The sequence below is a fragment of the Acetobacter fabarum genome, from assembly GCF_029069195.1.
Classification (GTDB): domain Bacteria; phylum Pseudomonadota; class Alphaproteobacteria; order Acetobacterales; family Acetobacteraceae; genus Acetobacter; species Acetobacter fabarum_A.
This window is the reverse complement of sequence record NZ_JARDYK010000009.1, coordinates 57,672-114,377: the sequence shown is the minus strand read 5'-3', so window position 1 is coordinate 114,377 and position 56,706 is coordinate 57,672. Positions and strand designations below refer to the sequence as shown.

The 56,706-nt window shown below is 59.7% G+C and carries 48 protein-coding genes, 1 tRNA gene and 6 pseudogenes (1 of these 55 cut by a window edge); 34 read left to right on the top strand and 21 right to left on the bottom strand.

Going from position 1 to position 56,706, the window contains the following annotated elements:
• The first annotated feature begins 64 nt into the window (after positions 1 to 64).
• Positions 65 to 141 (top strand) — tRNA-Met (locus PY793_RS11095).
• Between the two features lie 202 nt (positions 142 to 343).
• A pseudogene (recD2, locus tag PY793_RS11090) lies at positions 344 to 1,822 on the top strand (SF1B family DNA helicase RecD2); the annotation flags it as partial.
• A 36-nt stretch (positions 1,823 to 1,858) separates the two neighbouring features.
• Here recD2 and PY793_RS11085 read toward each other — a convergent pair.
• The 3 genes and pseudogenes from PY793_RS11085 to PY793_RS11075 all read right to left on the bottom strand — a co-directional run.
• Positions 1,859 to 2,137: pseudogene (locus tag PY793_RS11085) on the bottom strand (IS3 family transposase); the annotation flags it as partial.
• 16 nt (positions 2,138 to 2,153) lie between these two features.
• On the bottom strand, positions 2,154 to 3,233 hold the full coding sequence (locus PY793_RS11080) for an IS110 family RNA-guided transposase (RefSeq protein ID WP_087636577.1): 1,080 nt from the start codon (positions 3,231 to 3,233) through the stop codon (positions 2,154 to 2,156).
• 284 nt (positions 3,234 to 3,517) lie between these two features.
• A pseudogene (locus PY793_RS11075) lies at positions 3,518 to 4,362 on the bottom strand (IS3 family transposase); the annotation flags it as partial.
• 68 nt (positions 4,363 to 4,430) lie between these two features.
• On the opposite strand from PY793_RS11075, the pseudogene PY793_RS11070 reads away from it, so the two are divergent.
• Positions 4,431 to 5,183, top strand: a pseudogene (locus tag PY793_RS11070) (ATP-dependent DNA helicase); the annotation flags it as partial.
• Between the two features lie 202 nt (positions 5,184 to 5,385).
• On the opposite strand, the gene PY793_RS11065 reads toward PY793_RS11070, so the two are convergent.
• Together PY793_RS11065 and PY793_RS11060 are read right to left on the bottom strand one after the other, a co-directional pair.
• Positions 5,386 to 6,756, bottom strand: a complete 1,371-nt coding sequence (locus PY793_RS11065; RefSeq protein WP_153469127.1) for an NAD-dependent succinate-semialdehyde dehydrogenase — start codon at positions 6,754 to 6,756, stop codon at positions 5,386 to 5,388.
• 16 nt (positions 6,757 to 6,772) lie between these two features.
• The gene (locus PY793_RS11060) at positions 6,773 to 7,897 is read right to left on the bottom strand and encodes an alkene reductase (RefSeq protein WP_153469124.1); all 1,125 of its coding nucleotides are present in this window, start codon (positions 7,895 to 7,897) and stop codon (positions 6,773 to 6,775) included.
• A gap of 115 nt (positions 7,898 to 8,012) precedes the next feature.
• Between PY793_RS11060 and PY793_RS11055 the strand changes: the two genes are divergently transcribed.
• From PY793_RS11055 to PY793_RS11040, 4 genes are all read left to right on the top strand, one after another.
• The gene (locus PY793_RS11055) at positions 8,013 to 8,375 is read left to right on the top strand and encodes a winged helix-turn-helix transcriptional regulator (protein WP_010510588.1); all 363 of its coding nucleotides are present in this window, start codon (positions 8,013 to 8,015) and stop codon (positions 8,373 to 8,375) included.
• 209 nt (positions 8,376 to 8,584) lie between these two features.
• Entirely contained in the window at positions 8,585 to 8,845 is a 261-nt protein-coding gene (locus PY793_RS11050; protein WP_003618686.1) for a type II toxin-antitoxin system RelB/DinJ family antitoxin, read from the top strand.
• Positions 8,842 to 9,135, top strand: coding sequence for a type II toxin-antitoxin system RelE family toxin (locus tag PY793_RS11045; protein WP_275178077.1), 294 nt, complete (start codon positions 8,842 to 8,844; stop codon positions 9,133 to 9,135). The genes PY793_RS11050 and PY793_RS11045 overlap by 4 nt, the downstream gene beginning before the upstream one ends.
• 131 nt (positions 9,136 to 9,266) lie before the next feature.
• On the top strand, positions 9,267 to 10,529 hold the full coding sequence (locus tag PY793_RS11040) for a cation:proton antiporter (protein WP_029604386.1): 1,263 nt from the start codon (positions 9,267 to 9,269) through the stop codon (positions 10,527 to 10,529).
• A gap of 104 nt (positions 10,530 to 10,633) precedes the next feature.
• On the opposite strand, the gene PY793_RS11035 is transcribed toward PY793_RS11040, so the two are convergent.
• A complete protein-coding gene (locus PY793_RS11035; RefSeq protein ID WP_153469121.1) occupies positions 10,634 to 12,247 on the bottom strand; it encodes an ISL3 family transposase in 1,614 nt (537 codons plus the stop codon).
• 85 nt (positions 12,248 to 12,332) lie between these two features.
• Here PY793_RS11035 and PY793_RS14165 point away from each other — a divergent pair.
• Both PY793_RS14165 and PY793_RS11030 read left to right on the top strand, forming a co-directional pair.
• Positions 12,333 to 12,470, top strand: a pseudogene (locus PY793_RS14165) (recombinase family protein); the annotation flags it as partial.
• A gap of 187 nt (positions 12,471 to 12,657) precedes the next feature.
• Positions 12,658 to 12,855 carry a hypothetical protein gene (locus tag PY793_RS11030; protein WP_010516885.1) on the top strand — a complete coding sequence of 66 codons (198 nt, stop codon included), beginning with the start codon at positions 12,658 to 12,660 and terminating at the stop codon, positions 12,853 to 12,855.
• 26 nt (positions 12,856 to 12,881) lie between these two features.
• On the opposite strand, the gene PY793_RS11025 is transcribed toward PY793_RS11030, so the two are convergent.
• Genes PY793_RS11025 through PY793_RS11010 form a run of 4 tightly spaced genes read right to left on the bottom strand, consistent with a single transcriptional unit; the run spans position 12,882 to position 19,132 of the window.
• Positions 12,882 to 16,016 carry an efflux RND transporter permease subunit gene (locus tag PY793_RS11025; protein ID WP_275178076.1) on the bottom strand — a complete coding sequence of 1,045 codons (3,135 nt, stop codon included), beginning with the start codon at positions 16,014 to 16,016 and terminating at the stop codon, positions 12,882 to 12,884.
• Positions 16,016 to 17,050 carry an efflux RND transporter periplasmic adaptor subunit gene (locus PY793_RS11020; RefSeq protein ID WP_011251445.1) on the bottom strand — a complete coding sequence of 345 codons (1,035 nt, stop codon included), beginning with the start codon at positions 17,048 to 17,050 and terminating at the stop codon, positions 16,016 to 16,018. Before PY793_RS11020 ends, PY793_RS11025 begins: the two co-directional genes overlap by 1 nt.
• Positions 17,047 to 18,489, bottom strand: coding sequence for a TolC family protein (locus PY793_RS11015; protein ID WP_275178075.1), 1,443 nt, complete (start codon positions 18,487 to 18,489; stop codon positions 17,047 to 17,049). The genes PY793_RS11020 and PY793_RS11015 overlap by 4 nt, the downstream gene beginning before the upstream one ends.
• Complete coding sequence (locus PY793_RS11010) at positions 18,482 to 19,132, bottom strand: cation efflux transmembrane domain-containing protein (protein ID WP_010516881.1); 651 nt, start codon at positions 19,130 to 19,132, stop codon at positions 18,482 to 18,484. Before PY793_RS11010 ends, PY793_RS11015 begins: the two co-directional genes overlap by 8 nt.
• 73 nt (positions 19,133 to 19,205) lie before the next feature.
• Between PY793_RS11010 and PY793_RS11005 the strand changes: the two genes are divergently transcribed.
• Positions 19,206 to 19,604, top strand: a complete 399-nt coding sequence (locus PY793_RS11005) for a MerR family transcriptional regulator (protein WP_003618791.1) — start codon at positions 19,206 to 19,208, stop codon at positions 19,602 to 19,604.
• Between the two features lie 380 nt (positions 19,605 to 19,984).
• Positions 19,985 to 22,282 carry an AAA family ATPase gene (locus tag PY793_RS11000; protein ID WP_275178074.1) on the top strand — a complete coding sequence of 766 codons (2,298 nt, stop codon included), beginning with the start codon at positions 19,985 to 19,987 and terminating at the stop codon, positions 22,280 to 22,282.
• A gap of 171 nt (positions 22,283 to 22,453) precedes the next feature.
• Here the strand turns inward: PY793_RS11000 and PY793_RS10995 are convergent, their stop codons facing one another.
• Both PY793_RS10995 and PY793_RS10990 read right to left on the bottom strand, forming a co-directional pair.
• The gene (locus tag PY793_RS10995; protein ID WP_153469111.1) at positions 22,454 to 25,894 is read right to left on the bottom strand and encodes a YhaN family protein; all 3,441 of its coding nucleotides are present in this window, start codon (positions 25,892 to 25,894) and stop codon (positions 22,454 to 22,456) included.
• A gap of 2 nt (positions 25,895 to 25,896) precedes the next feature.
• On the bottom strand, positions 25,897 to 27,147 hold the full coding sequence (locus PY793_RS10990) for a metallophosphoesterase family protein (protein ID WP_275178073.1): 1,251 nt from the start codon (positions 27,145 to 27,147) through the stop codon (positions 25,897 to 25,899).
• A 652-nt stretch (positions 27,148 to 27,799) separates the two neighbouring features.
• Between PY793_RS10990 and PY793_RS10985 the strand changes: the two genes are divergently transcribed.
• The 5 genes from PY793_RS10985 (at position 27,800) to PY793_RS10965 (ending at position 34,017) form a co-directional block, all read left to right on the top strand.
• Positions 27,800 to 29,863, top strand: coding sequence for a ParB/RepB/Spo0J family partition protein (locus PY793_RS10985; RefSeq protein WP_153469108.1), 2,064 nt, complete (start codon positions 27,800 to 27,802; stop codon positions 29,861 to 29,863).
• 138 nt (positions 29,864 to 30,001) lie between these two features.
• Positions 30,002 to 31,204: a DUF932 domain-containing protein gene (locus PY793_RS10980; RefSeq protein WP_153469105.1), complete on the top strand. Its 1,203-nt coding sequence runs from the start codon at positions 30,002 to 30,004 to the stop codon at positions 31,202 to 31,204.
• Positions 31,205 to 31,287: 83 nt separating this feature from the next.
• On the top strand, positions 31,288 to 31,728 hold the full coding sequence (locus tag PY793_RS10975) for a hypothetical protein (RefSeq protein WP_153469102.1): 441 nt from the start codon (positions 31,288 to 31,290) through the stop codon (positions 31,726 to 31,728).
• Positions 31,715 to 32,776 carry a DUF7146 domain-containing protein gene (locus PY793_RS10970; RefSeq protein WP_153469099.1) on the top strand — a complete coding sequence of 354 codons (1,062 nt, stop codon included), beginning with the start codon at positions 31,715 to 31,717 and terminating at the stop codon, positions 32,774 to 32,776. The genes PY793_RS10975 and PY793_RS10970 overlap by 14 nt, the downstream gene beginning before the upstream one ends.
• A 305-nt stretch (positions 32,777 to 33,081) precedes the next feature.
• Complete coding sequence (locus tag PY793_RS10965; protein ID WP_153469096.1) at positions 33,082 to 34,017, top strand: DUF2493 domain-containing protein; 936 nt, start codon at positions 33,082 to 33,084, stop codon at positions 34,015 to 34,017.
• A gap of 121 nt (positions 34,018 to 34,138) precedes the next feature.
• Here PY793_RS10965 and PY793_RS10960 read toward each other — a convergent pair whose 3' ends face one another.
• Positions 34,139 to 34,486 (bottom strand): hypothetical protein, encoded by a 348-nt coding sequence (locus PY793_RS10960; RefSeq protein ID WP_153469093.1) that lies wholly within the window; start codon positions 34,484 to 34,486, stop codon positions 34,139 to 34,141.
• A gap of 56 nt (positions 34,487 to 34,542) precedes the next feature.
• Between PY793_RS10960 and PY793_RS10955 the strand changes: the two genes are divergently transcribed.
• The 6 genes from PY793_RS10955 to PY793_RS10930 all read left to right on the top strand — a co-directional run bounded on the left by PY793_RS10955 (position 34,543) and on the right by PY793_RS10930 (position 39,093).
• The gene (locus PY793_RS10955; protein WP_041247388.1) at positions 34,543 to 34,758 is read left to right on the top strand and encodes a hypothetical protein; all 216 of its coding nucleotides are present in this window, start codon (positions 34,543 to 34,545) and stop codon (positions 34,756 to 34,758) included.
• Positions 34,759 to 34,776: 18 nt separating this feature from the next.
• Entirely contained in the window at positions 34,777 to 35,100 is a 324-nt protein-coding gene (locus PY793_RS10950) for a DUF736 domain-containing protein (RefSeq protein ID WP_007396851.1), read from the top strand.
• A 352-nt stretch (positions 35,101 to 35,452) separates the two neighbouring features.
• Positions 35,453 to 36,010 carry a S26 family signal peptidase gene (locus tag PY793_RS10945; RefSeq protein WP_084149795.1) on the top strand — a complete coding sequence of 186 codons (558 nt, stop codon included), beginning with the start codon at positions 35,453 to 35,455 and terminating at the stop codon, positions 36,008 to 36,010.
• A gap of 1 nt (position 36,011) precedes the next feature.
• The gene (locus PY793_RS10940; RefSeq protein WP_039733991.1) at positions 36,012 to 36,350 is read left to right on the top strand and encodes a DUF736 domain-containing protein; all 339 of its coding nucleotides are present in this window, start codon (positions 36,012 to 36,014) and stop codon (positions 36,348 to 36,350) included.
• Positions 36,351 to 36,354: 4 nt separating this feature from the next.
• Positions 36,355 to 37,071 (top strand): lytic transglycosylase domain-containing protein, encoded by a 717-nt coding sequence (locus PY793_RS10935; RefSeq protein WP_275178072.1) that lies wholly within the window; start codon positions 36,355 to 36,357, stop codon positions 37,069 to 37,071.
• Between the two features lie 282 nt (positions 37,072 to 37,353).
• A complete protein-coding gene (locus tag PY793_RS10930) occupies positions 37,354 to 39,093 on the top strand; it encodes a relaxase/mobilization nuclease domain-containing protein (protein WP_039733993.1) in 1,740 nt (579 codons plus the stop codon).
• A gap of 13 nt (positions 39,094 to 39,106) precedes the next feature.
• On the opposite strand, the gene PY793_RS10925 is transcribed toward PY793_RS10930, so the two are convergent.
• Both PY793_RS10925 and PY793_RS10920 read right to left on the bottom strand, forming a co-directional pair.
• Positions 39,107 to 39,535 (bottom strand): type II toxin-antitoxin system VapC family toxin, encoded by a 429-nt coding sequence (locus PY793_RS10925; protein ID WP_007397912.1) that lies wholly within the window; start codon positions 39,533 to 39,535, stop codon positions 39,107 to 39,109.
• On the bottom strand, positions 39,535 to 39,789 hold the full coding sequence (locus PY793_RS10920) for a type II toxin-antitoxin system Phd/YefM family antitoxin (RefSeq protein ID WP_010517990.1): 255 nt from the start codon (positions 39,787 to 39,789) through the stop codon (positions 39,535 to 39,537). Before PY793_RS10920 ends, PY793_RS10925 begins: the two co-directional genes overlap by 1 nt.
• A 288-nt stretch (positions 39,790 to 40,077) precedes the next feature.
• Between PY793_RS10920 and PY793_RS10915 the strand changes: the two genes are divergently transcribed.
• From PY793_RS10915 to PY793_RS10860, 12 genes are all read left to right on the top strand, one after another.
• Positions 40,078 to 42,069 (top strand): conjugal transfer protein TraG, encoded by a 1,992-nt coding sequence (locus PY793_RS10915; RefSeq protein ID WP_010517992.1) that lies wholly within the window; start codon positions 40,078 to 40,080, stop codon positions 42,067 to 42,069.
• A 7-nt stretch (positions 42,070 to 42,076) separates the two neighbouring features.
• Positions 42,077 to 42,523, top strand: coding sequence for a hypothetical protein (locus PY793_RS10910; RefSeq protein WP_010517994.1), 447 nt, complete (start codon positions 42,077 to 42,079; stop codon positions 42,521 to 42,523).
• Positions 42,524 to 42,716: 193 nt separating this feature from the next.
• Complete coding sequence (trbB, locus tag PY793_RS10905; RefSeq protein ID WP_408744703.1) at positions 42,717 to 43,673, top strand: P-type conjugative transfer ATPase TrbB; 957 nt, start codon at positions 42,717 to 42,719, stop codon at positions 43,671 to 43,673.
• Positions 43,670 to 44,038, top strand: a complete 369-nt coding sequence (locus PY793_RS10900) for a TrbC/VirB2 family type IV secretion system protein (protein ID WP_275178070.1) — start codon at positions 43,670 to 43,672, stop codon at positions 44,036 to 44,038. The genes trbB and PY793_RS10900 overlap by 4 nt, the downstream gene beginning before the upstream one ends.
• On the top strand, positions 44,038 to 44,316 hold the full coding sequence (locus PY793_RS10895; RefSeq protein ID WP_007397919.1) for a VirB3 family type IV secretion system protein: 279 nt from the start codon (positions 44,038 to 44,040) through the stop codon (positions 44,314 to 44,316). The genes PY793_RS10900 and PY793_RS10895 overlap by 1 nt, the downstream gene beginning before the upstream one ends.
• Before the next feature lie 15 nt (positions 44,317 to 44,331).
• On the top strand, positions 44,332 to 46,785 hold the full coding sequence (gene trbE, locus PY793_RS10890; RefSeq protein ID WP_275178069.1) for a conjugal transfer protein TrbE: 2,454 nt from the start codon (positions 44,332 to 44,334) through the stop codon (positions 46,783 to 46,785).
• Positions 46,782 to 47,585, top strand: a complete 804-nt coding sequence (gene trbJ, locus PY793_RS10885) for a P-type conjugative transfer protein TrbJ (protein WP_034933520.1) — start codon at positions 46,782 to 46,784, stop codon at positions 47,583 to 47,585. Before trbE ends, trbJ begins: the two co-directional genes overlap by 4 nt.
• Before the next feature lie 5 nt (positions 47,586 to 47,590).
• Positions 47,591 to 49,018 carry a P-type conjugative transfer protein TrbL gene (gene trbL, locus PY793_RS10880; protein ID WP_034933517.1) on the top strand — a complete coding sequence of 476 codons (1,428 nt, stop codon included), beginning with the start codon at positions 47,591 to 47,593 and terminating at the stop codon, positions 49,016 to 49,018.
• A 5-nt stretch (positions 49,019 to 49,023) separates the two neighbouring features.
• Positions 49,024 to 49,707 (top strand): conjugal transfer protein TrbF, encoded by a 684-nt coding sequence (trbF, locus tag PY793_RS10875; protein WP_007397923.1) that lies wholly within the window; start codon positions 49,024 to 49,026, stop codon positions 49,705 to 49,707.
• A complete protein-coding gene (trbG, locus tag PY793_RS10870) occupies positions 49,704 to 50,705 on the top strand; it encodes a P-type conjugative transfer protein TrbG (protein ID WP_007397924.1) in 1,002 nt (333 codons plus the stop codon). Before trbF ends, trbG begins: the two co-directional genes overlap by 4 nt.
• On the top strand, positions 50,702 to 51,901 hold the full coding sequence (locus PY793_RS10865; RefSeq protein ID WP_029329795.1) for a TraB/TrbI/VirB10 family type IV secretion system protein: 1,200 nt from the start codon (positions 50,702 to 50,704) through the stop codon (positions 51,899 to 51,901). The genes trbG and PY793_RS10865 overlap by 4 nt, the downstream gene beginning before the upstream one ends.
• On the top strand, positions 51,898 to 52,137 hold the full coding sequence (locus tag PY793_RS10860; RefSeq protein ID WP_007397926.1) for a DUF2274 domain-containing protein: 240 nt from the start codon (positions 51,898 to 51,900) through the stop codon (positions 52,135 to 52,137). The genes PY793_RS10865 and PY793_RS10860 overlap by 4 nt, the downstream gene beginning before the upstream one ends.
• A 1-nt stretch (position 52,138) precedes the next feature.
• Here the strand turns inward: PY793_RS10860 and PY793_RS10855 are convergent, their stop codons facing one another.
• The 6 genes and pseudogenes from PY793_RS10855 to PY793_RS10835 form a co-directional block, all read right to left on the bottom strand.
• Positions 52,139 to 52,783: a LysR family substrate-binding domain-containing protein gene (locus PY793_RS10855; RefSeq protein WP_228120804.1), complete on the bottom strand. Its 645-nt coding sequence runs from the start codon at positions 52,781 to 52,783 to the stop codon at positions 52,139 to 52,141.
• A gap of 84 nt (positions 52,784 to 52,867) precedes the next feature.
• Positions 52,868 to 53,059, bottom strand: a pseudogene (locus tag PY793_RS14210) (LysR family transcriptional regulator); the annotation flags it as partial.
• A 179-nt stretch (positions 53,060 to 53,238) separates the two neighbouring features.
• Positions 53,239 to 54,129, bottom strand: coding sequence for a CopD family protein (locus tag PY793_RS10850; RefSeq protein WP_034931184.1), 891 nt, complete (start codon positions 54,127 to 54,129; stop codon positions 53,239 to 53,241).
• Entirely contained in the window at positions 54,126 to 54,503 is a 378-nt protein-coding gene (gene copC / locus PY793_RS10845) for a copper homeostasis periplasmic binding protein CopC (RefSeq protein WP_010517558.1), read from the bottom strand. The genes PY793_RS10850 and copC overlap by 4 nt, the downstream gene beginning before the upstream one ends.
• Positions 54,504 to 54,602: 99 nt before the next feature.
• Positions 54,603 to 55,892 carry an aminotransferase class III-fold pyridoxal phosphate-dependent enzyme gene (locus PY793_RS10840; RefSeq protein ID WP_157132979.1) on the bottom strand — a complete coding sequence of 430 codons (1,290 nt, stop codon included), beginning with the start codon at positions 55,890 to 55,892 and terminating at the stop codon, positions 54,603 to 54,605.
• Positions 55,893 to 55,939: 47 nt separating this feature from the next.
• Positions 55,940 to 56,706 carry the 3' portion of a methanobactin export MATE transporter MbnM gene (locus PY793_RS10835; RefSeq protein ID WP_275178068.1) on the bottom strand. It continues 409 nt past the right edge of the window, so 767 of the gene's 1,176 nt are visible here — the last part of the coding sequence; its start codon lies off the right edge, out of view; its stop codon occupies positions 55,940 to 55,942.

Sequence of the window (56,706 nt, the reverse complement as noted above, 5' to 3'; positions counted from 1 at the left end):
GCCGCCAGGTCTTCCAGTCTACCCTCACAAAATATAATCAACGCAAAATCATTACTCTCACCATCGCGGGGTGGAGCAGCCCGGTAGCTCGTCAGGCTCATAACCTGAAGGTCATAGGTTCAAATCCTATCCCCGCAACCATACGTAAGCGTCTGATAAGACTAGGAAAAAGCCACCCTCAAGGGTGGCTTTTTTTGTGCCCGAAATCTCCCGCAGGATGCGTATAGGATGCAATCGGGAGTGAAACTCCAGCGTAATCTGGGCTGAATCGGGGATCTTCACGACTGCGTGTCAGGCGTGTTGGAGCACGGCGATACGGCTGGCAGCGCGATCCTGTGTTACGATGGATCATGGTTTCCGACCCTCTCGATTCTGCGCTGACAGGGGCGTCCCGTTGAGTGGCACGGCTGCATCGTCTGAGGCGCTGGCCGGCCTTGTAGAGCGGGTGACGTTCCACAACGCCGAGAACGGTTTCTGCGTCCTGCGGGTGAAGGTGCGGGGGCAGCGCGATCTGGTCACTGTTGTCGGCCATGCCGCCATGATCTCGGCAGGCGAGTTCGTGCAGATGTCGGGGCGCTGGTTCCGCGACCACACCCACGGGTTGCAGTTCAAGGCGGAGTTTCTCAAGGCCAGTCCGCCGACCACGGTTGAGGGGATCGAGCGTTATCTTGGTTCGGGCATGATCCGGGGTATCGGTCCGGTCTACGCGAAGAAGCTGGTGAAAGCGTTCGGCGAGGCGGTGTTCGATCTGATCGAGCAGGAACCTGGACGCCTGCGGGAGGTGACGGGCATCGGCCCCAAGCGTGCCGAGCGGATTGTGGCGGGCTGGGCGGACCAGAAGGTGATCCGCGAGATCATGCTGTTCCTGCACAGCAACGGCGTCGGCACCTCGCGGGCGGTGCGTATCTTCAAGACCTACGGGCAGGACGCGGTCAAACTGATCAGTGAGAACCCCTACCGGCTGGCGAAGGACATTCGGGGCATCGGCTTCAAAACTGCCGATCAGATCGCCCGGAAGATGGGGATCGCGCCTGACGCCATGATCCGGGTGCGGGCCGGGATCTCCTACGCGCTCGGCGAGGCGATGGATGAAGGGCATTGCGGCCTGCCGGTCGGGGAGTTGCTGACCAGCACCGCCGAACTGCTGGAGGTCGCGGCACCCCTGATCGAGACGGCTCTCACGTTGGAGCTGGAGGCGGGCGACGTTATTGCCGACAGCGTGGGCGAGACGGGATGCATCTTCCTGGCGGGTCTCTATCGCGCGGAGCAAAGCATCGCCGAGCGATTGCGTGCCTGTGCCGTCGGCCGTCCGCCCTGGCCCGAGATCGACGCTGAAAAGGCCATGACTTGGGTGGAACGGAAGACCGGGCTTGCGCTCGCGCCCAGCCAGCAGGAGGCGGTGCGTCTTGCCCTGAACAGCAAGGTGCTGGTGATCACGGGTGGTCCTGGCGTGGGCAAGACCACGCTGGTCAACGCCATCCTGAAGATCGTGACCGCCAAGGGCACGGACGTGCAGCTCTGCGCCCCGACCGGTCGGGCGGCGAAGCGCCTGTCGGAAAGCACCGGACTGGAAGGCAAGACCATCCATCGACTGCTGGAGACGGATCCGGCCAGTGGCACCTTCAAGCGGGATGATACCAACCCGCTGACCTGCGATCTGCTGGTCGTGGACGAGGCCAGCATGGTCGATGTGCTGCTGATGCGCTCCCTGCTGCGCGCCTTGCCCGACAACGCCGCGTTGCTGATCGTCGGCGATGTGGACCAGTTGCCTTCTGTTGGACCGGGACAGGTGCTGGCCGACATCATCGGCTCCGGTGCTGTCTGGACTTGTAACGGTTTTGTGCCGGTCAGGAAGTGCTTATGCCACTCTTGCTTCAAAAGCGAGTGGGCTGATACCGCCCAGATATGAATGGCGTCGACGTGGATTGTAGAAACCATTGATATACTGGAAGATGGCGGTGGTAGCCTGACGGCGGGTTGGCCAGTTCTGTCTCCAGAGCCACTCCGCCTTCAGGCTTTTGAAAAATGTTTCGACGGCAGCGTTGTCAAAACAGTTTCCCTTTCCGGACATTGAAGCCAGCAGCCCATGGGCCAGCAGCTTTTTCTGGAAATCATGGGAGCCATACTGGCTGCCACGGACGCCCTTCTGTTTGTCAAGCAGCAAAACGTGTGGCGTTGATGTCCCGGTGTCGGCGTATGATGATCCCATAGACCTCGCGGGCGATATAGCGCTTGAGGATACGGATAACCTCAAGTTTGGAATGTCCTTCTGCCACACGCCTGGCAACATAGGCGCGTGTTTTTTCATCTGTTCGCAGGCGTCCAATCGCGATGATATGCAGGGCGCTGTTAGCCGCCCGATCACCACCTCGGTTCAGACGATGACGAATTGTTTTTCCAGAGGACGCCGGAACAGGCGTGACACCGCAAAGGGCAGCGAAGCTGGCCTCTGATTTCAGGCGGTCAGGATTGTCGCCCGCCGTCAGAAGAAGTTGCGCTGCTCCATTGTGCCCTATGGAATTTCTGGCAATGAGGTCAGGTGCCAGTTCCTCAACAATAGCCTTGATCATCAGATCCAGTTCACCAATTTCGTCATGCAGTTCAAGGTAGCGACGCGCAAGAGATTTCAGGCTAATCCGATAAGCTGCCTCGATATCGCGATAAGCCGTGAGATCCGGTCGAGAGGCAGCAAGAGTGCGGATCAACTGCATGCGGGTCATGGAGCGAAGATGCTCACGCAGGGTATCTGGGGCCGCAATGATGGTGTTCTGGATCATCTGCAGGGAAATCCGTCGTGCACTTACGGCGGTTTTGCGGCACGCTCTCAAGACCCTGAGTGCTTCCACCATGCCGTCCCTGCGTCGTGGTGTAACGGTGCGTTGGCCTGCAAAGGCGGCGTGCGCTGCGTTCTGGGCGTCCAGATCATCATTCTTTCCACGCCGACGCCGATCATGTCGATCAGGTGCCGTGACTTCCAGAACTTCGATCCCTGCAGCCTGAAGATAACGCAACAGGCCTGCACCATAGCTGCCGGTTGATTCAACACCCACACGCATGAGATCACCTGCGGCTCGCATCCAGGCCAGCATCTGCCGATAACCCTGTCTTGTCGTGGGGAAACTCTGTGTACCAATCACATGGTCCTGCTCGTCAACAATGGCTGCAACATGCAGATCCTTGTGGGTGTCGACACCGCCAACAACCTGACGCAGTCTTTCTTCGTTTTTGTCCATGACGGTTCCTCGCGCTTCTCTGTCGTGATGGCCAGGCCAAGGTCCGCTGCATGGACAGGACAGTCATGAGACCTCATCAGGTCAGGCCCTTCTCGGGTCACAGGCAATGGCCAAGGCATAGCCTTTCCGCGAGGTGCTTCCGGACAGTCGACAGGTCCGGGGAAAGACACAACGGTCGATCGGAATACGGGTCAAACCGTTCCGGGCACCTCACAGTGCCAGTCTACCGTGGTCGATCGGAGTGTGAGACAAACCGTCCGGAAGCTAGCGACCATCTTCTGACTATCGGAGTGGAAAATGCAGCCGGGCGCCGGGTTACGCAGCCTTACCGCCATATCCAGGGCACGGATGGCCAGATCCTTTTTCATCCGATCGCTCGCGGCCCACCCGATTACGCGACGACTGAACAGATCGATGACGACAGCGAGGTAGAGCCAGCCCTCGGCAGTCCAGATATAACTGATATCTCCCGCCCATTTCCGGTTGGGGCCTTCAGCAAGGAAATTACCGTCCAGAAGGTTGGCCGCAATGTCAGACTGGTGGTGGCTGTCGGTCGTCATCTTGTGGCGACGGGTGCGCACAGGCCGGATCCCGTTGGCCTTCATGAGGCGGCCAACGCGACGTTCCCCGACATCAAGCCCGGCTTCCCTGAGTTCCATGGTCATGCGCGGCCGTCCGTAGGACCCGTTGCTCAGGGCAAAATGCTCACGGATATGCGTCAGCACCTTCAGATCGGTACGTTGGCGCTGGCAGGCCGGTCGGGATGTCCAGGCCCGGTACCCCCGTGCAGAGACCCGCAAGACCTGGCACAGCCTCTCGATTGGCCATTCATGCCGATGTCCGTGGATGAAGGCGAACCTCATGGCTTTTGGCTCGCGAAGAACTGGGTAGCTTTTTTTAGGATTTCCCTCTCCTCCCGTAAAATCCGGTTCTCCAGGCGAAGACGTTCATTCTCGCGGGCCAGATCAGCCTGAGGCCCTGATGCCGGCTCGTCCGGACGATAATTCACTATCCATTTCGCCAGAGTGGATTTGCCAATACCCAGATCGGCCGCAACACGCGTGCGTGACAACCCACTGCTCAACGCAATCCTTACGGCCTCGCGCTTGAAATCTTCCGTATGCTTCATGGTTCCGTCGGTCTCCTGATACGAGCTTAAAACGCTCAGATGACCGGCACAAAACCGTTACAAGTCCAGTCCCTGTGGTGCGGCTGACCGAGGTGTTCCGTCAGGCGGCACAGAGCCGCATCATCACCAATGCGCATCGGATCAACGAGGGCAGGATGCCCGAACTGAGCGCGGAAAAGGGATCGGATTTCTACTTCGTGGAGGCGGCCGAGCCCGAGGTCGGGCTGCGCAAGTTGCTGGCAGTAGTGAGGGATCGCATCCCGGCGCGGTTCGGGCTGGACCCTGTTCGCGACGTGCAGGTGCTTTGCCCGATGAACCGGGGTGGCCTTGGGGCGCGGTCGCTGAATATCGAATTGCAGCAGGCGCTGAACCCGCCAGGCGAGGTGAAGGTCGAGCGGTTTGGCTGGACCTATGGTCCGGGTGACAAGGTGATGCAGATCGCCAACGATTATGACCGGGACGTCTTCAACGGGGATCTTGGCGTTATCGACAGGATTGATATCTAAGAAGGCGAACTGACCGTTTCATTCGATGGACGGGAGGTCGTTTACGGTTTTGGAGAACTGGATGAACTGGTGCTCGCCTACGCCACGACCATCCACAAGAGCCAGGGATCGGAATATCCGGCCGTGGTGATCCCGCTGGTGACCCAGCATTACGCCATGCTGGCGCGGAACCTGCTCTACACCGGCGTCACACGGGGGCGGAAGCTCGTCGTGCTCGTGGGCCAGAAGAAGGCGCTGGCCATCGCGGTGCGGAACCAGGGCGGGCGGCGGCGGTGGTCGAAGCTTAGGGAATGGCTTGCCGGTACCATCGCATGATGGAGTGACGGGGGGTGAAGGGTGTGTCTCCATGTCGGCTTCCGCCTCATGTCTGCCATTTGATGCCTAATTGTCCGGTTCGCAAAACAGACATGCACCATTCGCCAGTATCACTCGACCACTGTCGACATTTGCCTTTTTGGGCAGTGCAGATTTGTCCCGGACAGGAGTTTATCCGGGACAGGAAACGGCATCATGCCTATCAGGCGACGCGGATCAGCTTACGGTTGATAAACTCCTCAATGCCGAGGAAGGACAGTTCGCGGCCGAAGCCAGAGTTCTTGATCCCGCCAAACGGCAGTTCAGGGGCCGCAGCCGTGGCCGTGTTGATGAACATCATGCCGGTCTCGACCGCTTCGGCCACCCGTTCCGCCCGGCCAAGGTCACGCGAGAACACGGCCCCGCCGAGGCCATAAGGAGAATCATTGGCCAGTTCGATGGCTTCGTGTTCCGAGGCAACCTTATGTACCACAGCGACCGGGCCGAAAATCTCCTGATAGAAGACCGGGTTGTCCTTTGACACATTGGTCAGGATGGTCGGTTCCATGAAGAAGCCGCGGCACTCCATCCGCTTGCCCCCGGCCACCAACGTTGCGCCTGCCTTGACCGCTTCGTCAGTCTGCGCCAGTGCGGTGTCGAGTGCCTTCCTGCTGCTCATCGGGCCATGGGTGGTACCCTCAGCCAGCGGATCGCCAATGCGGAACTGCGTGATCGCGGTTTTCAGACCTGCGAGGAAGGCGTCGTAGACCTTCTCATGCACGATCATCCGTTTGGCCGCCGTGCAGACCTGCCCATTATTGGCAAACCGGCCCCATGTCGCCCACTTCACGGCAAGTTCAAGATCCGCGTCATCCAGCACGATGAACGCGTCGCTACCGCCAAGTTCCATCGTGTCCTTCTTCAGCGCCGCACCCGCTTCGGCCGCGACCGTCTGGCCCGCGCGTTCGCTGCCCGTCAGGGCGACGCCACGGATGCGGAAATCCTTGATCAGTTCGGCGGACTGATCGTTGTCGAGGAAGATGTTGGTATAGACACCAGCAGGCGCGCCCGCCTCGTGGAACAGCTTTTCAAAGGCCAGCGCACATTGCGGCACGTTGGGCGCGTGCTTGGCGATGACCACATTGCCTGCCATCAGGTTCGGCCCCGCCACGCGGGCCAACTGGTAATAGGGGAAGTTCCAAGGCTCGATGCAGTAGATTACGCCAAGCGGCTGGTTGATGATCTTTGCATGGCCTTCCTTGACCTTCAGGGGCGTGGGAGCGAGAAATTTCTCCGCGCCCTCGGCATAGTAGGAGAGGATGTCGGCCGTGATGTCGATTTCTTCCAGCGCGTCAGGCAGCGCCTTGCCCATCTCGGTCGCGATCAGGCGCGCATGGGTCACGCGGTCACGACGCAGCTGGTCGGCGGCCTTTGACATGATGACCTTGCGGGCTGCGATATCGCGCTTTTTCCAGTCGGTCTTCCACACATGGTCCGCGCGGTCGACAATCTCCTTCATCTGCGCGGCAGTATGCAGTTCAAACGTGCGTTCCACGGTTTCCGTTGTCGGGTTGAGGGTCTGGTAAAAACTCATTGGTCCGTTTCCCGGTTTATTGATTATGGAAAAGGTAGTCGGTGTAGCCATGCGCGCTGCCGCCGTACATCGTCGCCGGGTCCAGCGGATTGAGCGGCCAGTTATGTTCCAGCCGCGCGGGCAGGTCCGGATTGGCGATGAATTTCCGGCCAAAGCCGATCATGTCCGCCCATCCATGGCCCAGCACATGCTGTGCCTTGTGCAGGTCGTAACGGCCCGCGCACAGGATGCGGCCGCCGAAGATGTCGCGCACGCTGGCGCGGAAGGCATCCGGCATTTCCGGCGCATTGTCCCAGTCGGCTTCGGCCAGCGAGACGTAGGCGATGCCCGCCTCCGCCAGTACGCGCACGGCTGCCGTGTAGGTTTCCGCTGGATTGTCCTCCAGCAGGCCGAGATAGACGCGCTCTTCCGTCGTCGTGCCGAACAGCGGGGAAAACCGCACGCCCATCCTGTCGGGCGTGACGACGGCGGAGACGGCCTCGACCACCTCGCGCAGGAAGCGCAGGCGATTGGACAGGCTGCCGCCATAGGCATCGATGCGGAAATTGGCCCGTTCGGAGATAAACTGGTTGATCAGGTAGCCATTGGCTGCGTGGATCTCTACCCCATCGAAGCCTGCGGACAGCGCGTTGCGCGCCGCCTGTGCATACATCTCCACCAGTTCCTGGATTTCGGGAATGGTCAGCGCGCGTGGCACATCAGGGGGTACCAGCTTTCCTGTACCCGGCCCCGTGGGGATGAACACGTTTACGCCTGTTGCCGCGACCGCGGACGGAGCGATCGGTGCCTCATGACCGGGCTGCAATGCCCGGTGGGACACGCGGCCCACATGCCACAACTGTGCAAAGATGGGCCGCCGCTTTGCGTGTACCGCATCGGTGACCAGCTTCCAGCCTGCGACCTGTTCGGGTGAATAGATGCCTGGCGTCCAGGCATAGCCCTGCCCGCGGGGTTCGATCTGCGTGCCTTCGGTAATCAGGAAACCCGCCTGCGTGCGCTGCGCGTAATACTCGGCCATCAGCGCGTTGGGAATATCGCCGGGCTGGGTGCTGCGGCAGCGTGTCAGTGGTGGCAGGAAGATCCGGTTTTCCAGCGACAGGTCGCCCAGTCGTACAGGTTCGAATAAAGAAGATGAAGACATGATCAACCCTGTTTACAAATGCAGGCCATCTGTCCGGCCCGCATGTAAACATTGACCCAGCCTGCGGTGTGCGCAAGAACGCACATAAACCGCCACTAGTGTCAGGAATGATACCATGCCCCGCATTCGTCACACCACGCTGGCCTGCAGCCCCGGCTGCACGGTGGAAGCCACGCTGGAACTGTTTGGCGGGAAGTGGAAGGCGTTGATTCTGTATCACCTGTTCGAGGACGGAGTGCTGCGGTTCGGCGAACTGCGCCGCCGTCTTCCCAACGTCACGCAGCGGATGCTGACCAATCAGTTGCGCGAACTCGAGGCAGACGGACTGGTGTCACGCACCGTTTTCCCCGAGGTGCCACCGCATGTGGACTACGCCCTGACCGAACTGGGAAAGACGCTGAAGCCAGTTATTCAGGCGCTCAAGAAGTGGGGAGATCGGTATGCGCATTCTGTCCAGCGGAACACAGCTGCTGATTGAGATTGACGGCGAAGCGTTATGGACAATTCCTGCAGCAATCTGCCTGTCGGCATAGCAGAAGCAGAGCGGACAGGCAGCAGTCGCCCTCTTTTCTGCCGTTTCCGCAACCGATCAGGTTTCTCGAATGCAGACATCAGCATCGACCATCTTTCGCTTCATTTGTACCAACAACTGTGATACATATGTGCATACACGCAAGGAGGCTTTGTATGTCTGCTGTTACATTCCGGGTAGATGAAACGCTGAAGGCAGCCGCAGTTAAGAAGTTGTCGGCTCAAGGCATTTCACTTTCTGACGCACTGCGCGATACGCTCGCGTATATTGCTGAAACGGGTCGCTCTCCCGTCAAGCGGAGGCTTGTCACAGACGAGGATGCGGAGCTTATCGAGATTGTGCGCGAACGCCTAAAAAACCCTGCCCAAAAGCATCGTATGACTTTTGCAGAGCTTAAGAACCGTCATCGCGAATGAAAGAGTATTGTCTTGAATTCGACGACAGAGCACTCAGAGAGTGGGATGCTCTTGACGGCAGCGTGCGTAAGAAATTTGAAAAGAAGCTGGAAAAGCTGATCTGGAACCCTCACTCTCCAGGAAACGAACTGCATCGCGACCTATCAGGGTTTTATAAGATCAAGATTCTGAAAGATGGTTACCGCCTTGTTTATCAGGTCATCGACGAACGGATCGTCATCTATGTAATTGCCGTTGGCCGGAGAGCCGATAATGAGATTTATGAACTGGCTTCGAAGCGAACAGAGTGAATTTACTTTCTTGGTAGAAAGTCAGCTCCCGCCCTCATTTTTGCCATTCAATGCCCGGTTAAGTTTCTCGAATAACAGACTATTCCCGGTTTTTCTTGACGTGAGGCGCCAGGGCGGCCAGCGATGAGGCCATGGATACAATCAGTCTTCTTGCCCTGCTCCTGACCTTCTCGGCAGGCTTCAGCATTCTCAACCACCACACATTGCGTGTTCCTGTCACGATTGGCGTTCTGGTCTTCTCATTGCTGACCTCGCTGTTGGTCATGATCCTGAACCCGCTGATCCCGGCCTATGATCTTCAGGCTCTCCCACGATCCGTGCTCGGTGCCATCAATTTGCCTGCGGCACTTCTGAACGGTGCCCTTTCGCTGCTGCTTTTTGCGGGAGCCATGCAGGTGAATGTCGGACATCTGCGCGCAAAGCTGATGTCTGTAACAGCCCTCTCTATTCTGGGAACCGTTCTGGCCGTGGCTTTTCTGGCGGTCGCGGCGTGGTGTGTTTTCCCCTTTCTGGGGCACGCCGTTCCCTTTACATGGTGCATCGTACTTGGCGCCATTCTCGCTCCGACAGACCCGGTTTCAGTCGTGGGGATGCTGAAACGTCTCGGCCTGCCAGGACCGATACAGGCCGTTTTTGCGGGTGAGAGCCTGTTCAATGACGGCGTGGGCGTCGTCATTTTCGGTGTGACGATCGGGCTGGCGACTGGAGACAGTCAAGGGGTGGGCGCTTCTGAGATTGCCATGAGCTTCTGCCGCGAAGCGCTCGGTGGTGGTCTTCTTGGAGCGATAACCGGGTGGATCGCGCTTCGTGTGCTCAAGGCGCAGCGTGACCCGCATATCGATCTGCTGACCTCGCTGGCTCTGGCGACCGGAACCTTCAGCATCGCCAATCAGCTGGGGATGTCCGGAGCGATTGCCGTCGTCGTGGCCGGACTATGTTTCGGAACCAGTTACAGCCATTCCGTTTTCGATGAAGTATCCCGCAAGGAACTCGACATTGCATGGACGCTGATTGACGAAGTGCTGAACGTGCTCCTGTTCATGCTCATTGGCTTTGAAATATTGGAGATCACGCCGCATCTGTTTACGGTGCTGGCGACGCTTGCCGTGATCCCGCTGTCTATTGCCGTGCGGGCATTGAGCGTGCTGTTCTCCACCCTGCCGGTTCATCTCCGGCAGTGGGAACGGGGCCGTGTTCTCGGTATCCTGACATGGGGCGGCCTGCGTGGCGGCATCTCGGTTTCTCTGGCGCTTGGCCTACCACCCGGAGACCTGCGCGACCTGCTACTGCCTGTTTGCTATGGTGTCGTGGTGTTCACCATCATCGTGCAGGGTCTGACCATGGAGCGGGTCGCCCGCAGGCTCTATCCGTCAATCGCTTCCCGGTCGCAATAATGCCCTCCTCCCTTCTCCCGGTCTCGATTTCCGCCCGGCGGGTTCTCTGTTGATTTTCACTGAGAACTGGGTTCTTCCGCACTTTTCGTGATGATGTTTTTTGATTATGCGGGCTGAAGGACACGCGCCCTGAGGAGTTCGAAGCCTGCTCTTCCGAACATGGTTCGCTTGATCATTTTCAGTCGGCTGATCTGTCCTTCAACCGGGCTGGTTGTCCATGGTGAGACAAGAGACGCTTCAATGGCAGCCGCATCCCGTTCAAGCGCGGGAATCAGACGTGACAGCAGCGTCGTTTTTCCTTCTTCCAGCAGAGCCTTCAGATCGCCTCCCGTGCAGGTGTCACCCCTTTTACAGAGCAGGGTCTGCATTTTCCTGAGCCAGCAGAGTGTGACGGCAAGGTGCGGTTCAGCTTCCAGAAGGGCAGGAACCAGCAGTCCCTCCTGTCCGGCAGATAACGGATCCTCTGCGAGGAGAAGCCGCGCAAGTTTGCGTCCCCGAGGTGCAACGACATGCGCGGAAGGAACGGGTTTCGCGGAACATCCCTGTCGCGTCGCCACCCATTTCCAGACGGTGCCATATTGTCCTGCAAAGCCCTGCTCCAGGAGTTCCCGCCATAGCTGACGACTATTGCGACATCCTTCGGACCATCTCTTTTCCAGGTGGGCTGTGTAAGGCACGAGTATGCTGCGTGACGGAACCGTTCTTTTCCATGGTGGTGCATGGCCCCGCTGAAACCAGCGCCGCACGGTTTTTCTCTCTACCCCGATCGTTGTGGCGATAGCCTGAATGCTGTGTCCCGCTGCTTTCAGGGCAAGAGCTTCCTTGAAAAGAATGTCACGCCGTTCCCCAGAGGCTGACCTGACGACCGCCTGCGCCTCTTCTGGATGCGCTCTGATTGTTTCAGATATTTTGCTTACGACCGTTGATACGTTCATCTGTCGTGTCAGGGTCCTGACAGTCGTCGTAAAACGGTCCAGAATGCTGACAAAAGCGTCTGACAGGTTCTTCAGCAGATGCCAGCGGTCTGTCACCTGAAGAGCGGATGGTGCGCCTCTGCGGCATCCGTCTGCATAAGCACCGGCACGGTCTCTGGCAATGATTTCAATACCGGGATGGACCTGCAGCCATCGGGCAAGGGTATCAGCGTCCCGATCTGGCAGGAGGTCAATGACATCATTTTTCTCAAGATCAACCACAATCGTTCCATAGTGATGTCCCCGCCGCCATGCCCAGTCATCCACCCCCACCACACGTGTACGGGCCGTGCCTTTTGTGGTGTTCTGCGCACGTGAGAGAAGACGGCGGACAAGAGTATCGGCGCTGATGGGGCAACACAGGCGCACGGTCATTCGTGCACCAGCGGAACCGCCCAGGGTATGGGCGATATAATAATGAAGATCGGTAAGACGTGTGGTCTGTCTGCCATGACGCACGGTTATCCCCTCAAGGGGCATGACAAACGTCCGACGTGGACAAAGCATCGTCTGGCAGAAAAAGCGCGGCACAGAAACGATCAGCGTGGCTGGACGGCCCTGCCATGGAAGATCCGCGAGTTTTCTCTGATAGAAACTGTGAATGCGTTGTGTCGGGCACTGACAGTCCGGACACACTGCACTCCGCTTTCGCAGACCGACTTCGATCTCCACTCTGTTGTCCAGTGCAACAACACGACGAACGACGAGGGAACGGGGAAGATCAAGAGACCGAAGACGTGACACTGGGGAATATCCATGAAAGTGAACGACTTTCTGGATTTCCCAGTTCCGGAACCTCAGTACAAGATACCCATCACGAAAAGTGCGGAAGAACCCAGTTCTCAGTGAAAATCAACACGGCGATTACTCCATCAGCGATCTTTCAGAACTGTTTTCTATTTCTCGGCCAACTGTCTATCGAACTCTCAGCAGAACAGCCTCAACGTTCTTGTTGGGTTCACTCTAAGCGTACGTAAAGTACACTTTCGTGTCGTGACCCCTAGTCCGCGCAGTCCCCCGCTATCACTTGGAGCCGAGAGTGGGGTGATCGTTATGGGAAATAACCAGCAAGAATACAGGCGCTTAGGTTGGCCGTAGCAAGACACGCCCGAAGCCACTGGGCAGGGAGTATAAATCATTTGGATCGGGCAACGATGCTTTCGGTTTTCGGCCTTGACACGATGATGTTCGGTGCGGGCGGCAATCCAGATTTTCTGGACAGCGTCAAGATTCATGAAGGCAATTCCGAACCCAACCAGAAGGTCGAGCCAGACCGAATGGTGGCCGAGCGTGATACGGAAGCAGTTTTCATTCTGGGTTCTATTGGCATATCGGACATAATCTTCAAGTAGTTCTGTGCAGCAGTGGCCCATACCTGTCACTTGAACAAGGTTTCCGGAACTCCCGTTTCGTTTTCAGAAAAACTACCAAATTTGACAGCAAGAATAGGCAAAACAAACAGGTTAAGTATCATTGATGTCATGAGCCCTCCAAGAATGACAGCTGCCATAGGTCCTTCGATTTCCCGCCCAGGCGCATTCATATCAACAGCCAGAGGCGCCAGTCCAAGCGCCGTAACGAGCGATGTCATGAGTACGGGGACGACGCGGTCTCTGGCCCCCCGGAGCGCTGTTGTTACTCTCCATGTGAGATGTTCCCGCTCGACCAAAGTCTCAAAATGCGAAATCATCATCACCGAATTCCGAAGCGTAATCCCGAATAGAGTAACGAAGCCGACTGTTGCCCCAAGAGTTAGCGTTGTGCCGGAAACAATGATTGCCAGAATGCCGCCGACAAATGCGAAGGGAAGATTGACGAGTATCAGAGCGAGATTGCGCCATCCTTGTGTGATTATTGAGAGCAGAATCATGACCGCTATGGCAGCGAGCCCGGAATTTATAAACAGTTCCTTGCGTGATTGTGATTCAGCTTCCGCTGCGGATGTAAACTGAACGTAGGTTCCAAGAGGCAGTTTGATATTTTTTGCTATAGCCGTGCGTGCGTCCTGAACGAAAGATTGAGCTGATCGTCCTGTAACATTTGCGGTGACAGTCTGTGTTCTCTGTGCTCCCAGATGTGACACCTGATAGCGACCGTTCGTCTCATATATGTCTGCGACAGCGCGGAGTGGTACGTAGTTTCCGTGAACAGTATGCAGTGGCAGGAAGCCGACAGACGCAACATCATTACGACTTGCGTCATCAAGACGAACCATAACATTAAAAGCCGCAGAACGCTCGTATATCTGCCCCACGGTTTCACCCTGCCAGGCTGTATGGATGGATCGGAGTACATCCGCCGACCGAAGCCCCCAGCGCTCCAGATCAGCAGGGCGTAGCCGAATAGCAAGTTCCGGAACACCAGGGGGTGCTTCTATCCGGACATCTGTTGCGCCATGTATCTGATGCAACATGCGGACAATATTATTTGCCTGGATATCCAATACATCCAGATCATCGCCAATAATATTGATTGCCACAGCCGAAGACGAACCAGAAAGGGTTTCGTTTACGCGCATCGTCAAAAAACTACTGACAGAAAAACTGGCCCCAACGAACCCGTCAAGCGCTTTGCGAACGCGGGCATCAATCTGTCGGGAAGCCTTCCCATCCACCTGATTCAAATCAACCTCAAACTCGCTGGTATGTGGTCCATACGTGTCCTCATCCAGCGAGGCGCGTCCGACTCTCTGAGCAACCGAACGGATTTCGGGAAGCTGACGAAGTTTTTCTGTAACCTGTCTACCTAATTTCAGAGACTGTTCCAGGGAAGTCCCCGGAGCAGCCGTCATATGAATGATAAGGTGACCTTCCTTGAAATCAGGAATGAAATCGCTTTCAAGGAATGGAAGGGCCGCAAACCCTATCAAGGTGGTCAGGATCATCCCGCCTATAACAAATCGGGGATGGCGCATTAATCTGGCCAGAAGACGTTCATAAGCTCTGGCGGTCCATCCTGCCAGGGGGGGCTCTCTCCGGGTTTCTCCAGGCGTCGCCAAGAGCCATGCGCAGAGTGCAGGTACAACGGTTACAGCAGCGGCAAGAGAAGCCATGACCGCAAGAACATAAGCTGTTGCCAGTGGAGCAAACAGTCGTCCCGAAAGTCCGGGAAGGGCGATGACAGGCAAGAAAACGATAATGACAGCAAAGGTCGCGTAAACCACTGCACTGCGGACTTCAACGCATGCATCGAGTACGACGCGCGCTGTAGATGCGGGCTGGACCAGAAGCCGGTTTTCACGCAATCGGCGTGTAACATTTTCGACCCCGATCACGGCGTCATCCACGACCTCGCCGATGGCGATAGCAAGCCCCCCCAGGGTCATGGCATTCAAAGTAACCCCGAGTGTCTCCAGCAACGACAGGGCTATCAGAATAGCCAAAGGTATGGTGGCGCAACAGATTGCAGCGGTTCGCAGGTCAAAAAGGAAAAGAAAGATTACGGCAACCACCAGAAAACCGCCCAGAAGCAATGCTCGTGTGGCATTCCCCAATGCGGTCGTAATGAAATTGGCGGGGCGGAACAGGTCAGCATGCAATGTAATCCCCTGTCCCTGCAATTGCGGGCGGAAATCGGTAAGTGCCGCCTCGATTTCCCGGGTCACAGCCATCGTATTGGCACCGTACTGTTCCCATATATTAACCACAATGCCTGTCTTTCCCTCGATACTGGCCGCGCCGAAGGCGGGAATAGGGGCTTCAGTTACAGTGGCAATACTGCCCAGTGTGACAGCACCATTATCAGAGCGGACAATCACAGTGCGGGCCAGACTTTCTGGCGTCAGGGCCTGACCGTCAGACTGAAGAACGACTCTTTGGTTCGGGGTATCAATAAAGCCGGCCCCCTGTATGCCAGTTGCTTCCTGGGCAGCCGCAAGGACGTCATCAAGTCCGATATGATGCAAGATGAGTTGGTCTGGATGTACCTGTATCTGGAGTGACCGACGCTCCCCGCCAAACACACTGACTCCAGCCACACCAGGCAACGCCAGCAGACGCGGCCTTAATGACCAGTCAGTAAGCGTGCGCAACTGCATGAGGGACTGTTGTTCCGACGTCAGACCAATCACCAGTACCAGACCGGCGGATGAGGTCAGTGGCGTCATAGTCGGAGCATGAACACCGGCTGGCAATTGCTGTGCAACAACATTCATTTGTTCCCCGACCAGTTGCCGGGCGCGATAAATATCGGTCGATGTCGCAAACAGGACGTTGACGACTGACAGTCCCTGAATCGAAGTCGATTGCACGCGCTGAATACCCGGGAGGCCGGTCAGGGCAATTTCCATTGGGCGACTAACCAATGTTTCGACCTGTTCCGGCGTAAAACCAGCGGCTTCGGTCTGGATCGTGACCCGTGGCGGAATGAATTCCGGAAACACATCATAGCTGGCATGTCTCAAGCCATACAGGCCATAGAAGAACAACAGACATGCGGTTGCGATAACCACGCCCCGGAAGCGGATCGAAAACCCGATAATAGCTGCCTGAAGGCTGAAAGAACGTCCCGTCATCAGTCGTCATCGTCTCCTGATTCAAGCTGAGCTCGGAATTCTTCAGACAGAAGTAATTGCGTACCCTCTACGACGATTTGCGTTTCGTGTGTGATTTGTCCTGGAGTATCTTGGATCAGGTAGCCACCTTCTCGGTCCGGCACGTCGGTCGTAAGGGGTAGGCGTGTAAATTTTCCGTGTCCGTTATCACGGTATATCCACGACTTACCTTGCAGCCAGATAATAGCTGATGCAGGTATCCGGATACCGGGACGTTCCTCTTCGGTAGGCAGGAGAACGGAAACATTCATGCCCGCGACAAGCTGACTTTCAGCCGACGCAAAATAGAAAAAGCTACGCCCCTGAATAGCAGGATCGGTCATGGTTACAGGAGACAAATAGTGGAGCATTGTCCCGTGTCCACCCGTGTTTCCATAATCGGTCACATCCGCCTGACTTGGTGGGGTTGGTAGATCCGTATCTGGTGGAAGGGTCACCTTGACCAAGACCACTTGTTGTTGAAGTAACTGTGTAATGAAAATTGTATTTTTTTCGGTAGCGTCAGATATGACCGAACCAAATTGCTGTCTGATAATATTAAGTGCGTTATTCACCCGGACCTGTTCTGCTTTTACCATAGCTGAGTTGGACTGAAATCTGGCTGTTGTCTCCTGGAATTGTTCCTGAGAGATATTCTGCCGGTCGCGATACAGTCCTTTGTCACGATCGAGTTTCGCACGGGCAAGCGTCTGCTGTGCCTGCATGCTCTCCAGCCGCGCTTTCATGTCAGCATAATCACTAACAAGAGTGATAAGTTGTGTTGCGTTCAGAACGTAACCATAGGCGGGAACCAACTTTCTCCAAGGCACGATGCTGGGTCGTGCAGAAGCGATGCCACTCTTCGTAACTGCTTCCGGGGAGACCGTCACGGTCGCCTCTGCGCCAAGAACCGAAACTGGTGGATCATCATCATCTGCAATAGCAATGTCCGCCACGTTTAGAACTAGGAAGACAGAAAGACCTACAAGAGGCAGCCAGAAGGCCCTCGCTTTCATGGTGAGTTCCTTTGGTTATTTTCAAGCAGGCCGGAAACCTGCGCGGCACTGGTGTGATCAAAAATGGGCTGCTGCATGCCATCTTCGATCTGACCTATGGCTTGCCGTTGCTGAATTTCTGCTTCAAGAAGAGCGGTCTCTGCTTGAATCTGCTCTATATGAGTCATAACCATCGTTGGTCGGTCGATTGCGCCTGACTGAAGGCGGTGCTGCATCTGGTTCAGCCTTACCCGTACGGTTTTGGCAAGTTCATCCGCCTGTAGCAGAATTGATGTCGTGCCGCGGTAATTGGCCGTAGCCTGCGAGATGGACTTAAACACCGTGTTCTCTGCACGCCGGAGACGAGCCGCCGCCTCATGCTCCTGCCCAACAGCTTCAGCTATGGGGCCTTCGTTCTGATTGAAAATCGGAATTTGCAGAGAGGGATTTACCTCAAAGCGATTTGAAATATCCCAGTTATAGGCGGGACTGATGGTGACATCGGGATAGCGTCGGGAAACTTCGACCCGTAGAGCCTGTCGGGCGGCGTCATAAGACGCAAGAAGTTCCCGCAGATCCGCGCGTTGCATTACGGCTTGGTATCTCATGTCCTGTGAATCGCGGTATTCCATGAGGTCGGGACAGACATCAAATGCTTTTGTATCAAGAGCAATGGAATCAAGTGCTTCGGCAGGAACCCCGATTGCTCCTGCCAGAGCTGCCTTACGGACGGCATACTCGCGCCGCAGATCACTGACAGACAACTCGGCATGGATCATTTCCGTCCGTACCTGCGATATTTCGAGAGCGGATGCTCGCCCCTGATCAAAACGTGCCTGTTCCAGGGTAAAGAGTTCGCGTTTAGCTGCCGCAGTCTCTTCCACAAGCTTGAGGCGCCCGGATACAGCCCAGACGCCGAGAAGAGCAGACCGCGTGTCGCTGCGTAGTTTCCATGCAGTATTGATGACTTCCCATTGCGCGACGGCAGCCCGATATCTGGCTTCTTTGATACGGTGATAACGCCTGCCGAAAAATTCGATCAGTATTGACGCGCCGTAGCCGACGTAATGAGCCGATGGGCCACCCAGCACCGTGAAACTGGGATTGGGCAGTTGACCGGCTGTCTTGATTCCAGCGCGAGCCGTTTCCAGTTCAGCTTTAGCTACAAGGAGATCGGGATGAAAATACAAGGTAGCAAGCGTCAGGCGAGTGATGCCCCATGCGTTTTCCTGACTCGATACGTTTGGTCCGAGAACTTTTGTAATGAATTCTTGCAATCCGGCATCCGTAAATTGACGGCTGGAAAATTTCTGGACATCTGATTCCGGCGAAATATTTGAGTGATCACTATTTGTACAGCCACAGAGCAGGGGAAAAATCAGGAGAATGAATGCCGCATTATAGCGTGTGCGTCTCCTTACCTGCTTAATATATTCTAGAGTATTATATGATTTATACATTGATATGTCGTGATATATCTGATTTGTTATCTGTTAGTTCTACTCTCGATTGTCGCATAATCTGCACACCTCCACTAATACCAAGCATCGCAAGGATGGCAGCTACCGCAATATCCGGCCACGCAGAACGAGTGCCAAACACGCCCAGAGCTGCCAGCACAACGGCAACATTTCCGATCGCATCATTACGAGAGCAGATCCATACAGAACGGCGGTTGGCATCACCTTTCCGGTGTGTCCATAATATGAGGGCACAGGCCAGATTGACCGCGAGGGCAAGCAGACCAATGCCGCCCATTGCGTCTGGGTGAGGCGGATGGTTGCTGTTCATTACTATCCACCCAGCATTGGCCATTACCCATAGCCCAGCCATGAACAGGGTCAGGCCTTTCAGAAAGGCCGCGCCAGCTCGCCATCGCAATGCCATTCCGGCAACACTGAGGCTTATTGCGTAGTTGGCGCTGTCGCCAAGGAAATCAATCGCGTCCGCCTGTACGGATGCAGATCCAACCGACACGCCAGCCCCAGCTTCAACGGCAAACATGCTGGCATTGAGAAAAAGCGCGATCAGGAGCGCTCTCCGCCATGATTTATTGATTGGTAGCGGCGTATCTGTGCATCCACCACAGCATCCTCCTGCCATCCAGCGCCTCCCTGACGAATCATCTGTTTTAATGTATGCTCCCTGTAGCAACTACAGGGTCAAGAGGCAGGGAATGCGATCGATTGGTGCCTTGGGGAAGGCGACGAATACCAAAGTCGAGACGATCCGCTATTACGAACGGATCGGTCTTCTGGCTCCGCCACAGCGGACCGATGGCAATTATCGCACTTATGATGATGAGGCACTCGCGAGACTGTCTTTTATTCGTCGATCTCGGGATCTGGGTTTTTCATTAGACCAGGTAAGAGCTCTATTATCCCTAACGGATCAGGGAACCCAGGATTGTAAGACAGTTGATAGAATTGCTCGTGACCATATGGCAGAAATTGAGCGCAAAATTGCGGATCTCATCGCATTGCGCCATGAACTTTCTACGATGATAGAATCATGCGGGGGAGGTAATATTTCAGAATGCCGAATTATTGAAGCACTTTCTCCGTTTGATAATTAGTTCTCCTGACTTTTTTCGCAGCCAGTCGATTCTGCATTTGACGGAAGATTACCCGAAATAGTTATACGGCCTCATCCTCACGTGTCAGAATCTGAAAAATCCTCATGGAAAATTCAAGGACTATACGTGCTCCCATGGTGGCAGTTTATGATCAGGCCAGTTCTGAAGCAGACATTCGGCTTCCCCCCCTGAACAGCCTGTCCGCTCAAGGAACGTGAAGTAGACGTTACCCGATGGACAGACGGTCCTACCGTACATGTGCAATGGTCATTGGCATGAACCCTCCAGCACAAGAACGGACCCATGTGGAGAATGCGGCTGGAAGCATGGCGCGCAGACGGCTAGCTTAGTTCCAGGGAGTCCATTTCTTGGGGGCGTAGATGCTGACTTTAATTGGGATTGCTGGCGAGGCGACATATCCAGCCGCAGGTGAGACGCTCACCGACCTCAAGAAAATCAACTACCTCTTCGGTCACAATGGCTGCGGGAAGACCACTGTATCCCGCGCCATCCACGATCCTGCCGCCCGTGCCGGCTATAGCGTCTCATGGAAGGACGGCCGGGCGATAGCGACACTCGTCTACAACCGTGATTTCGCCGAAGCCAACTTCGGAGAGCAGCTGAAGGGCATCTTCACACTCGGCGAGGATTCAACGAAAGCCGTCGAGGAGATCGAGAGCCTGCAGCAGCAGATCGGCAAGCTCGACCGCGAAATCGGCGGGCTGCGCCAAAAGCTCGAAGGCGACGATGGCACGGGAGGTAGCCGTAAGGATCTTGCAGACGCGCGATCGCTCCTCGACGAGGCATGCTGGAAATCGCAGCAAGCCCACAAGGCGGTTTTCGAGAAAGCCATGACCGGCCACCGCCATGGCAAGGTCGCCTTCTGCGACAAGGTGCTGAAGGAGGCTGCGGAGAACAACACCGACGTCGCCACCCTTGAGGATCTCACCGTGCGCGCCGCGACCGTCTTTAAGGATGCAACGCCGCCGGAAGCCGCTATCCAGCCGATCGCCTTCACCGCCTTCCCCACCTTGGAAAAGTCGGCGATCCTCGGACGGAAGATTGTCGGCCGTGACGACGTCGTCGTTGCCGCCCTGATAGGTCGGCTGGGCAACAGCGACTGGGTCAAGCAGGGCGTGGAGTATCTTGCGGCAGCGGACGGCTCGTGCCCATTCTGCCAGCAGGTTGCCCCGGCGAATCTGATCGAAGATCTGAACGCATTCTTCGACGAGCAGTATGAGGCGGATCTCGCAGAGATCGCGCAACTGTCCACACGCTACGAAGCAGCCACGAAGGCCGTGTGTGATCGCCTCGATGCCCTCGTGGCCTCGCCTGGCAGGTTTATCGATTCGGAGACACTCACCGAGCGCTACCACGCCCTGAAGACGGCGTTCGAACTCAACCACGAGCGGTTGGTAGCGAAGCGTCGCGAACCCAGCAGCGAGATCACGCTCGAGTATACGAAGGAGTTCGCGAGCGCGATCAGCGATCTGCTGATGCAGGCGAACACCGTGATCGATGAATACAACGAGACCATCCGTGACCTGTCGAAGTCGAAACGCACCCTGACCTCGCAGGTATGGCGCTTCATTGTCGAGGAGCGCCGGACCGACCTTACAACGTACGACGCGTCAGCGACCAAGCTCGGCAAGATGATCGAGGGCCTCGAAGCCAAGATCGCAGAAAAGAAGGGCGAGCGTGCGCGGCTCGATGCTCAGTTGAAGGCCAAGGAAGCTAGTATCACGAGCGTTAAGCCGACGGTTGACGAGATCAACCGCATCCTCTTCTCATTCGGCTTCACCAGCTTCAAGCTGGCCGTCGCTAGCGAGCGCGGGGATATGTGCCGGATCGTTCGTCTCGATGGATCCGACGCCGCGAAGACGTTGAGCGAAGGCGAGCGGTCGTTCATCACCTTCCTCTACTTCTATCACATGCTGGCCGGCAGCACATCCGGCTCAGGCACTACAGCCGATAAGGTGGTGGTGTTCGACGATCCCGTCTCGAGCCTAGATTCTGATGTTCTGTTCATCGTCAGCGCGCTCATCCGGAAGGTGGTCGGCGATGTGCGCGCCGGAAAGGGCTCGGTCCGGCAGGTCTTTGTGCTGACGCATAACATCTACTTTCATAAGGAGGTGAGCTACGATCGGGATCGCCCCGCCTCAGGTTGCCGACGGGACGAGACTTTCTGGGTAGTGCGGAAGCGCGACAACGTCTCGTCGCTTCACCACTACGCGTTCAATCCGGTGAAGACATCCTACGAGCTGCTCTGGGAGGACGTGCGCAATTCCGAGCGCGCCAACCTCACCATCCAGAACACGCTGCGGCGGATCGTCGAGAACTATCTCGTTGTCCTCGGCGGCTGGAAACAGGATGCCATTGTCGCGCTCTTCACCGGTCGCGACGCCCAAGTCTGCGCCTCGCTGTTCTCATGGATCAATGACGGGTCTCACAGCGCGCACGACGACATTTATCTGGCAGCCGACGACAACGCCGTCCAGAGCTACCTTCGCGTGTTCGAGCAGGTCTTTGAGAAAACCGGTCATATCGCCCACTACAGGATGATGATGCGGATCAGCGACGAGGACGAGGGCGAGCCGGCGGAAGGCGAGACGCACCCTGCCGCCGTCGAAGCGGCATCTCCACCTCAGGGCACGCCAGCTTCGGCCCCAGCGGCGTGAGGCGGCGGGCGACCGGTCAGATCCGTGTCGCCCCCGGTGACTGTCGATCAATTCGGCTACATCCCGATTAGCTCGGCTCGCGTTTATCGTCGACGATTCCCCGCACGGAATGTTAGGCGGGTTCGACGGATGTTACGGATACCGTCACGTCCCCTCGGCCGCCGATTGCCGTCACGACAATGAGCACTCGGAGTGCATCTCGCGCCCGACGACCGACTTTGCGATCTCCACAAGATGTGGATGATGGGTGAAGAACAGGACCTGGGTCGTCTTTGCGATCTCGGCCAACACCTTGAAGCCGGCCTCAGCCCGTTGATCGTCGAAGTTCACGAAGAGGTCGTCGACCAAGAACGGCAGGCTGATCCCGGCCGCCACCGACTGTTCCAGCGCCGCCAGCCTGAGCGCTAGGAAGAGTTGGTCGGTCGTGCCTTCGCTCATCGCGTCGACCTCGACCATTGTGCGCAGGTCGTCACGAACGCCGAGCAGTCTGGGAATGGGTCCGTCGGCGTCGACCTTCAGGGTCGCGTAACCTCCGATCGTTAATGTCGAGAACAGGTCGCCCGCACGTAGCAGTAGCGGATCCTGATGCTTCTCGCGGTATTTCTCAATGGCCCACTTCAGGGTGACCGCCTGAGCCCTCTTCAGAATGTAGTGCTCGGACAGCACCTCCAGTTCGGAGCGTGCCTGCTCGGCATCAGCTGCCGCGTCCACTGCTGACGTCACCTTGGTGTCGAGGCCCGCGAACGTACTGCGCGCGTCGCCGTGCACGGTTGCGGCCTCGTCGGCCGTCAGGTTGAGTTCTTCAAGCTGCGAACCGAGCGAGGACAGGCGCTCCGCGATTTGATTTGGATCGGATGCCTCCACTGCGGCGAGCAGGTCGTGCAGCGCCAGTCCGTCGCCGGCCTCGACGATCGCCTTCTCCGTAGCGGCGATCTCGTCACGGAGTGAGCGCATAGCCCTTGAGCGCTCGACGGCGGCCGCAAGCGTAGTTCGATCATCCGAGCCAGTTTCCAGAAGCAGCGGGGCAATCGATTCCTCGGTCGCCTTCAACCGCGCCTGGGCCTCTTGCATCTCGCTCTCGCGACGACGATCCTCTTCGTCCAATGAACTCATCAGCGTCTCCGAGGCTCGAGCCACACCCAACCTCTCGCGCAGGGTCTGCAGGCGCACTGCTGTGTCGCCAAGCTCCAAGCCGATCTTGTCGGCAAGCAGCTTGACGGCGCTGGAATGCTCCCGTGCATCCCGGGCGATTCCGTCGATCCGACGACGAAGCTGTGTTTCCGAGGCGGTCGCCTCCCGTAATTCGTCGAGCAGGTCGAGTACGGCGCCGCACGACACAACGTCGATGTCGAGCCCCGCCTCGGCGAGTGCGGCCTTCCATCCAGTTCCATTGGCCTCGGCGTTGGCGTCCACCCGCTGCTGTCGCCGATCGAGCGCTGCCGCATCGGCGTTGACCTGGTCCATCTCCGATTGGGCCAACAGGCGCTTCCGCGCGATGTCCTCAACACCTGCGCGGCGCCGCTCCGCCGTGGCGAGCACCGGTGCGAGTTCGCCGCCGGTATCGGCTACACCAAGAGCAGCACTTAGGCCGGCACGTGCCGTGTCCCTCCGCGATTTCGACCGATCGGCGTCTGAGACCATATTGCATAGGTCGGCCTGTGCCGCTTCCGCGCTTTCTCGGTCCGTCTGCCATGACTGGAACTGCGCTGGATCGAGTTCTGGTAGTCCGACGTCGGCCAGTCGCTTGCGCCACGCGGAGGTAGTCCCCTCCAGCCGATCGCGCGCCAGCTTGCCACGGCCGTCCGCTTGATCCTTCTCGAGCTCGTGCGACGCCCTGGTCTGGTTCAGCAATGAGAGACGGCCGGACGCATCGGCACTGGCGAAGCGGGCATCGTCCCGCTTGTCCACCATCGCCACGCTCGCCTCGAACCTCGCCACAGTGTCTGTCGGTGAGGTCAGTTCGTCGCCATCGAGCACGTGTCGACGGAGCGGCTCCCAGTAGCGATCGCGTTCCGCGCGCGCATTGGTGATCTCATCGGGCGATACGGCAGAACCCGTCGCGAGCTGCGAGATCTCCAATGCGATTGCCGCTGCTTGGTCGGATGCACGGAGCGCACCATCCTCTTCGCGACGGATATCGGTCGCGAGACCGGCCAGCGCATCACGCGCAGCTTGAATCTCTGTGGCATCCACCCTTGGCAGGCGCGCGAGTTCCTCGATCCGTCCCGCCCAAGGCGCCAGCCGAGCGATCAGGTCCGCCAACTTCGCGGCGGCCGTGTCCGCCTTGCTCCGCGTGGCTTCGCAGCGGGCGTCGGCATCCGTTCCGAGCGCGCGGGCCGTATCAACCGCCTCGGCGAGCGCGTCGGCGCAACCGTCGACGGCATTCGCCTCGAGCGTGGCGGCAGCGCGCCTGCGACGGTCGTCGACACCTTCCCGACTTTCCGAGATCTGGCTAGCAGCGACCGTGAGTTCGCCATGCAACCTTGCGAAATTGCGTAGACGCGCGGCGACGTCGCGCGGCGGGGCGGTATCGGCATTCGCGCCAGCCTCGGCGCGCAGACGTCGGACCAAGGTGCCAGCATCGCTATGCTCTGCCTCCAATCCTACTAGATCGCGGGTCGCCTTCAGTTCTGCGCCAGCCTCGGCCACCAGCCTGTCGATCTCGTCGGCCTCGGCAAGCACGTCCGGATCAGAAGAGACCTTGGAGCGGCGATCAGCGACATCGGCGCGCAGCTGCTCTGTGGCCGAGATCTTGCGAAGCGATTCGTCGGCATCGCGGATCAGGACCTCGATGGATTCCTCTCGCTGGCGACCGAGGTCGAAAGTACCGTCGAAGCCATGGAGCGCATCGAGTTGCTCGTCGCGACGTCTCACGAGCGGTGCCAGGCGCCTGACACGTTCTGCGGACCGGAGTTCGGCTTGGACCCCGTCGCGCTTCCTGCGTGCGGCATCGAGCGCGTCGCGCGTGCGCTCGGTGGCGGTCTTCGCGTCAGACCACGCCTTCGGCTTCAACCCCTCGTCCCTGACGGCCTTCGACGCTTCGGCGAACTGGCGCTGGGCCTGTGTGAACGTCCTACTTCCCCTAGTCGTCGGTCCCCAGATTGCATCGGCCTCGGCCTCGAGGCGCCTGAGTTCGTCCGCTATTCCGGTCAGGCCGGAACCTGCCGCAAACAGGGTCCGGCCTACGTCGTTCTTCGCGTCGACCATCGCGCGACCGCCCGAACGGAGCGCGTTCTGGTCCAAGCTGAACGATAGACCGAACGTCTCACGGGTCTGGCCCTTCAGCATCGCTGCCAGCGGGCCTTCTTCGATCGTCGCATCACTCGCGTTCAGAAGCGTGCCGCTCGTTCCCTTCTTGCGGCGACACGCCAACGTGGTCCCGCCATCCTCGAGCACGGCACCAACCCTGAGGAGCGAGTAGTCGAACAGGAAGTTGTATGGCGAGCGCGTGGGAAAGCCGAACAGAAGGTCGGAAACTGCCGAAAGCGAGGTCGTCTTGCCGGCTTCGTTGGGTCCGTAGATGACGTGAAGGTCGGGGCTGCCAGACCGAAAGTCGATCTCGCAATCCTGAAATCGACCATATCGCTCGAGTGAGAGGCGGGAGAAGCGCATGGTCAGCCCTCCCTTGTCAGGCGAGACCGTAGCGCCGTCGATGCCGTGAGCAGCACACCGGCCCAGTCACCCTGCGACGCGGATAGACGCAGCTCCCCCTCCTCGGCGTCGCCGAGGGTGGTGCTCGCCGCGAGCATGAACCGTTCCAAATCGGACGCGAGCGCTGCGACCAGACCGGGATCGGTGGTGGCGTCGTCGATCAGGGCCCCGAGATCCTCGCCAAGCGCGACCCGCTCGCGTGCGGGCTCCGTCATCATGACCTTGACTTTCTCGATGTAGAGCTCGGCCGAGATCGAGGCTGCGATGGCGCGAATGTCGTCACGTAGTGTGATGGCCCGGTCGTGCAGCAGCCCGGCCTCCAACATCTCGCCCAACAGCGTCACGCGGACGACGAGGGGGCGGCCAGACCCGTTCGCGCCATGCAGCCTTCCGAGCTCTACCCGGATCAGATCGGTGACGGCGTCATCGGCGGTGCCCGTGCAATCCACGTCGAGACGCACCCAGCGGATCACGTCGAGTTCGACGCGCTCGACGGACGTGATCTCGGAATCGACGACGGTGACGATCACGGCGCCCTTCGGCCCGGTTTCCCTAATCGTCCTGCCCTGCACGTTACCAGAAAACACGACATAGGGATCGGTGCTGACGATCTCGAATTCGTGGACATGGCCCAGCGCCCAGTAAGAGTATCCACGCGAACGAAGGTCGTCGACACTGCAGGGAGCGTAGTCGGCGTGGCCTTGACGGCCAGCCAGAGCGGTGTGCAGCATGCCGATGTTGAAGTGGTGTTCCTCGGCGGGTGGATAGGCGAGCACGAGATTGTCCGTGACGGCCGGCGTGGAGAAGCTCTGACCATGGACTGCCACGGCCAGGTCCGGCAGGCGGTGAGTCTCTGGGCGCCTAGCTCCGAACAGGCGGACGTTCGGTGGCCATGGGACCGTCCGCGAGATCACCGAGGCTGCGTCATGGTTTCCCGCGAGGACGAAGGCCGGAATTCCAACTTGGTCGAGGCGCCCCATAGCCCGGGCGAAGTAGAGACCAGTTCCCATGTCGCGCCAGTCGCCGTCGAAGAGGTCGCCGGCGAGGATGACGAAGTCGACCGCCTCCTCGATCGCACAGTGGACGAGGTTGTCAAAAGCCGCGCGGGTAGCCGAACGGATGTCCTCGACGGGCAGGCCTTCGTATCGCGAAAGGCCATGCAGTGGACTATCAAGATGGATGTCCGCCGCGTGCAGAAAGCGAAAGCTCGTCACTTAACCCCCTCTTGGCAAGCCAACGCCCTACACTATTGCCGGCGGCTCGCCTAAGCTAATCAAGGCATGGAACGTGCGGGCACAGTCTACTCCATTGGAAGCCCCTGAAGAAGAGACGTTCAACACGGTGCAATACCAAATCTGTCTGCCTTGTCTCGGGCGCGATTGCAATCCTCATTGCTACCCCGTCCAATTTAGGCGCTCGAGCGGTAGCCTTCAGAATCGCGAGCCGTGAGGATGAACATGGCTTTCTTGGCCGAAAGGGATGTGAACTCGGCGGCGGAATGAGCTAGTCGTCGTGACAGCGACCGGAACCTAGCTAGGGATCAATCCAGCCGTCGAGCGGCGGGTCTGGCTGCTTCAATAGCCTCGCGCTCGAGCCAACTGAGTAGGCGATCGCAGGTGCCGAACAGCAGCGGCGGGCGCTCACAGATCAAGAATGTCAGCACTTTGGGCGCACAGTGGCTGTCACATGTCGTCCAGTGAGCGGCCGGACCGCTTGCCCCCCCATTGCCGTCGTTTCCTGCCGGGAAAAGGTTGCGGATTTTGGGCGGGTCTGGGGCCTTCAGAGTCAGAGGGCTGCGCGGATTTTCATGACGGGTTAAGAGGGTGGGAGAGAGTCTCCTGTCCGCCCGTCATGGAGTTTTTCGCCATGGCGACCGCCATTCCCAAAATCAGCCTGAGTTCCTCCCGTGACATCCCCTTCAACCGGCTGGTGCTCTCCCAGTCCAACGTGCGGCGCGTGAAGTCCGGCCTGTCGATCGAGGAACTGGCCCGCGACATCGAGCGCCGGGGCCTGCTGCAGAGTCTGAATGTCCGGCCAGTCGTTGATGATGCCGGGGTTGAGACCGGTACCTACGAAGTGCCGGCCGGTGGGCGTCGTTTTCGTGCGCTCGAACTGCTGGTGAAGCAGAAGAAACTGGCGAAGACCGCCCCGGTGCCCTGCGTCGTGCGCGAGGCCGGATCGGCCATTCTTGCCGAGGAAGATTCCCTGGCCGAGAACGTGCAGCGGGTGGCCCTGCATCCGCTGGACCAGTTTCGGGCCTTTCGCGACATGCTGGAGAAGGGCATGTCCGAGGAAGAAATCGCCGCCGCGTTCTTCGTGGCACCCGCCGTGGTCAAACAGCGCCTGCGGCTGATGACCGTGTCCGACAAACTGCTCGATATCTACGAGCAGGATGGCATGAAGCTCGACCAACTCATTGCCTTTTCGATCAGCGATGACCATGCCCGTCAGGAACAGGTCTGGGACATCGTGTCCCAGAGCCATAACCGTGAGCCCTATGTCATCCGCCGCATGCTGACGGAAAAGACTGTGCGGGTCTCGGATCGTCGCGTGCGCTTCGTCGGACTGGACGCCTATCTCGCAGTCGGTGGTTCTATTATGCGCGACCTGTTCGAGGCGGATGACGGCGGCTGGCTGCAGGATCCGGCCATTCTGGACCGGCTGGTCATGGAAAAGCTGCATGCAGCCGCAGAAGATATCCGCGCCGAGGGCTGGAAGTGGGTCGAGACGGCTCTGTCGTTCCCATGGGGCCACACACGGCAGTTCGCGGAAATCGACGGCAAGGAAGTGCCGCCGTCCGATGAGGAAACGGCCCGTCTCGAAACCCTGCGTGCCGAGCAGGAAACCATCGAGGCTGAATACCCCGACGCGGTGGATGCAAGGCTGGGTGAGATCGAGCAGGCCATTCTTGCCCTGGAAGAACGGCCACTGGCGTTCGATCCCGCTGACATGGCGCGGGCAGGCGCCTTCGTCAGCCTCGACAGCGACGGCACGCTGCAGGTGGAGCGAGGGTTCGTATTACCGGAGGACATGCCGGCGGAGCAGGAACAGGCCGATGATGTCGGCAGCACCGGTGAATATGATCACGCTGTATATGACGGACAGGATGATCATATTGCTGATGATGGCGGCGATGTGGGCGGGGAGGGCTACAGCATCTCTCCCGACGTTGAGCCCGAGGAAGAAGACGGGATCAAAGCACTGCCTGACCGGTTGCTCACCGAGCTGACAGCCTGGCGCACGCTGGCCCTGCGGGACGCGTTTGCCAGCAACCCGCACATCGCGCTGACCGAACTGCTGCATACGCTGGTGCGTGATGTTTACTGGCAGACACCGGGTGCGGACTGCCTGGAAGCCTATGTCCGCGAAATCTCCCTGCCGGTCCATTCGCCTGACATGCCGGGCAGCGTGCCAGCCCACGCGCTGCGCCAGCGCAACGAAGGCTGGAAGCACGATCTGCCCGAGGACGAGGATGCGCTGTGGCGCTGGATCGACGGGCTGGACGACGCCAGTCGCATGGCATTGCTGGCCCATTGCCTGTCCTTCGGGGTCAATGCGCTCTACGAGCGCATGCCCGCCTATGGCGCGGTGTCCCAGCGCAGCGTGACCGAGCGCCTTAAACGGGCCGATCGACTGGCATCGGCCCTCGGTCTCGATCTGGTCGAGGCAGGCTGGCAGCCCACGGTTGAGAACTATCTCGGCCGGGTGACCAAGGCGCGCATCCTGCAAGCCGTGCGGGAGGCACGCAGCGACGAGGCGGCAGAGCGCATCGCCCACCTGAAGAAGCCCGACATGGCCCGCGAGGCCGAGCGGTTGCTTGATGGTTCGGGCTGGCTGCCCGAGGCGCTGCGGACTGCGGGGCTGGTACATCAGGCACAGGTTGAAACAGTGACGGCAGGCGAGGATATGGAGGCCATTGCTGCCGAATAGCGCAATGGATTTTTGGAATAGTGAGACAGCGGCTTCCGGTGCCCGGAAGCCGCTTTTTTCATGTCCGGCCCCCCGGAAAGAGGGAGAGGGCGGCTTCGCCTTGGGTGCCGAATAACCGGCATCAGAGGAGAGTTTTCCATGACCACGACCACCATTCTGCCCCCTGCGTCCCGTGGAACCGCGTCCGGCGGCTTCTGGATTGATCCCTCCCGTGGCGGCCGCAATGCCCGCGTATCGTCCGAATGGTTCTCGCGCCCCGATGATGAGCGGTATCTCTCGCTGTCCGACCTGCATGCCGCCACGCTGGCGCGTGCGGATCGGGCTACCGCTCGTACGGTGGAAAGCCGTGCCATCCGTGTGGAAGCATCTCGCGATAATGCCGAGCGCCTGACCCTGACCGTACCGGGGCAGAATGACCCGATCGCGCCCACCCACTGGTCGTTCGGCCAGATGTGCAGCCTGGTCGGCGCGCCATCGTCGTACCTGCGTAACCTGCCAGCCCCACTGGCGGCGATCAACCTGCAGCATGGGCTGCTGTCACACCGCGCCGAACTGGTCAAAACGCTGGAGACGGAAGACGGACGCGTGGAACTGCGCGCCGTCACGGGGCCGGATTACGGCCGCATCTGGGACCATGAGCTGGTCGGCGCCGTGCGGAAGATCGCTGGCGATGGCACTGGCGATACCAACTGGAAGGTGCCGGGTATGATCGACTGGGCCACCATGACCCATAATCCCTATGTGGATATCACCAAGGAAACGACCACGCTCTACGCATCAGACAGGGACGTTTTTTTATTCCTCGTGGACGATACGCACCCGATCGACGCTGGCCGCCTGCCTAACGGCGACCCCGATCTCTATTTCCGGGGCTTCTATGCCTGGAATTCAGAAGTCGGCAGCAAGAGCCTCGGTATTGCGTCATTCTATCTGCGCGGAGTGTGTCAAAACCGTATGTTATGGGGCGTCGAAAATTTCGAACAGATCACGATCCGGCATAGCAAGTTTGCCGCCTCGCGCTTTGTGCATCAGGCGACACCGGCGCTCCGGAATTTCGCTACGGCCAGCCCGGCCTCGTTCGTCTCTGGCATTCAGGCCTCGCGCAAGGCGCTGGTGGCCAGAACCGATGACGATCGGGAAAGTTTCCTGCGGCGTCGCGGGTTCTCGAAACCGGAAACTACCAAGATCATTGAAACCGTGTTGAACGAGGAGGGACGCAAGCCCGAGAGCGTGTTCGATTTCGTGCAGGGGATTACAGCGCTGGCGCGGACAAAGGCCAACCAGGACACGCGGCTGGATCTGGAGGAGAAGGCCCGCAGGCTGATGGAGCGTGCTTCCTGAAAGCCGCTTTTCTGTCTTTCCGCCAATACATTTTTACGAGCCCGGCCACTGTGCCGGGCTTTTTCGTTTCGGGAGTTCTTCCGATGGCTGATTTCTTCACGCATTTTTCCTGCGTGCTCGATGTGGGCACAGTGGACAATGCCGCAAAGGCGCTCGATCTCTACAATGAATTCATGGACGAACTGGCGGCGGAAGATCCGCCATCTGACGGTTTTATTCTGTCGATCGTGCCGGAATATGGGGGCACGAAACTCTGGATGCACGATGAGGTGACCGGCGATCCGCATCAGGTCGTGGAATTCGTGCTACGCTGTGCGCGAACATTCCGGTTGCGGGGCCGATGGGGATTCCAGTGGGCCAATACGGCCTCGCGTCCCCGGATCGGGGCCTTCAGCGGTGGCGCGCATCTGCTTGACCTCGGCCGGCGCAGGACGATTTCATGGATGACCACCGATCGCTGGCTGGCGATCGCCCTGGACGGAGGCGATCCCGACACAGGAGGGCAGGGCGATGACCTTGCATAATGCGGGCGATCTCGCGCGTCGTCTGGCGGAAAACGCAGAGGCGGTGTGCCGTCATTACCTGTCGGCCGGGCGGCGGCATGGTAATTACTGGCTGGTCGGCGACGTGCGCAATACACCCGGACGGTCGCTCTATGTCCGCCTGCATGGTCCCTCGGAAGGGCGGGGCGCGGCTGGTCGCTGGACCGATGCCAGCACGGGTGAATTCGGCGATCTGCTCGATCTGATCCGTGAAGCCCTTGGTCTCGCCGATTTTCGTGATGTCGCCGACGAGGCGCGCAGCTTTTTGGCGTTACCGCATCCCGAACCTGACCGGGCGGGGGATTGCCTGCGGACGGTCCCATCGCGGCGAGCAGAGACGGGCGGCACAAGTACGGACGCTGCACGCCGTCTGTGGGATGCCAGCCGACCTCTGTCGGGCATTGCAGACGTCTATCTGCGAAGCCGCGATCTGACGGACCGTTCGGGGCTGGCCGCGTTGCGTTTCCACCTCGACTGCTATTATCGCGCCGATTCCGACAGCCCGACCGAGACCTGGCCCGCCATGATCGCCGCCGTGACCGACCTTGAAGGCCGCGTTACCGGCGTCCATCGCACCTGGCTGGCGCGGGACGGAAAGGGCAAGGCGCCCGTCGCCATGCCCCGTCGGGCCATGGGCGACCTGCTCGGCCACGCCGTGCGCTTTGGCGAAACCTTTGACGTTTTGGCGGTAGGTGAGGGCATCGAGACGGTGCTGTCGCTCCATGAAATCACGCCCGATCTGCCACTGGCCGCCTGCCTGTCCTCGGCACATCTCGCCGCCATGGCCTTTCCGCCCACGCTGCGCCGCCTCTACGTGCTGCGCGATGACGACCCGGCCGGGGACCATGCGGTGACGGCCCTGCAGGCCCGGACGCAGGAGGCCGGGATCGAATGCCTTGTGCTGTCGCCGCGTCTGGCGGATTTCAACGATGATCTCCGCTATCTCGGGCGTGGCGCGATGCGGGCGATCCTGCATCCCCAGCTTGCCCCGCAGGACGTGGCGCGGTTCCTGCATCCGCTCACGCACTGAGGCGGGCCGGGAAGGGGTCATCTTCTTTCCGGTGTGGTGCGGGGCTGTCCCGTTTCCGGATGAGGCGCGCCCGCGGCCTTTCTGGAAGGGGAGCGGGCGTCAGCCAGACCGGGCCTGCAATGGCGGAGACGGCTATTTTCCGCCGCGCGTGCCGCGCTTTGCATCGCGAAGCAAAATAGCCGTCTCCCTGCCATCCTCCACTGCGTTCCGGCCGCGCGTTGCGCGGTTCCGGCCCGGCCTTCGTCTGCCGCTATCCGCCCCCGGAAAGGCCGCGAGGGGTGCGGCCAGAACCGGAGGACAGACCCATGACCCGCACACAGGACGATTTCGAACCTGCACACGCCACATCTTCCACCGCCCACGTGCTGGCCGAACTCCAGCTTTACGGCCACCGTCCCTTCGAGGATGAGCCGGACCCAAGGCCGCTGCCTGACGCCAGCCAGATCGAGGGTGCGGTTGTCGACATCTTCGACGCCCTGTCCGCCACGCTGACCGACACCCGGCTGGAACCCGATCTCGAAGCACTGCTCTGGTCCACGGTCAATGTCTTTCACCGCATGGTCGGGCAGGTGGAGCGTGATCTTGATCGCAACGAGCAGGCGCAGAAACGCAGCCAGCAGGAACAGGATGGCAGCGAGATCCGCTCGGTGGAACTGGAACGCCTCATTGCCGAAGGGCTGACCCTGCTGGAGCGACGCAACGCCTGTGAGATATTCCGCGATCTGGCCTGCGACCAGTTCGAACGCCTGACGATGTCGCCCTGGCGGCCACGCTCCGGCTCGCTGGTCAGCCGCAGCACCCTGACAGCCTCCATGATCGACAGCCGCGATTTCCTCAACGCGCGCAGGAAAGCTGAAACGGAACTGCTGGTGCCGGCCGGCCCTAAGATCGCGGTCACGGGCGGCCCTGATTACGAGGACCACCATCTGATCTGGAAGCGTCTGGACAAGGTGCGTGAGAAGCATCCCGATATGGTGCTGCTGCATGGGGGCTCACCCAAGGGCGCGGAATTCATTGCCTCTCGCTGGGCGGACCACCGCGAAATTCCGCAGATTGCCTTCAAACCCGACTGGAACCGGCATGGCAAGGCCGCCCCGTTCCGGCGCAACGACGCCCTGCTGAAAGTCCTGCCCATCGGGGTCATGGTGTTCCCAGGTTCCGGTATTCAGGACAATCTGGCCGACAAGGCCAAACAGATGGGCATTCCGGTCTGGAAGTTCCAGAAAGAGAGTGGCGCGTGAGCGCCATTCCCATGCCGGTATCATGGAGGCGGCCATGACACATGGCACCTGACGCCTGATCCGCAATGACGTCGGGCTCCCCAGTTCTTGCGCACCTGATGGCGGGAAGCACGTTCGCCCGTCACCCGTAAGGCCCCGCCCGCAGAACCGGGGGGACGGAGTTCGGTGGCAGCCCCGTGCGCCTGTGTGAGCGGTCCATGGGGGATGAAAAGCCCATGCCATCCCCCTCGGTGAAAGGACCGGGATGACAGGCAGCGAACGAAGGATCATCCGGCCCGCTTGACGGGATGCGCCTATGCCGGGAGTGGGGCCTGTCGCACCGCACGACGCTATCTTGCCCATGAGCGGGTGAAAAGGGGGCGTAACATCGGGGACGGCAAAAACGACCACCGGACGGGATCAGTTCCCACAATGCCAGCGTGACAGTCTCGCGCCAGATTGCATCGTCACCCTCTGAAGGACCAGCCATGCCGGTATCGTATCTCCTGGGGGGCTGTCGGGTCCGCACACCATGGCCTCTGTCGGATGGCTGATCTAGCCGAAGACCGGCTGCGCCTCGATCGGCTGGCCGCAACGGCGTTCCAGAACTTTCTTCCCCTGACGGCTGCGCCGTCATTCCTCGCGAAACAAGAAAGTTCCGGCCCTGCCGTCCTCCGCTGCGCTGCGGCCCTGAAGGGTGCTCTGCCGCTCGCCTCCGGCTGGTCGATCGCCATCGAGGCCACGGTGGTCGCGGCCCGATAACAGCATGGAGATACGACAATGGCTAACATCGGTTCCTTCAAGAAGGTGGGCGAAGGCTTCGAAGGCGAAATCGTCACCCTGGCCCTGCAGGCCCGCAACGTCCGCCTGGTGGCCGAGACCAACCGTCCCAACGACAACGCCCCCAACTACCGCGTCTATCTGGGCAGGATTGAACTCGGTGCGGCCTGGACCCGCCGCTCCAGCGAAGGGCGCACCTATCTGAGCCTGAAGCTGGATGATCCCTCCTTCGCCGCCCCGATCTTCGCCAACCTGTTCACCGACGAGGACGGCGAGGGCTACTCCCTGATCTGGACCCGGCCCCGCAGCCGGAACGGGGACTGAACCTCCCACGACCAACCCCGCCCGGTCTCTCCGGGCGGGGCCTTCCGGGGTTTCTTTTTCCACGTGATCTTCCGGGGCGCGGGTAATCGTGCTGGTCGTCCGACGTGAGACGCAGGAGGAACACGAGGCTTTCCCTCAGCCTTCCCATTGTACCATGCGCGAGGGCGCACCGCGTCAAGGACGCGTGGTCCCCCCAATTTTGCCCGACGCACCCGTGCCGGGCGCGCCAGACAAAATCGGCTCCCCCACGCGCCGGCGAGCCGGTCGCCTGCGGCGATCCCTGACCCGGTCCGCCCCGGCATGAGCCGTCCGTCCTGTCTTCGAGAAACGAAAGGAGCAGGACGATGACGTCATGACCCGGCGTGGCTGGTTCTTTGCGACCTATTTCGCCGTGCTCGGTGTGGGCGCGTCAATGGTCGTTCATCCTGCGCCACGCCTGATCTGGAACGAGACGGCGAGCGTGCCCGTCGGGTTGTACCGATTGCACCCGGTTCCCGCGCCGCATGTCGGTGATCTGGTTGCTGTCCGTCTGCCCGAGCGCGAGGCGATGCTGCTGGCGCGTCGGGGGTATCTGCCGTCTGGCGTGCCCCTGCTCAAGCCCGTAGCGGCTGTCGCGGGGCAGTCCGTGTGCCGTACGGGACAACGCATCACCATCGACGGGCAATTCGCTGGCGACGCGCAATCCGTCGATCACCGTGGCCGTCCGCTCCCCTTCTGGCAGGGCTGCCATCGTCTCGATTCCGGCCAGATTTTTGTCATGAACACGGCTGAACCACGCAGTCTCGATGGTCGGTATTTCGGCCCGTTGCCCGTTTCCACCGTCATCGGTCGTGCCACCCCGGTCTGGCTTCCATCCGGGAGTAACCAGCCTGCCATCGTGACCACCAACCCGTCTCCGAAAGGGCAATGAAATGGCACAGATCGGTCTTTTCACGCGCACGAAAACCGGTTTTGCCGGGCGCATTCGCACCCTCACCGTGGCGCAGGATATCCTTCTCGTTCCGGCTGAGTTTTCCGACGCCGAACATGCCCCGGATTACCGCATCCATCTCACCGATGCCGATGGCCCGGAGGTTGGTGCTGGCTGGAAACGCACCGGCGAGAGGGCTGGTGAATACATCGCCGTAGCCCTCGACGACCCCGCCTTTGCACAACCGATCCGGGCCAATCTCTTCCGTGCCGGTGGGGAGCGTGCGGTTTGGGTGCTGAACTGGACGCGTCCGTCACGACGTGTCGAACGCGGGGAATGAGACGATGCGACGCATCTTCTTCCTCGCTGTTGGTGTCATTGCAATCGGCGTATCGGGCGCACCTGACCTGTCATGGGCGGCATCGGTTCCAGCGCTCGCTGACACCGATCCTTATGGTGCCGTGATCGCTGAAGCCGTGCAGCGCTTCGACATTCCCGCCACATGGATACGGGCCGTAATGAGCGCTGAGAGCGGTGGTGATATTAGCGCGATTTCATCAAAAGGCGCGCTCGGCCTCATGCAGATCATGCCCACGACCTGGAGCGACCTTCGTACCCGTTACGGGCTGGGAAGCGATCCGTTCGATGTGCATGACAACATTCTTGCAGGCGCTGCGTTCCTGCGCGAGATGCATGATCGCTATGGCTCTCCGGGCTTTCTGGCAGCCTATAACGCCGGGCCGGGGCGCTATGAGGACTACCGTGATCGGCAACGTCCGCTGCCACCCGAAACGCGCGCCTATGTCGCCGGATTGCTGCCCCTGATCGGTCAGGGCGGTGTAGATCCATTGCTGCTGGTTTCGCATCCCGACCCGCTGTTCTGGACCAGCGCGCCGATTTTTGCCGCGCAGTCGGACGATGCGGGGAAAGGCGTTCCGGTTGCAATGAAGCTGCCGCCGAATGGTGTTCGAAGTGACATCATCGCGCATGGTCTTGCGCCTGTCAGGCCGCTTTCCGGTGGGTTGTTCGTCGTCTCTTCCGCATCACGAGCGATGCCATGAATGCGCGTCCAGGCATCATTTCCTCTACCGGTATGCGGTGGTTCGCGCAGGGCAATCGGGGCAGGGACCAGCATCGCGGATTGGGTGCTGGCAGGGTGGAACAGGCACTTTGGGGTGGGGTTAAGGAGAGGCGAGATAAAAGGGCGCACATTGCGCCTCGGTTGGGGTGTCGGTTTTCCTGCGTTTTTTCGTTCTTTCAGCAATGTTTCCTCTTCTTTGGCAATGTTTGCCGACCCTGTTTTCCTTTGTTGCACCAGCCTTTTTCGCACATTGGAGGGTCCAATGGCCCGCGAGAATGACTTCCGGCCCCGTCTGGGTCGCATCCGCTCGCCGCGCGCCCAGCGGCTCAAGCCCTTCGTCGCCCAGGCCCTTGCTTCGGCCCAGCGTGCCGGTGGCGGCGGGTTCCGCTCGGGCCGCAACGGCAGTGGTTCCCGTTCGTCCTTCGGGCGTGGCCGCATCGCGGCAGCCAGGGCCAATCGCCTGCTGACCAGCCGAGCCCGCCGCGTGACCGTCAAGGCCCGTGTCGTACGCCATAGCGGGCGCAAGGCGCCGCTCGCCGCCCATCTGCGTTACCTGCGCCGGGAAGGGGTCACGAAGGACGGTGAGAAGGCACGGCTCTTTGGTCCCGGCATCGACGATGCCGACCCGAAGGCGTTCGCCGAACGCTGCGAGGACGACCGTCACCATTTCCGTTTCATCGTCTCGCCCGAGGACGCGCCCGACATGGCCGACCTCAAGGGCTATGCCCGCGAACTGGTCGGGCAGATGGAAAAAGACTTCGGCACGAAACTGGACTGGGTGGGGGTGGATCACTGGAACACGCAGCACCCCCACGTCCATATCCTCGTGCGCGGTGTAGCCGAGGATGGCAGCGACCTTGTCATCTCGCGGGATTATATCAAAGACGGGTTGCGCGCCCGTGCCCAGGATCTGGTGACGCAGGAACTCGGGCAGCGCAATGACATCGAAATTCACCGCGCCCTCGAACGTCAGGTCGATGCCGAATACTGGACCCAGCTTGACCGGCAGCTTCAGCGCGATGCGGGGCGCGATGGCGTCATCGACACGGCGCCTTCGCCTGGTGAGCAGCCCGATCCGTTCGGGGCATTGAAGGTCGGACGCCTGCGTCGGCTGGAAGGGCTTGGTCTCGCCCATCAGGTTGGAGAGGGGCAATGGTTGCTGGATGAGACGGCCGAGGCGACGCTGCGTGAACTGGGCGAACGCGGCGACATCATCAAGCGCATTCACCGTTCCCTGGCCGAGCGCGGGATCGAGCGGAGCACGTCGAGTTATGTGCTGGCGGGCGAAAGCCTGGATGTTCCCGTCATCGGCAGGCTGGTTGATCGTGGTCTGGACGATGAACTGAAAGGCACGGCCTATGCGGTCATCGACGGCGTGGACGGGCGTACGCATCATATCCGCTTTCCCGATCTCGATGCGACCGGGGACAGTGTAATGGGTTCGGTGGTGGAACTGCGCGCCTTCGATGACCGGAAGGGGCAACGGCGTGTGGCGCTGGCTGTGCGGTCTGATCTGTCGATCGAGGATCAGGTGATGGCGCGAGGGGCCACCTGGCTCGACCGGCAGGCAGTGGCGCGCGACCCTGTTGCATTGGGGCAGGCGGGCTTTGGCGCCGAGGTCCGTGAGGCGATGGAGCGCCGGGCGGAGCAACTGATTGAGCAGGGTCTTGCCGAACGTCACACGCAGCGGGTGGTTCTGGCGCGCAACTTGATCGGGACGCTCAGGGACCGGGAGGTCCGGGAAGTTGGAGAGCGGCTGGCCGTCGAGACGGGACGGACATTCAGCCAGTCGGGTTCGGGGGAGTATGTCACCGGCACCTATCGTCAGCGCATGGTGCTGGCCTCGGGTCGCTATGCGATGATTGATGACGGGCTTCAGTTCCAGCTTGTGCCCTGGACGCCATCGCTGGAGAAGCAGCAGGGCAGGCACGTCTCCGGTGTCGCGCGCGACAATGGCGGGATTGACTGGAGCTTCACCCGGAACAGGGGGCTGGGTTTGTGAACCAGCGCTCCTGTCAGTCCGGCTGGGGTTCCCACGGGTTGAGCAGGGGGACACCGCATGGCAGGAAATCCGCGACGTTGCGGGTCACGACCGTCTTGCCATGAACCAGCGCGGTCGCGGCGATGAGGGCATCACGTTCCGAACGGGGATCGGGGACATGGAGCCGGGCGCAGCGCAGGGCTACGGATGTATCGACGGGAAAAATACGCCCTTCGAACGCAGGAAGGACATGCTGTTCCAGCCAGGTCCGCAGGATCGTGCCAGTGGCTCCGTCGCGGCGCTCCACGCGCAGGATGCCGTTTTCCAGTTCCATGACGGTGATGGCGGAGAGATACAGATCTTCTGCCTCCACGCTATCCGCCCATGCCGCGACATTCGGGTCGGCTTTCCCGGCACGGATTTTTCTCAGTTCTGAAACGACGTTCGTGTCCAGCAGGAACATCAGGAAAAATCGGCCGGGCGGAGTGTGATATTGGCGCGAGGCGGATCGAATGCGATGTCCGCAGCTTCCGGCATCGCCAGAGCGTCCGCGATCTTGCGCGGATGGTGTGTCAGACGGCGGTATTCCTCAATACTGAGCAGGACATGGGCCGTGCGTCCCCTGTCGGTGATGAACACCGGTCCCTCGGCCGCCGCCTTCTTGGCCCGGCTGGTGTCCTGGTTGAACTCGCGGCTTGAAAGTGTGGTGATGCTCATGTCCGGCCTCCAGACTGCAATGTAGGAACATTACTACATAATGAGAGGGAGTGCCAGAAAATCCATGTCTGGTCGGGGTTCGCATCATCGTTGGCCGCAGCACCCGTCCAGCCACAAGACCCGGTTATCATTCGACTCCCGCGACCTTCGCTCAATGTGATGACGGTCTGGGCCGCACCGGACAAGTATTTTTTCCCTGCCATGCGCCGGGATGCGACGACGCGGGAAAAGCCCTTGCGGAACGGAAAATGGCCGCCCGACCTGTTCCTGCGCAAGGAGGAATCGAAAATGCCGGGAACCAAAATTCAATGGGGACAGGTCGCGGTGGTCCTGTCCATTGTCGTCCTGTCCTGGTGGGCCGCGACCCAATGGACGGCCTGGGAACTGGGCTTCCAGCCTGAACTCGGTCGGCCCTGGTTCGTGCTGTTCCATCACTGGTCGGTCTACGCGCCGCCGCTGTTTTTCTGGTGGTGGTTCGAATTCGACGCCTATGCCCCGAACGTCTTTGCGCGCGGGGCGTGGATGGCCGGATCGGGTGGGGTGCTGGCTTTCGCCGCCGCCGTGACGCTGTCGGTCCATCGCGCCCGTGAAGCCAGGAAAATCGAAACCTACGGGTCGGCACGCTGGGCGGACCCGGACGAGATCGCGAAAGCCGGGCTGCTTGACCCGGATGGGGTGGTGCTTGGCCGGTATGGCAAGGCCTATCTGCGCCATGACGGACCGGAGCACGTCCTGACCTTTGCACCAACGCGCAGTGGCAAGGGTGTCGGTATGGTCATCCCGACGCTTCTGACCTGGCCTGGCTCAGCTATTGTCCACGACATTAAGGGCGAGAACTGGGAGTTGACGGCGGGATTTCGCGCCCGTTTCGGTCGCGTCGTGCTGTTTGACCCGACCAATGCGATCTCGTCCGCCTATAACCCGTTACTGGAAATCCGGCGTGGAGAGTGGGAAGTCCGCGATGCCCAGAATGTCGCCGATATCCTCGTGGACCCGGAAGGCAGTCTGGAGAAGCGCAATCACTGGGAGAAAACCTCACACTCCCTGCTTGTCGGCGCCATCCTGCATGTCCTCTATGCCGAGCCAGACAAAACCCTCGCCGGTGTCGCCAATTTCCTGTCGGACCCGAAGCGCCCGATCGCCACCACGCTGTCGGTCATGATGCGGACAAACCATCTGGGTGAGAAGTGGCCACATCCTGTTGTTGCATCGGCCGCGCGCGAGCTGCTGAACAAATCGCCCAATGAACGCTCGGGCGTGCTCTCCACTGCCATGTCCTTCCTTGGCCTGTACCGTGATCCGGTGGTGGCGGAAGTCACCCGGCGCTGCGAATGGCGCATTGCCGACATCGTTGGAGGGGACCGCCCAGTGACGCTTTACCTGACCGTGCCCCCCTCGGATATCAGCCGCACCAAGCCATTGATCAGGCTGGTGCTGAACCAGATTGGCCGTAGGCTGACGGAAGACTTGGAGGCTGCGGCACAGCGACGGCGCCTGCTACTGATGCTCGACGAATTTCCGGCCCTCGGGCGTCTGGATTTCTTTGAATCGGCGCTGGCTTTCATGGCGGGCTACCGGATCAAAAGCTTCCTGATCGCCCAGTCCCTCAACCAGATCGAACGGGCTTATGGGCCGAACAATTCGATCCTCGACAACTGCCATGTCCGGGTGAGCTTCGCCACCAACGATGAGCGGACGGCGAAACGTGTGTCTGACGCGCTTGGGACTGCCACCGAGATGAAGGCGATGAAGAACTACGCGGGGCACCGGCTTTCGCCCTGGCTGGGCCATCTGATGGTTTCGCGCTCGGAGACGGCACGCCCGCTGCTGACGGCGGGAGAAGTCATGCAGCTCCCGCCAGCGGACGAGATCGTCATGGTCTCCGGTCTCTATCCGATCCGCGCGAAGAAGGCCCGCTATTTCGAGGATGACCGCTTCCGCGAGCGCGTTCTTCCTCCGCCTGATCTTCCGCGCCCGAAAGATGGCCGTCCCGACGACTGGAGCACGCGACCGTTGCCGCCACGCCCACCGGCGCCGGATGCCGGGGCGGAGCCGACGGAGGACGAGGGGGATGAAGACCCGAAACAGTCTGCCCGCCGCCGTCAGCCAGAACTGGGTGAGGGAACGGTCGAGAAGAAGGAGCCGATGGAAAATGAATTCGCACCCGACCCGACTGACGAATTCGACGACATCGCGCCCCGTAACAACCGGATGAACGATCTCATGCGCGGTGTGGCCCGGCAGGCATCGCTCGACTGTGGCGACGAGCTGGAACTGTGAGGAAAGTATGGTGATGGCAAAAAAGAAAGCCCAGATCTCCGTCTATCTCGACCCTGATGTGATGAAGACCCTCTCCGCCTATGCCGCGCGACGTGCGCAGCCGATGTCCCTGATCGTGGAGGCTGCCGTCGCTTCCTTTCTGTCGCCCGACGGGGAGGAGCGCCGCGAGGCTGCAACATCGAAGCGCCTCGACCGGCAGGACCGGCGTCTTGCGCGGCTGGAGCGCGATATCGGCATCACGGTGGAGACCCTGGCGCTGTTCATCCGCTTCTGGCTCACCACGACCCCGCCCTTGCCTGAACCGGCTGCCAGGGCAGCACGGGCGCAGGCCGGGGCGCGTTACGATAATTTTGTCTCGGCCCTCGGTCGCAGGCTGGCCCAGGGACCGAGACTCCAGCAGGAAATTCCAGACGATGTTTCCGATCCTGCCTTACAGGATGAACCGGATTCGTAATTTCCGCACCCTGCAAGTATTTTTGCCCTACGTTTCCCCACCGCCCTACGACGCATGAATTCCTGTTGAACCGCGTGGTTTCCTGCCTTTCTTAATTGCCCCGTTGCTGTCCGCGCATCGTGTTCGGCTCATAGCGGGGAAAATCATGTCAGTTTCCAGCATCCATGAAAGGGCCACGGTACGCGGCATGTCCATGCTGCGCACGGCGATGGGACCGGCGATTGCCCGGCACCTCGCTGATCCTGCCATTGTCGAGGTGATGCTCAATCCCGATGGCAGGCTGTGGATCGACCGCCTGTCCGAGGGGCTGGGCGATACCGGCGACAGGGTTACGCCGGCCGATGCCGAGCGCATCGTACGCCTGGTCGCGCACCATGTCGGGGCGGAGGTGCATGAGGCAGCACCGCGCGTATCGGCGGAACTGCCAACCGGTGAGCGGTTCGAGGGATTGCTCCCGCCCGTCGTGACCGCCCCGAGTTTCGCCATCCGCAAGCCCGCCGTGGCCGTGTTCACCCTCGACGATTATGTCGCCGCCGGAATCATGACGGTGGGGCAGGCGGTATTTCTGCGCCGCGCGGTCGCGGAACGGAAAAACATCCTGGTCGCCGGCGGGACATCGACCGGCAAGACCACGCTGGTCAATGCCCTGCTGGCCGAGGTTGCGAAAACCGGTGATCGCGTCGTGCTGATCGAAGATACGCGGGAACTGCAATGCACAGCCCCCAATCTGATCGCCATGCGTACAAGGGATGGTGTCGTAACCCTGTCCGAACTGGTGCGGTCCGCCCTGCGCCTGCGGCCCGACCGTATCCCGATTGGTGAGGTGCGCGGCCCCGAGGCGCTGGACCTGCTGAAAGCATGGGGCACCGGCCATCCCGGCGGTATCGGTACACTACATGCCGGATCAGTGCTCGCGGCCCTGTATCGGCTGGAACAACTGATCCAGGAGGCGGTGGTCACAGTGCCACGCGCCATGATCGCGGAAACCATCGACGTCATCGCGGTCCTGTCCGGACGCGGCACGGCCCGCCACCTGTCCGAACTGGCTGAAATCGACGGCCTCGATCCCGTGACGGGTGCCTATCTCATCCGTCCGGTCAGCCTCTCGTCTCCCGAAACATCCCGCATTGCCAATGGAGAGTCATCATGATGCCGCCTTCACGTCTGCGCGCCATCGTGTGCGCTGTCGCACGTCCCGACCGGCATGCGCCGGATCTTCGCGTGTTCGGAACCTCCACGCTGCTGTCGCTTGTTTTCGCGTCGTCGGCATGGGCCTCAGGATCCAGCATGCCTTGGGAAACGCCCCTGAACGAGATCCTGGAATCCGTGCAGGGACCAGTGGCGAAAATCATCTCGGTGATCATCATCACGGTCACGGGTCTGACCCTGGCCTTCGGGGAAACATCCGGCGGGTTCCGCCGCCTGATCCAGATTGTCTTTGGTCTATCCATTGCTTTTGCCGCGTCCAGCTTCTTCCTGTCGTTCTTTTCGTTCTCCGGTGGGGCGCTGATCTGATGGCCGTGGGATATGACGATGATGCCGTGCCGGGCTTCCATGTCCCGGTGCATCGCTCGCTGACCGATCCCATCCTGCTCGGTGGTGCGCCCCGCGCCGTTGCCATCGCCAACGGCACGCTGGCGGCAGCGATCGCCCTTGGTCTGCGGCTGTGGCTGATCGGGGCCGCATTCTGGATCGTCGGCCATGGGCTCGCGGTCTGGGGTGCGAAACGCGATCCGGTCTTCATCGAGGTGGGACGACGGCATCTCCGTTATCCCGCCTGGCTTCGTGCGTAGAGGGAGGACAGGGCCATGATGTCCCTTGGCGAATATCGCAACCGAAACTCCCTGCTGTCTGATTTCCTGCCCTGGGCCGCGCTGGTCGAAAAGGGCGTCGTCCTGAACAAGGACGGCAGTTTTCAGCGCACCGCAAAAATACGTGGTCCCGATCTGGACAGCGCCACACCGGCCGAACTGGTCGGCGTGACCGGCCGTCTCAACAATGCCCTGCGGCGTCTTGGTTCCGGGTGGGCGGTGTTCGTGGAGGCGCAGCGCGTTCCCGCCACGCTCTATCCCGACAGCGATTTTCCCGATGCGGCCAGCCAGATGGTCGATCTTGAACGGCGTGAGCAGTTCGAGGATGGAGGGGCGCATTTCGAGAGCCGGTATTTCCTCACGGTGGTCTGGCTGCCACCGGCGGAATCATCAGGTCGCGCCGAGCGTTTTCTCTATGAAGGCAGGGAACGCGATGGTCCCGATCCGCATGGCATGCTCCATACGTTCGTGGACCGCACGGATCGGATGCTGGCCTTGCTGGATGGCTTCATGCCCGAGGCGGCATGGCTGGATGACGGTGAGATGCTGACTTATCTGCACAGTACCATCTCCACCCGGAACCAGCGGGTCCGGGTGCCGGAAATTCCGATGCATCTGGATGCCCTGCTGGTGGACCAGCCGCTTTCGGGTGGTCTGGAGCCAAAGCTGGGCGATGCCTTCCTGAAAACCCTGACCATTACGGGTTTCCCGTCGCGGACTTTCCCCGGAATCCTGGACGACCTGAACCGGCTGGCCATGCCCTATCGCTGGTCCACCCGCGCCATCCTGCTGGACAAGACCGACGCCACCAAGGTGCTGACGAAAATCAGGCGCCAGTGGTTCGCAAAGCGCAAGAGTATCGCAGCCATTGTCCGCGAAGTGATGACCAATGAGGCGTCAGTTCTCGTGGATAACGATGCCGCCAACAAGGCAGCCGATGCCGATCTGGCGTTGCAGTCGCTGGGCGCGGATGATGTCGGGCAGGCTTACATCACGGCCACGGTGACGGTGTGGGATGGCAGCGCCAGCATAGCGGCGGAAAAACTTCGCCTCGTGGAAAAGATCATTCAGGGCCGTGACTTCACCTGCATGGCGGAAAGCCTGAACGCGGTGGAGGCGTGGCTGGGATCTCTGCCGGGGCATGTCTACGCCAATGTGCGGCAGCCCCCGGTCTCGACCCTGAATCTGGCGCACATGATTCCGCTTTCCGCCGTGTGGGCAGGGCCGGAGATGGATGGGCATTTCAAGGCCGCACCGCTGTTTTATGGCAAAACGGCAGGGGCCACGCCGTTCCGGTTTTCCCTGCATGTCGGCGATGTGGGTCATACGCTAATCGCGGGACCGACCGGGGCAGGTAAATCCGTGCTGCTGGCGCTCATGGCGCTCCAGTTCCGTCGCTATGCGGGATCGCAGATTTTTGCCTTCGATTTTGGCGGGTCGATGCGCGCGGCAACGCTGGCGATGGGAGGCGATTGGCGCGATCTCGGGGGTGGACTGACAGATGCCGATCTGTCTGGAGAAGAGGGCAGCGGCGTATTACTTCAGCCGCTGGCGCGGATCGATGATCCGGATGAGCGCAAATGGGCCAGTGAATGGCTCGGTCAGATCCTTGTCGGCGAGGGGGTGGCGCTGACCCCGGAGGTGAAGTCTCACCTCTGGTCGGCTCTGAATTCGCTGGCATCGTCGCCTGCCCGTGAGCGGACCCTGTCCGGCCTGGTCGCGCTTCTCCAGTCCAACGCCCTGAAGCAGGCGTTGGCGCCCTACTGCCTCGGTGGTCCCTACGGCCGCCTCCTGGATGCGGATGCCGAGCGTATCGGGGATGCCGATGTGGTGGTGTTCGAAACCGAAGGTCTGATCGGCTCGGGCGCGGCCTCCTCCGTTCTGTCGTACCTGTTCCACCGCATCGAAGGCCGTCTGGACGGCCGGCCGACCCTGCTGGTCATCGATGAGGGCTGGCTGGTTCTCGATGACGGGGATTTCTCCGGCCAGTTGCGAGAGTGGCTGAAAACCCTGCGCAAAAAGAACGCCAGCGTCATCTTCGCCACCCAGTCCCTGTCGGATATTGCCAATTCCCGCATTGCTCCGGCGGTGGTGGAAAGCTGCCCGACACGGATATTCCTGCCTAACGAGCGGGCGATCGAGCCGCAGATCATGGCGCTCTATCGGGATTTTGGCCTGAACGACCGACAGATCGCCATCATCGCGCGGGCCGCGTCGAAGCGGGACTATTACTGCCAGACGCAACGCGGCAATCGCCTGTTCGAACTGGGGCTCGGGCCTGTCGCACTCGCCTTATGCGCAGCATCAGGGAAGGACGATCACAAGCTGATCGATGCAGTGCTGGCGGAACACGGCCGGGACGGTTTTCTCCTCGCGTGGTTTGACGCGCGGGGCGTGTCATGGGCGGCGGATCTGTTGCGCGACGATCGCGGGGCGGAGGACGTGCCATGACGGAAAGACATTGCCAGCTTCGGACCGATTTTTTTGCGCGTGTGAGAGAAAAACATTTCCATCGCACTGCTCTTGTCGCCTCTGTTACGCTGGCATTCGGTGCAACGTTCGACCTTTCACGACCGGCCCGTGCCCAATGGGCGGTCTATGATGGGGCGAACCACGTCCAGAACGTGCTGATCGCGGCCCGCACGCTTCAGCAGATCGACAACCAGATCACATCTCTTGCCAATCAGGCGCAGATGCTGGTCAACCAGGGCCGTAATCTGGCGAGCCTGCCACTGTCGACATTGTCGACGCTGCAATCAACGATTTCCCAGACAACAGCCTTGCTCGCGCAGGCACAGAACATCGCTTATTCGGTGACCTCGGTCGAGCAGCAATACCAGCAGGCGTACACCTCAATCTCGTCCGGCATGTCAGACAGTGCCCTGTTCAGCCAGGCACAGACACGGTGGCAGAATTCCGTGGGCGGGTTCGAAGATGCCCTGAAGCTTCAGGCTCGGGTGGTAGGAAACATCCCCAGCGACAGTTCGGCCATGACCCAGCTTGTCTCTTCCAGCCAGACCTCCACGGGCGCGTTGCAGGCGGCGCAGGCAGGAAACCAGCTTCTGGCGCTACAGTCCCGTCAGTTATCCGACATTCAGGCCGAACTTGCTGCCAATGGCCGCGCCACAGCCCTGCAACAGGCGCGCGATGCTGCGACGGAAGCGGAAAGTGAAGCCCAGTATCAGCATTTTTCACAGCATGACGCCTATGTGCCCGGCACGGTGTCCATTTTCGGCAGCAGCGGGAACTGACCGCCATGGCGATGGGCAATGTGGGCGTTATCGACACTTTCCTGAATACCTTCACCACCACCATCGACAGCGGCTTCGGTCTGGTGAAGGGGAATGTGATCTCACTAGCAGGAACACTGTCCGTGCTGGATATGGCGCTGGCTGGCCTGTTCTGGGCCTGGGCTGCTGATGAGGACATCATCCAGCGTCTGGTGAAGAAGACGCTCTATATCGGATTCTTTTCCTTTCTGATCAGCAATTTCTCCAGTCTGTCGAAGACCGTCTTTGACAGTTTTGCGGCCCTTGGCCTGAGAGCCGGTGGCGGCAATCTGGCACTCGGAGACTTCCTGCGGCCCGGCCGACTGGCATCCACGGGTTTCGATGCAGCCCAGCCGCTTCTGGATTCAGTCCATAATCTCCTTGGTCCTGTCGCCTTCTTTACGAACTTCATTCAGATCTTTGTGCTCTGTCTGTCGTGGCTGATCGTGCTCGCGGCGTTCTTCATTCTGGCCGTGCAGCTTTTTGTTGCCCTGATCGAATTCAAGCTGACCACGCTGGCGGGTTTCATCCTGATCCCCTTCGCCCTGTTCAGCCGCACCGCCTTTCTGGCGGAAAAGGTGCTGGGCAATGTCGTCTCGTCGGGTGTGAAGATCATGGTGCTGGCGGTCATTTCCGCTATCGCGTCGGTTCTGTTCGCCCAGTTCTCAACCTCCTACGGCAGCGACGTTCCCACGATCGGGCAGTCCGTCTCGGTGGTGCTGGCCTCCCTTGCAATTGTCGGCCTGTCCATTTTTGGCGGCAGCATCGCCAATGGGCTGATTTCCGGCGCACCGCAGCTTGGCGCGGGAGCGGCAGTCGGTACCGGCATGGCGGTTGGCGCCATGGGTGCTGCTGCGGCGGCCGGTGTCGGGGCTGTTGCTTCCGGTGGTGCCGCAGCCCTCGGCGCCACGGCTGCCGCCGCGCGGGGAGGGGCCGCGATTGCCGGGGCTGCTACCTCCGCCTATTCGGCCGGAGCCGCAGGCGCGTCTGGCGGCGCGGGCAGCATGGCCGCCGGGATCGGAGGCATGGGCCGGGCCGTCGGTGGAAATGTCGCGAATGCCGTCAAAGGGGCGGCTTCGCGTGCCGGTTCATCCCTCAAGGAAAGCTATGCCGCCGGTGGACGCTGGGCCGCGCGCGGGATGGGGGAGGGAGGCGAAGGCGGAGCCGGGGATAACGGACCGGCACCTTCTGGAGGCGGTGGTCCTGCCGGAGAAGGGGATGGCCCCACGGGTGGCGGCCCTACCGGTGAGGGTCCGTCTGGTGGAGATGGTGGCGGTTCCGGCGAACCGCCCCGCTGGGCTCAGAAGATGAAGCGCCGCAATGCCGCCGCTCATGCTGCTGAGGCCGCCCATGTTATCCGCTCCGCCGATGGCGGGGGCGGATCTTCCTCCATCGATCTGTCGGAAAAGGAATGAGGACGATGTTCCGTCGCTCCACCACCCGCTACGGGACCACGCCCGAGCCTGTCACGCCCTATCAGAAAGCCGCGCAAGTCTGGGACGAGCGCATCGGCTCCGCCCGTGTACAGGCCCGTAACTGGCGGCTGATGGCGTTCGGCTCTCTGCTTCTGTCCGCAGGCCTTGGCGTAGGGCTGGTCTGGCAGTCCGCGCGCGGTACCATCACGCCGTGGGTCGTGCAGGTCGATCGGCTGGGGCAGGCGCAGGTCGTGGCCCCCGCGATAGCGGGCTATATGCCCGCCGATCCGCAGATCGCTTGGTATCTGGCGCAGTTCGTTCATGACGTGCGCGCTCTGTCGTCGGACCCTGTGGTGGTGCGGCAGAACTGGCTACGCGCCTATGATTTCACCACCACGTCGGGCGCTCAGGCGCTTAACGATTATGCCCGCCTCAATGATCCGTTCTCGCGCATCGGGCATGAGCAGGTCGAGGTGGACATCGCCTCGGTGATCCGGGCGTCTCCCGGCAGCTTCCGTGTCGCCTGGAGCGAGCGCCATTACCGCGACGGCGCGTTCACCGGCACCGAACGCTGGACCGCCATCGTGTCGGTCGTTCTGCACACGCCACGCGATGCCGACCATCTCAGGAAAAATCCGCTCGGAATCTACGTCTCCGCCATCAACTGGTCGAAGGAGCTTGGTCAATGACGCGCTTCATTTTCGCAGCCCTTCCTGTGGCGCTGCTCTCGCTTGCCGGTTGCGCGGGCAGTTACCATCCGCCCGTCATCCGGTACGATGACGCCGCGCGCGCGACGAGAATTCCCGATCCACCGAAGCCCGTGCAGGTGGTGGAGGTGCCACAGCCACTTCCTCTGCCGGGCCAGTTCAAGCCACTGCCGTCACGACGCACGGCCCATCCGGTCCCCGAGGTTACTGATCCGACCACGCGCGTGACCCAGGCTAATCTGGCGGCGCGCATCCAGCCGACGCGGGCCGGTTTCATCAATGCGGTGCAGGTCTATCCCTATTCTCCGGGTGCCCTCTATCAGGTCTATACCTCGCCAGGCGAGATCACGGACATCATGCTCCAGCAGGGTGAAAAACTGGTGGGCACCGGCCCAGTTGCTGCTGGGGATACGGTGCGCTGGGTCATCGGTGACACCGAAAGCGGAGAAGGGGCGACCAAACGCATCCATATCCTGGTGAAGCCGACCCGGCCGGATCTGACCACTAATCTGATCATCAATACTGACCGACGGACTTATCTGGCGGAATTGAGGTCAACACCCCCCACATACATGGCGTCGGTCTCGTGGAACTATCCCGAGGACGATCTGATTGCCCTGCACCGGCAGGACGACGCGGCCGATGACTCTGCCCCAGTGGACGCGGGGCTGAATCTCGATACCCTGAATTTCCGCTATGCCATCCAGCCGGTGAAAGGCGGCACGCCGCCCTGGTTACCCGGCCGGGCCTTTGATGACGGTCACAAGGTCTATATCGCTTTTCCATCCGGGATCGGGCAGGGGGAACTGCCGCCGCTCTTCGTGCTGGGGGCGGATGGCGGCCCGGAACTGGTCAATTACCGGGTGCGGCAGAACTGGATGATCGTGGATCGGCTGTTCGCCGCCGCTGAACTGCGGCTGGGCGATAAGCATTCCGAGCAGCGGGTGCGCATTGTCCGCATTGACGGCAGGAAGTCATGACCGGGCAGGCTCACACAGTGGGAGAAAATTCTGCGGCTCCGGCCACAGGGGGAAATTCCGCAGCATCACCGCCGCCACCTGATCTGCGTCTGCGGACGGAACGACCGCGTGTCGTGCGGCTTTCCCGCACCGTGGTCTGGTCGCTGGGCGGGGTTGGCATGATCGCGGTGGCCTTCGCGCTGGGCTATGCCCTTCAGGCAAGCCATCGGGTGTCATCCACGCCTGCCGCGCAGGACGCGGATGTGCGTCCCTCTGCCGACGGGCTGGCGGGACTGCCGTCCGACTATGTCGGCAAGGATGTGCCGAAGCTGGGACCAGCGCTGCCCGGTGATCTGGGGCATACCATCCTCCACGCACAGGAGCAGGGAAAGGCAGCCTCGGGTGGCGACGACCGCCGTGCCGCGCAGGAGGTCGAGGCCGCAATCGCCAGCAAATTGTTCGTGCAGACGGGAGAACGCGACCGGGGTACCGACCAGGCAACTCCGCCCACATCGGGTGCATCTGCGTCCCAGGCAAATCCATCTTCTTCGACCGACGCCCAATCAGGCAACCGTGCCTTTCTGGCAGGCCAGCCTGACCGCGCGACGACCAGCCCGGATCGCATCATGCCGTCAGCTTCGCCTTATATCCTTCAGGCGGGCACTGTCATCGCGGGGGCGCTGAACACGAAAATCAGCTCTGACCTTCCGGGTCAGATTACTGGCCATGTCACGCAGAACGTCTATGACAGCCCGACCGGTCGTTTCCTGCTGATCCCGCAGGGAAGCCTGCTGTTCGGGGCCTATAACAGCGGCATTTCTTTCGGGCAGCAGCGTACCCAGATCATCTGGACCCGGCTGATTTACCCGAACGGCGAGAGCCTGGTGCTGGAAAAACTGCCCGGTGGCGACGCCATCGGCCAGTCCGGCCTGTCCGATGAAGTGAACAACCACTGGGGCCAGCTTTTCAGGGCTGCCATCGTGACCACGCTCCTGAGCGTCGGATCAGAGGCCGGAACCAGTCAGAGCGAGAACAATCTGGCGCAGGCCATCCGTTCTGGGGCCAGCAATGGGTTTTCCATGGTTGGTAACCGGTTGGTTGATCGCAGCCTCAACATCCAGCCGACCCTAACCGACCGGCCGGGGCTGCCTTTCACCTTGATCCTTAACCGCGACCTTGTCCTGCAACCTCGCCACGCAAAGGAAACAGCACCATGACAACGCTGCGCATCACTGAAATTCCGGATGAAAAGCCGGTCCGCATGCCCGTGGACTTACCGGCGGACCTCCATCGTGATCTGGTGACTTACGCAGCACTGGTCAGCCAGAATGGTCAGCCCGTCGATCCAACCCGTCTCGTGCCGCACATGATCCGTGGATTCATTGCATCTGATCGAGCTTTCGCGAAGCTTAAGCGTGCGCGAGCTAAGCAGATAGTAAGCAGAGAAACTTAGTCTATTCGAGATTCTGCTTTCCCAAGAAAACAAGTATTTTATGTGCGACGGTCGACAAATTTCTATCGCGCCATCCAATGCCGTAATCAAGATGTGAAAAACCGTCGCCGTCGCGCACTTCTAGCACAGTTACCTGCTCAAGGATCGTACCTGGAAAAAATGCGAGCCAGCCAGCCGGCATGAGCGTAATACCATGTCCGTTAATGACGAGAGCGATCGTCCGCAGACTTATGATTTCTTCCCTACACACTGTTGGTAGAAAGCCAGCAATGCTTGCTTTGCGTTTTAACAGTGTAGACATGTCCTCTCCTGTATCATCGTTACCGAAGACAAAAGTTTCTTCCCGTAAATCGCTCCAACATGTCGTGACAGACGAAGCAAGAGGATGGTTTGTCGGTGTCACAGCGACAATTCGATCGCTCCACAGTGGTAAGGTAGCTGCGCAAGATTCGTTCAGCGGAAGGGCTATAATTACTAAATCAACGATACCGTCGAAAAGAGCCGAAATTACATCTCTCTTGGATACGTCACGATATATAAACGAAATACCGGGATAAAGAATTCTATACGGTTCGATGAAGGCCGACACCCGTCCTGGCGGTACATTACTTTGTATTCCTATTGATACGATACCGCTTTCACCCAAGGCGCATCTCCGAGTATATTCATAAAGAGCATTTGTGTCGTGCAACAGAGCCTCAGCTTGTCGGAGGAATGCTTCGCCGACTGGCGTAGGCGTTGTGCCAGATGATGTCCTGCGGAAAAGCTGAATTCCGACGCGCTCCTCAAGTAGCCGAAGTGAACGACTGACTGCGGACTGTTTGGAATTTAGAGCGCGTGCCGCGCCATGGATGCTTCCTTGAAGAGCAATTGCGCATACGCATTGCAGTTCCCGTAGATCAAGAGGAGGGTGTCTTACCATTCCATTTCTTTCCTCTCATACAAATTAAAATTCGACAGTTTGTAGTGTGAGTGTTGTAACGCACAATAATATAATTTATGTATACATGAAAAATATAATGTAATATTTATATATGTCTTATATACCACAATTAATACCTAGATATATTTATTCGCATCTATAGATATGCGCGCATGACTCTAGTTTGTAGGCAGAGATAAGATTGTCGGGTCCATTCTCCCAGCAACGGCAACAATTGCAATAACAGCAATAGAAAGTGCAATTTCGGCTATTGTTCCGCGTTGAAGATATTTAAGGCTAACCGTAATGTTTCTTTTCTGGCGTAGATTTTTCACGTATACATAGCGGTTGACGCAGGCGATACAGACCATACCGCTCGTTAATCCCAGCTTGAGAATGAGTAGTGTAGAATAGACAGTGACATGCTTCGGCCATCCCCCCAGGATATTCAGGCCGAGTCCAGAGCCGGTAAGCAGGACCAGAAGCACCGCGATATGCCCCGCAGCCGAGTACCGTGCTAACGCCACTTGCATGGAGCAATCCCACTTCTTTTTTCGTGTATCACTGACAAGCATGGCAACGGGGATGAGGCCCCCGCACCAGAAACTACCTGCAAGCAAATGCACGGCCTGGAAGAACATCGCGCCCACACCGATCATGCGCACGTGACCTGTCAAGGCTGTCGCCGTCAGAAGCACGCATGCGGGTATGACCGACAGGACCGCGCCGCATTTACGCCAAGTTAGAAGTAGAAGACAGACGCCAGCTACGGCCTGAATGATCCATGCCTGTCCAATGGTGGTGTCAACAAGCACGGCTTTGCTTAAAGTCGGCGAGAAGGCATCCTGCCATCCATCTCCGACCTCGGAGACTTCGGCTGGCAGTGTTGCAACGACGATTACCGTCGTAAAAACGCTCCCCCATGCCCAAAACTTTCCCAGGCGGGCAGAGAGTGCGTTTCCGAGTTTGCGCGGAGCCAGCCACCCTGCAAAAAGCAGGCTACCTGTAAGAAAGAGCGCCAGGCTGTCTCGTGCGGCGCGACATAGGATCAGGAAAGCATCCGGTGTCATCGGTTAGTAACTGTGAACCCGTAGACGCCATGAGTCTTGTGTCCATCGACGGCAAGGGCGTGCCAGGTTACGGAATATCGTCCAGGCACGAGGTCAATTTTGAGCGGGATCGTCAGAGTCTTGCCGTCATCCGACAGGGAAACGTTTCCTGTTTCTATAACATTACCCTTGGGGCCAGTGACAACGACGCCGGTGAGCTTGACAACTACTGCTTCAGTAAAGCCTAGCGTCAGGCTCTGCGGCGCCGTTCCCGTGCTATCCGCAGCGGGTATTTCGGCGTTCAGGTGGGCATGTGCATAGGCAGGGTCCGCCATCTGCAGAACGAAGTTCCCTGCGAGACACATAGAGGCAACGATTTTACGGATAGAAGTCATGTTTACTTTCCTTGCTTGGTGTGAATTACAGCAGAAAGACAAATATTTTCAGAGAAAAAAGTCTCTTATTGACCAACGAAAAGGATACCTTCGACGCAGCTATGCTGTTGAAAACAGAATAGTATTGAAAGCTTTCGTCATGCGTTGCTCAAGCTCATCAATGTCTTTTTTAGAAATAATGAGAGGTGGTGCTAAAATTATGCTATCGTGTGAGATTCTTATCAGGACGCCGTGTTCCATACATGCTTTCACAACTGACCGTTTGATGTCTCTCTTCTCATCATTTCGGAAATCAAGCTCCCTGTAGCTACGGAATCCGACTTCAATCGCGCTTAATAATCCGATTGTCCGTGTGGATCGGACCAGTTCGTGTGCCGCAAGTTTCGAAATCATCTTTATCCAATGTTCTGAAATATCCCGCACATGATCTACTATTCTTTCATCCTCATAGATTTTTAGCGTTTCAAGGGCGACGGCAGCGGCAACAGGATGTGCGTGATATGTGCCGCCATGATGAAACCCATGGTGCATAATCGAGCAGTCCACCAATGCGGAGTGAAAATCATCATTCATGACGACCGCCGAAATCGGTTGATAGGCCGCTGAAAGCCCCTTCGATGCGACGAGGCAGTCGGGCGTCTGGTTGACGGTCTGGCTTCCCCACATCTTTCCGGTTCGACCGAAGCCCGTCACGATTTCATCGAAATAAAGAGGAATATCGCGCATCGACAAGACGTTGCGTATTGCTTCAAAATATCCTTCCGGCGCTGGGTACATGCCGCCAGCAATCGAGACTGGCTCGCAGAGGAAGGCCGCGATATTTTCGGCACCCGTGTGATCTATCAGTTCTGCCAGTTCCAGCGCCAGGCGATGTGCATAATCTTCTTCTGTTTCTCCAGCCAACGCGTCACGTGGCCAGCGGGGTTGCGCAGCATACAGAATATCGTCACCCGTCAGATCGAATGAATTGATAATGCTTTCGATCCCGCCAAGTCTCGTGGCAAATATCGTCGATCCATGGTAGCTCCCCCGACGCGTGATTATTTTATGCCGTTTTGGATTTCGTTGTTTATTGATATACCAAGTCGTTTTAATGAGAGTTTCGATAGCTTCCGATCCGGTTGTGGCGAAAAGAACGTGAGCGTCCGGTATCGGCGCTGCCGCGCTGAGCGCGTCCGCAAGCGCGTGGACGACAGGGACCGTCCGGTTTAGCGCGGTGGGATAGACTGGCAGCTCTCGCATCTGGCGTGTGGCGGCTTCGATCAGGCGTTCATTATGAAAGCCGAGCGTAGCGCAAAACAGTGCCGACACCGCGTCGATATAGTCTTTACCCGAAGAATCGAAGACGAAGACACCAGATCCAGATACCATATCGACGCCTGATGACATGGCGGAGTTGCTAAGATGCGATAAGCCGTACACCAGTCGCGAAGTCATCATTGTGCGCCTTTACCAGAGGGAGAGGCTGAGGGCAGAGCCAAAGGGCAGGTCTTTCCCGGATCTGAGAACGCCGGGTTGGTGAGGAAGCTCTGATCCGTCAGGGAGTTCAGGAAGGCGATCACGTCCGCGATCTCCGCCTCGCTGATATCGAACGGCTCTATGAACTGGTCGCGCAACGGGTTCTCTCCGTGTGGCCCTGTCGCCGACCGACCTCCCTTCGAGTAATGTGCTGCCAGCACGTCGTGCAGCGTGGCGATGGAGCCATCATGCATATAGGGACCCGTCAGAGCGACGTTGCGCAGGCTTTCCGTGCGGAATTTCCCCTCGTCCTCGGCATTGCCTGTCACTGTCCGCAGCCCGTGATCACTGGCAGGATAGGCCCCCTTGCCGTCCTCGTTATACAAGCCGGTATTGTGAAAGCCTGTTTCTGGAAAGAGCATGTTAGCCGCGCGGATATTGTCGGTCAGATTCAGGCCATTATGGCAATGCGAACATTCGAGCTTCTCGCCGAAGAAGAGCGCCTCGCCTCGTTGCGCGGCCGGGGACAGCGCCGTCTTGTCGCCATGCAGCGAGTGGTCGTAGGGACTGTCGAAGGACAGCAGCGTGCGCTCGAAGGATGCAATCGCCTTCGTGACCGTGGAGAGTGTGATCGCGCCCTTCGCCTCGGGGAAGGCGACACGGAACAGGCGCGCATAGCAGGGATCATCCGAGAGCCGGGCGAACAGCGCCTTTTCCTGGCCGCCCATGCCCAGCTCGACCGGTT

What these genes read in the sequence shown, in the direction of transcription:
- PY793_RS11080 (WP_087636577.1), bottom strand. Translation starts at nt 3,233, where the DNA reads ATGGACAAAAACGAAGAAAGACTGCGTCAGGTTGTTGGCGGTGTCGAC.
- PY793_RS11065 (WP_153469127.1), bottom strand. Translation starts at nt 6,756, where the DNA reads ATGAGTTTTTACCAGACCCTCAACCCGACAACGGAAACCGTGGAACGC.
- PY793_RS11060 (WP_153469124.1), bottom strand. Translation starts at nt 7,897, where the DNA reads ATGTCTTCATCTTCTTTATTCGAACCTGTACGACTGGGCGACCTGTCG.
- PY793_RS11055 (WP_010510588.1), top strand. Translation starts at nt 8,013, where the DNA reads ATGCCCCGCATTCGTCACACCACGCTGGCCTGCAGCCCCGGCTGCACG.
- PY793_RS11050 (WP_003618686.1), top strand. Translation starts at nt 8,585, where the DNA reads ATGTCTGCTGTTACATTCCGGGTAGATGAAACGCTGAAGGCAGCCGCA.
- PY793_RS11045 (WP_275178077.1), top strand. Translation starts at nt 8,842, where the DNA reads ATGAAAGAGTATTGTCTTGAATTCGACGACAGAGCACTCAGAGAGTGG.
- PY793_RS11040 (WP_029604386.1), top strand. Translation starts at nt 9,267, where the DNA reads ATGGATACAATCAGTCTTCTTGCCCTGCTCCTGACCTTCTCGGCAGGC.
- PY793_RS11030 (WP_010516885.1), top strand. Translation starts at nt 12,658, where the DNA reads ATGCTTTCGGTTTTCGGCCTTGACACGATGATGTTCGGTGCGGGCGGC.
- PY793_RS11025 (WP_275178076.1), bottom strand. Translation starts at nt 16,016, where the DNA reads ATGACGGGACGTTCTTTCAGCCTTCAGGCAGCTATTATCGGGTTTTCG.
- PY793_RS11020 (WP_011251445.1), bottom strand. Translation starts at nt 17,050, where the DNA reads ATGAAAGCGAGGGCCTTCTGGCTGCCTCTTGTAGGTCTTTCTGTCTTC.
- PY793_RS11015 (WP_275178075.1), bottom strand. Translation starts at nt 18,489, where the DNA reads ATGTATAAATCATATAATACTCTAGAATATATTAAGCAGGTAAGGAGA.
- PY793_RS11010 (WP_010516881.1), bottom strand. Translation starts at nt 19,132, where the DNA reads ATGGCAGGAGGATGCTGTGGTGGATGCACAGATACGCCGCTACCAATC.
- PY793_RS11005 (WP_003618791.1), top strand. Translation starts at nt 19,206, where the DNA reads ATGCGATCGATTGGTGCCTTGGGGAAGGCGACGAATACCAAAGTCGAG.
- PY793_RS11000 (WP_275178074.1), top strand. Translation starts at nt 19,985, where the DNA reads ATGCTGACTTTAATTGGGATTGCTGGCGAGGCGACATATCCAGCCGCA.
- PY793_RS10995 (WP_153469111.1), bottom strand. Translation starts at nt 25,894, where the DNA reads ATGCGCTTCTCCCGCCTCTCACTCGAGCGATATGGTCGATTTCAGGAT.
- PY793_RS10985 (WP_153469108.1), top strand. Translation starts at nt 27,800, where the DNA reads ATGGCGACCGCCATTCCCAAAATCAGCCTGAGTTCCTCCCGTGACATC.
- PY793_RS10980 (WP_153469105.1), top strand. Translation starts at nt 30,002, where the DNA reads ATGACCACGACCACCATTCTGCCCCCTGCGTCCCGTGGAACCGCGTCC.
- PY793_RS10975 (WP_153469102.1), top strand. Translation starts at nt 31,288, where the DNA reads ATGGCTGATTTCTTCACGCATTTTTCCTGCGTGCTCGATGTGGGCACA.
- PY793_RS10970 (WP_153469099.1), top strand. Translation starts at nt 31,715, where the DNA reads ATGACCTTGCATAATGCGGGCGATCTCGCGCGTCGTCTGGCGGAAAAC.
- PY793_RS10965 (WP_153469096.1), top strand. Translation starts at nt 33,082, where the DNA reads ATGACCCGCACACAGGACGATTTCGAACCTGCACACGCCACATCTTCC.
- PY793_RS10960 (WP_153469093.1), bottom strand. Translation starts at nt 34,486, where the DNA reads ATGGCTGGTCCTTCAGAGGGTGACGATGCAATCTGGCGCGAGACTGTC.
- PY793_RS10955 (WP_041247388.1), top strand. Translation starts at nt 34,543, where the DNA reads ATGGCTGATCTAGCCGAAGACCGGCTGCGCCTCGATCGGCTGGCCGCA.
- PY793_RS10950 (WP_007396851.1), top strand. Translation starts at nt 34,777, where the DNA reads ATGGCTAACATCGGTTCCTTCAAGAAGGTGGGCGAAGGCTTCGAAGGC.
- PY793_RS10945 (WP_084149795.1), top strand. Translation starts at nt 35,453, where the DNA reads ATGACCCGGCGTGGCTGGTTCTTTGCGACCTATTTCGCCGTGCTCGGT.
- PY793_RS10940 (WP_039733991.1), top strand. Translation starts at nt 36,012, where the DNA reads ATGGCACAGATCGGTCTTTTCACGCGCACGAAAACCGGTTTTGCCGGG.
- PY793_RS10935 (WP_275178072.1), top strand. Translation starts at nt 36,355, where the DNA reads ATGCGACGCATCTTCTTCCTCGCTGTTGGTGTCATTGCAATCGGCGTA.
- PY793_RS10930 (WP_039733993.1), top strand. Translation starts at nt 37,354, where the DNA reads ATGGCCCGCGAGAATGACTTCCGGCCCCGTCTGGGTCGCATCCGCTCG.
- PY793_RS10925 (WP_007397912.1), bottom strand. Translation starts at nt 39,535, where the DNA reads ATGTTCCTGCTGGACACGAACGTCGTTTCAGAACTGAGAAAAATCCGT.
- PY793_RS10920 (WP_010517990.1), bottom strand. Translation starts at nt 39,789, where the DNA reads ATGAGCATCACCACACTTTCAAGCCGCGAGTTCAACCAGGACACCAGC.
- PY793_RS10915 (WP_010517992.1), top strand. Translation starts at nt 40,078, where the DNA reads ATGCCGGGAACCAAAATTCAATGGGGACAGGTCGCGGTGGTCCTGTCC.
- PY793_RS10910 (WP_010517994.1), top strand. Translation starts at nt 42,077, where the DNA reads ATGGTGATGGCAAAAAAGAAAGCCCAGATCTCCGTCTATCTCGACCCT.
- trbB (WP_408744703.1), top strand. Translation starts at nt 42,717, where the DNA reads ATGCTGCGCACGGCGATGGGACCGGCGATTGCCCGGCACCTCGCTGAT.
- PY793_RS10900 (WP_275178070.1), top strand. Translation starts at nt 43,670, where the DNA reads ATGATGCCGCCTTCACGTCTGCGCGCCATCGTGTGCGCTGTCGCACGT.
- PY793_RS10895 (WP_007397919.1), top strand. Translation starts at nt 44,038, where the DNA reads ATGGCCGTGGGATATGACGATGATGCCGTGCCGGGCTTCCATGTCCCG.
- trbE (WP_275178069.1), top strand. Translation starts at nt 44,332, where the DNA reads ATGATGTCCCTTGGCGAATATCGCAACCGAAACTCCCTGCTGTCTGAT.
- trbJ (WP_034933520.1), top strand. Translation starts at nt 46,782, where the DNA reads ATGACGGAAAGACATTGCCAGCTTCGGACCGATTTTTTTGCGCGTGTG.
- trbL (WP_034933517.1), top strand. Translation starts at nt 47,591, where the DNA reads ATGGCGATGGGCAATGTGGGCGTTATCGACACTTTCCTGAATACCTTC.
- trbF (WP_007397923.1), top strand. Translation starts at nt 49,024, where the DNA reads ATGTTCCGTCGCTCCACCACCCGCTACGGGACCACGCCCGAGCCTGTC.
- trbG (WP_007397924.1), top strand. Translation starts at nt 49,704, where the DNA reads ATGACGCGCTTCATTTTCGCAGCCCTTCCTGTGGCGCTGCTCTCGCTT.
- PY793_RS10865 (WP_029329795.1), top strand. Translation starts at nt 50,702, where the DNA reads ATGACCGGGCAGGCTCACACAGTGGGAGAAAATTCTGCGGCTCCGGCC.
- PY793_RS10860 (WP_007397926.1), top strand. Translation starts at nt 51,898, where the DNA reads ATGACAACGCTGCGCATCACTGAAATTCCGGATGAAAAGCCGGTCCGC.
- PY793_RS10850 (WP_034931184.1), bottom strand. Translation starts at nt 54,129, where the DNA reads ATGACACCGGATGCTTTCCTGATCCTATGTCGCGCCGCACGAGACAGC.
- copC (WP_010517558.1), bottom strand. Translation starts at nt 54,503, where the DNA reads ATGACTTCTATCCGTAAAATCGTTGCCTCTATGTGTCTCGCAGGGAAC.
- PY793_RS10840 (WP_157132979.1), bottom strand. Translation starts at nt 55,892, where the DNA reads ATGTCATCAGGCGTCGATATGGTATCTGGATCTGGTGTCTTCGTCTTC.